Raw genomic sequence first — 55481 nt, forward strand, 5'->3', positions numbered from 1 at the left:
CCACGTCGTCCCGGCGCCCCTTGAGCGCCTGCCCGAGCAGTTCCTCGGAGCCGCCCTGCGGTTCGCCGTAGATGTCGGCGGTGTCGAAGAAGTTGATCCCGGCGTCGAGGGCGGCGTCGACCACCGCCCGGGTGCCGTCGAGGTCGAGCTTGCGGCCGAAGTTGTTGCAGCCGATGCCGACCACGGACACCACGAGCCCGGAGTCGCCCAACCGGCGGTAGGTCATCTCAGTCACGTGATCCACCCTATGCCCGCCCCGAGCCGCGAGCCCCGCGACCGCCCGCCCGGGGCGGGGACCATGGAGCCGTCAGCGCACGTCCCAGACCGGCTCCGGTGTCTCCACCACCTCGCCGTCGCCGCCGAACAGCACGAACCGGTCGAAGGACCGGGTGAACCAGCGGTCGTGGGTGACCGCGACCACCGTCCCGGAGAACGCGGCCAGCCCGGCCTCCAGTGCCTCGGCGGAGGCGAGGTCGAGGTTGTCCGTCGGCTCGTCGAGCAGCAGCAGGGTCGCCCCGGACAGTTCCAGCAGCAGCACCAGGAAACGCGCCTGCTGCCCGCCGGAGAGGGTGCCGAAGCGCTGGTCGCCCTGCGCGGCCAGCTCGTACCGGCTGAGCGCCGCCATCGCGGCGTGCCGGTCCATCCCGGCCCGGTGATCGTCGCCCCGCCAGAGGATCTCGACCAGGGTCTTCGCCACCAGCTCGGGCCGGTCGTGGGTCTGGGAGAAGTGGCCGGGCCGGACCCGCGCGCCGAGCCGGACCATGCCGTCGTGGGCGACCGGGGCCAACGCGGCCGCGCCGTCGACCGGGCCGTTGGCCGGGTCCGGGTCGGTGCCGCCCCGGGCGAGCAGCCGCAGGAAGTGCGACTTCCCGGTGCCGTTGGCACCGAGCACGGCGACCCGGTCGCCGTACCAGAGTTCCAGGTCGAAGGGGTAGGTCAGGCCGTCGAGCTCCAACTGGTCGCAGATGACCGCGCGCTTGCCGGTCCGCCCGCCGGCCAGGCGCATCCGGATGTCCTGGTCCTTCGGGGGTACGGGCGGCGGCCCGGCCTCCTCGAACTTGCGCAGCCGGGTCTGCGCCGCCTGGTAGCGCGACGCCATCCCGTCGTTGTACGCGGCCTTCTGCTTGTACATCAGCATCAGCTCGCGCAGCTTCTGATGTTCCTCGTCCCAGCGTTTGCGCAGCTCGTCGAGGCGGGCGTGCCGGGCCACCCGGGCGTCGTACCAGCTGGCGAAGCCCGCCGGGTGCACCCAGGCGCTGCCGCCCTCGACGGCGACCACCCGGTCGGCGAACTGCGCCAGCAGTTCCCGGTCGTGCGAGACGTAGAGCACGGACTTGCCGGACTCGCGCAGCCGCGCCTCCAGCCAGCGCTTGCCGGGCACGTCGAGGAAGTTGTCCGGCTCGTCGAGGAGCAGTACCTCGTCGGTGCCGCGCAGCAGCAGTTCCAGGGCGAAGCGCTTCTGCTGGCCGCCGGAGAGGGTCCGCACCGGGCGGTCCCGGGCGGCGTCCCAGGGCAGGTCCAACACGATGGTGGCGACCGTGTCGAAGAGCACCTCGGCGTCGTACCCGCCGGTCTCGCCCCAGGCGGCCAGCGCGTCCGCGTACGCCAGCTGGGCCTTGCCGGCGGCGGTGCTGTACTTGCCGCGCACCTCGGCCGACCGCATGGCCGCCTCGGTCTCGGCCAGCCGGTGGCCGGCGTCGCGCAGCGCCGGTGGGGCGAGCGAGAGCGCCAGGTCGGCGAGCGTGGTGTCGTCCCCGATCATGCCGATGAACTGCCGCATGACGCCGAGGCCACCGGCCCGGGCGACGGCGCCGGTCTTCACCGGCAGGTCGCCGGCGACCATCCGCAACAGTGTCGTCTTGCCGGCGCCGTTCGGGCCGACCAGGGCGACCTTGGCACCCTCACCGACCCGGAACGACACGTCGGCGAAGAGCTCCCGGCCGTCGGGGAGGATGTGCCCGACCCCTGCCACGTCCACGTATCCCACGCCGGCATCCTGCCGGAGCGGGCGGCGCGGGCGACACCCGATTACCGGGTGACCCGCAGCACCCGGTAGCCCTTCTGGCTGGCGTGCCGCTCGACCTGCCAGCCGCCGTCGACCAGCCAGCGGTGCAGCGAGTCGCCGCCGAGGTGGCGGGCGACCACCAGCCAGGCGACGCCGTCCGGGGCGAGCCGGGGCAGCCAGCGGCGCAGCAGCTCGTGCAGTTCGGCCTTGCCGATGTGGATCGGCGGGTTGGACCAGATCTGGGCGAAGGTGACGTCGGCCGGGACCTCGTCCGGGGCGACCGCCCGGAGCCGGTCGGCGGCACCGACCCGGCGGGCGTTCTCGCTGGTGAGGGCGCGGGCCCGCTCGTTGACGTCGACCGCCCAGACGGTGGCGGCCGGTGCGCTGGTGGCCAGCACGCAGCTGATCGGCCCGAAGCCCGAGCCGATATCGAGCAGGTCACCCCCGACGGTGACGGTCGGCAGCTCGGCCTTGCGCAGCAGGACGGCGGTGCCGGGGTCGAGCCGGTCGGCGGAGAAGACCCCGCTGGCGGAGGCCAGGGTGTAGTCGCGCCCGGCGACGGAGAACTCGACCTCCCGCGGGCGCGCCGCAGCGGTGGGTTTGGTGGAGAAGTAGTGGTCGCCGGTCACGTCCGGCATTCTCCCACCGGCCCCGAGGGCGGTCGCGGTCGCCTCGGCAGGGAGGACTCCGACGCGCCCGCGCCGGAATTTCCCATTATTACCCCCTAAAGGGGCAATGGCTCCTACTCTGGGCGACATGGTGTATCGGTACGAGTCCGATGAGGACGCCTTCGTGGAGCACCCGCGGTCCGAGTCGGACCTGCCGGGGTTCCCGCCCGGCCCGCCCGCGCCGGCCGGGCCGTCTCCGTCCCGCTTCCCCACCCCGTCGCTGCCGCGGACCACCCGGCCGGCCCGTCAGGCCGCCGAACCGGTTCCGGTCCGCTCGTCCGTCCAGATCCCGCCGCCACCCACCCTCCCCCGCGAGTACGCCCCGACCGAGCCGACCGAGCCGCCGGAGGCGCCGCCCGCGTCCGGCCGGTCCGGCTCCGGGCGCGGCGGTGGTCGGCTGTGGCAGGTGTTCGTCGGCGGTGCGGCGGTGCTGGTCCTGCTCGCGCTCTGCGGCCTCGGCGCGGCAGCCCTGCTCGTCGACCGCACGCCGAGCGACGACCCGACCGCGGGGGCACCGCAGCCCACCACGGCCGCCCCGGTCGACGGGTCGACCGCCGACGACCTCGACTCCCGCGACACCGACCAGCAGCCGCTGACCGCCCGCGAGGTCTTCGGCGGCAAGAAGCTGGTGGTCGCCGACGGACGACCCGCCTACGACGTGCTGAAGACGCAGTCCGGCGGCAGTTGCGCGGTCGCCGCCACCGGCGAGATCGCCGACCTGCTGGTCCGGCTCGGGTGCAGCCAGGTGGTCTGGGGCACGCTGCGCTCCCCCGACGGTCAGCACCTGGCCACCGCCGGCCTGTTCAACCTGACCGACAAGGCCAGCGCGCAACGCGTCCGGGACCGGATCCGGCAGCTGCTCGACGAGCGGCAGGGCCGCTTCCGCGGCCTGGCCGCCGGTGACGGCACCGAGGCGCTCACCACCGCCGCCGCCCGGGTCGGCTGGCAGGTACGCGGCCACTACATCGCCTACTGCCTGGTCGTCCGCGCCGACGGCGGCGCCGTGCCGGCCGGCGACACCGCGGTCCGCGACATCATCTACGACCTGATCGAGCTGCACCTCGACAAGGGCGTGCTCGAACGCCGGGCCGCCGGCGGCAGCGCCGTCCAGCCCACCGCGAAGGCGACCGAGGGCGCCGGCACCCAGGGCGGGAACGCCACTCCCGACGAGCTGCCCGGCAACTGAGCCGCCGGTCGACGGCGAGCGACGCGAGGCCCGGTCCGAGTCCTGCGGACCGGGCCTCGCCACGTGTTCAGGCCCGCCTGAGCACGGCCCGGTCACGCGCCACGCCGCCTGCCCGGGCGCGCCGGCACTGGTGAGTGCCCTTGGCTGCACCCGGTCTCGCGAACCCTCGTGGGCTCAGGCCTCGGTGGGGACGCGGAGGCGGCGGGTGAGGTCGGCGCGGCGGGCGTACTCGGCCGGGTCGTCCGGGTAGCCGACCGCGACCAGGGTCAACCCGTGCGCCGCCGCGACGGTCACCTCGCTGGAGCGTTCCCGCCGGCTCAGCAGGCTCGCCGGCCACTCGACCGGCCGTCGGCCGTCCCCGGCGACCAGCATCGCCCCGACCAGGCTGCGCACCATCGCCTGGCAGAACGCGTCGGCCTGCACGGTGGCCACGAGGATGCCGTCCGGGTCGCGCCGCCAGTCCAGCCGGGTCACCTCGCGCAGCGTGGTGGCGTTCTCCTTGCGCCGGCAGTACGCGGCGAAGTCGTGCTCCCCCACCAGCCCGGCCGCGGCGGCGTTCAGCGCCGCCAGGTCCAGCGGCTTCGGCCAGGCGAGGGTGTCCTGCCGGCGCAGCGGCTCGGCGCCCCACGGGGCGTCGGTCACCCGGTACTCGTAGCGGCGGAAGGTCGCCGAGAAACGGGCGTCGAAGTCGGCGGGCACCTCGCTCATGGCGCGGACCCGCACGTCGGTCGGGAGCAGCCGGGCCAACCGGCGCAGCAGCCGCCCGTCGTGCTCCCGCCACACGGCGGTGGGCAGGTCGAGGTGGCAGACCTGACCGGTGGCGTGCACCCCGGCGTCGGTGCGGCCGGCGACGGTCAGCCCGGTCGCCGTGCCCGCGCCGAGGACCAGGTCCAGCGTCTGGGTCAGCACCCCGGCGACCGTCCGCCGGGTCGGCTGGGCGGCCCAGCCGGAGAAGTCCGTGCCGTCGTACGAGACGTCCAGCCGCAGCCGGGTCCGCTCGTCCACCTCGTACCTCCCGTTCACGCCGTCGGGCCCGGCACCCCAGGAAGGGATGCCGGGCCCGACGATGGTGCCTTTGCTCAGGCCTTGTTCTCGGTGGCCTCGTCGCTGTCCTCGCGGGCGGCGTCGGTGTCACCGGACGCCGACACCGGCGCCTCGGAGTCCTGGTCGACCGGGGTCGACTGGGGGGTCTCCTCGGCCGGGGCCAGGGCCTCGACCTTGTCCTGCTGGGCGGTCTTGCGGGCGGCGGTCTTCTTGTTCGCCTTGGGCTCGGCGACCTGAAGCTCCTCGACCAGCTCGATGATCGCCATCGGAGCGGCGTCACCCTTGCGCGGACCGGTCTTCACGATCCGGGTGTAGCCACCGTTGCGGTTGGCGTACCGGGGCGCGATCTGGTCGAACAGGGCGTAGACCACGTCCTTGTCCTTGACGACGCCCAGCACCCGCCGGCGCGCGGCGAGGTCGCCCCGCTTGGCCTTGGTGATGAGCTGCTCGGCCAGCGGACGCAGCCGCCGGGCCTTCGTCTCGGTGGTCTGGATCTTGCCGTGCTGGAACAGCGCGGTGGCCAGGTTGGCCAGCATCAGCCGCTCGTGCGCGGGGCTGCCGCCGAGGCGGGGGCCCTTGGTGGGCGTGGGCATGCTTGGTGCTCCTCAGGTGTGGCGGCAGCGCGGACTAGAGCTGCTCGGTCTCGCGGTAGTCGTCGGTGTCGTAGTCGGCCTCGCCGAAGGCGTCCACGACGTGCGCCGGGTCGAAGTTCGGGGCCGAGTCCTTCAGCCCGAGACCCATCCCGGCGAGCTTCATCTTGACCTCGTCGATCGACTTCTGACCGAAATTCCGGATGTCGAGGAGGTCGGCCTCGGTACGCCCGATGAGCTCACCAACGGAGTTGATGCCCTCGCGCTTGAGGCAGTTGTAGGAGCGGACGGTGAGGTCCAGCTCCTCGATCGGCAGGGCCAGGTCCGCCGCGAGCTGGGCGTCCTGCGGGGACGGCCCGATGTCGATGCCCTCGGCGGTCTCGTCCAGCTCCCGGGCCAGGCCGAAGAGCTCCACCAGCGTCGAGCCGGCGGAGGCCAGCGCGGTACGCGGGCCCATCGACGGCTTGGTCTCGACGTCGATGATCAGCCGGTCGAAGTCGGTCCGCTGCTCGACGCGGGTCGCCTCGACGCGGTACGTCACCTTGAGCACCGGCGAGTAGATCGAGTCGACCGGGATCCGGCCGATCTCGGCGCCGGCCTGCTTGTTCTGCGCCGCCGTGACGTAGCCACGACCCCGCTCGACGGTCAGCTCCATGTCGAGCCGGCCCTTGCCGTTGAGGGTGGCGAGCTTCAGGTCCGGGTTGTGCACCGAGACGCCGGCCGGGGGCTGGATGTCGCCCGCCGTCACGTCGCCCGGGCCCTGCTTGCGCAGGTACATGCTGACCGGCTCGTCGTGCTCGGAGCTGACGCACAGCTCCTTGATGTTCATGACGAGCTCGACCACGTCCTCCTTGACACCGGGGATCGTGGTGAACTCGTGCAGCACACCGTCGATCTTGATCGAGGTGACCGCCGCACCCGGGATGGACGACAGCAGCGTACGCCGCAGCGAGTTACCCAGGGTGTAGCCGAAACCGGGCTCCAGCGGCTCGATGGTGAACCGGGACCGGGTCTCGTTGATCGACTCCTCGGAGAGGGAGGGTCGCTGGCTGATGAGCATTTCTTCTCTTCTCTCTCGGGACGCCCGCTATATGACGCCCACGACACAAACTGTTCCGGTGGCCCGCCCCGGAGGGCGGGCCACCGCAACGAGCCCTTACTTGGAGTAGAGCTCGACGATCAGCTGCTCCTGGACCTGGGTGTCGATCACCTGGCGGGCCGGGAGCGAGTGCACGAGGATCTTCATCTGGCTCGGGATGGCCTCCAGCCACGCCGGAACCGACCGCGAACCGGCCTGAGCCTGCGCCACCAGGAACGGGGTGAGCTCCTTGCTCTTGCCCCGGACCTCGATGATGTCGTGCTCCTTGACGCGGTACGACGGGATGTCGACCTTCTTGCCGTTCACGGTGAAGTGGCCGTGCTTGACCAGCTGGCGGGCCTGGTCACGCGAGCTGGCGTAGCCGGCCCGGTAGACCACGTTGTCCAGCCGCGACTCGAGGATCTGCAGGAGAACCTCACCGGTCTTGGCCTTCTTGCTCACGGCCTCTTCGTAGTAGCCGCGGAACTGCTTCTCCAGCACGCCGTAGACACGACGGGCCTTCTGCTTCTCACGGAGCTGGAGCAGGTACTCCGTCTCCTTCGTGCGGCCGCGGCCGTGCTGCCCGGGCGGGAACGGCCGGGACTCGAACGGGCACTTCGGACCATCGCACTTGCTGCCCTTGAGGAACAGCTTCATCTTCTCCCGCCGGCAACGGCGGCAGTCAGCACCGGTGTAACGAGCCATCTCTCTCTAACCTCTCAGACCCGGCGACGCTTCGGCGGACGGCATCCGTTGTGCGGCTGCGGGGTGACGTCGGAGATCTGCCCGACCTCGAGGCCCACGGCCTGCAGCGAACGGATGGCGGTCTCCCGGCCGGAGCCGGGGCCCTTGACGAACACGTCGACCTTGCGCATGCCGTGCTCCATCGCCCGACGCGCGGCGGCCTCGGCGGCGAGCTGCGCGGCGAACGGGGTCGACTTGCGGGAGCCCTTGAAGCCCACCTGGCCGGAAGAGGCCCAGGAGATGACCGCACCGGTCGGGTCGGTGATCGACACGATGGTGTTGTTGAAGGTGCTCTTGATGTGCGCCTGCCCGTGGGCGACGTTCTTGCGTTCCTTGCGCCGGACCTTCTTGACGGCGGCTCCGGCACGAGCCTTCGGTGGCATAAGTCTGTGCGCTCCTAGTTACTTCTTGCCGGGCTTCTTCTTGCCGGCGACGGTCCGCTTCGGGCCCTTGCGGGTCCGCGCGTTGGTCTTGGTCCGCTGGCCACGCACGGGCAGGCCCCGGCGGTGCCGGATGCCGGCGTAGCAGCCGATCTCGACCTTGCGGCGGATGTCAGCGGCGACCTCGCGGCGCAGGTCGCCTTCAACCTTGTAGTTGCCCTCGATGTGGTTGCGGAGCTGGACCAGCTCCTCATCCGTGAGGTCCCGAACGCGCTTGTCCGGCGAGATGCCGGTAGCGGTGAGCGTCTCCAGGGCGCGGGTACGACCGACCCCGAAGATGTAGGTGAGCGCGATCTCCATCCGCTTCTCGCGGGGGAGGTCGACGCCGACTAGACGTGCCATGTGCGGGCGTACTCCTCGTGATGTTGTGGCGGAGGTCTGGACCCGTCCCACCCCGCTACCGGCCGTCCCGTCCTTCCGACGCTGTCAGCGCCGGCGACCGGGATCGGTCGTGCCCGAGCGGGCCCCGGCCTCCGACCGGGGGTCAACCACGATTGAGTACGCGCTGCGTACCGCTCGCGGCTGGAACGAGCTGATGATGTGCTGTCTGGATCTGCGGCCCGGACCGATCCGACCGGCCGTGTCACGACCGGTGGGACTGGTTCAGCCCTGGCGCTGCTTGTGGCGCGGGTCGGTGCAGATGACCATGACCCGGCCGTGCCGGCGGATCACCCGGCACTTGTTGCAGATCCTCTTGACGCTCGGCTTGACCTTCACGGTTGCCTTACTTCCCATCTGGCCCGGTGGCGCGACCACGCGCGACGCCGGACGTCGAAGACGGACACGGGGACGTCCCGGCCGTCGTCAGGATTACTTGTAGCGGTAGACGATGCGCCCGCGGGTCAGGTCGTACGGCGAGAGTTCGACGACGACCCGGTCCTCCGGCAGGATACGGATGTAGTGCTGCCGCATCTTGCCGCTGATGTGAGCCAGCACCTTGTGGCCGTTCGCGAGCTCCACCCGGAACATTGCGTTCGGCAGGGGCTCGATGACCCGACCCTCGATCTCGATGGCTCCGTCTTTTTTCGGCATGTCCTCCGCTGTCCTGACGTCGGTTACTCCGGACGGCCCACAACGTCTTACACGGGCATCCGACCGAGATCGGAGGGCCCGCGCCAGCCGCGGCTCCGACTCCCACCGAAGCGCGTAGTGGGCATGCCGGAGTGGACGCTGTGCGCCGATCTGAAAGTGTACGCCCGAGTGCGGGCCGTCGCCAAACCGGCCACCCCGCCCGTCACCCGCAGGAAGCAAAACGGACGAGGGGCGACATCTCCCCCGCTGTCGCAGGCTCCGGCCCGGCCGCCCGAAGGCCGGCCGGATCAGCCGAGTCCCGGATCGGCCCCTCCGCGCCGCGTGAGCCCGTTGTCCGGCTTGACGCCGCGGAGCCGGATCAGGACGCGGCGGACTCGGCCGGCTGCCGGGCGGTGACCAGGTCGCCCAGTCGGGCCCGACCGCCGTCGAAGGCGGTCAGCACCCAGACCCCGTCGGGCAGCAGCGCCATCGAGTGCTCCACGTGCACCGCCATCGACCGGTCCCGGGTGACGACCGTCCAACCGTCGGACAGTTCGACGGTACGCGGCGACCCCATCGTGATCATCGGCTCGATGGCCAGCGCCAGGCCCGGCACCAGGCGCGGACCCTTGCCCGGCCGCCCGTGGTTGAGCACGTGCGGGTCCTGGTGCATTTCGGTGCCGATGCCGTGCCCGCCGTAGCCGTCGACGATGCCGTATCGGCCGCCCTTGCGGACCGCGATCTCCACCGCGTGCGAGATGTCGGTCAGCCGGCCCCGGCCGCTGGCGGCGCCCCGCGCCGCGGCGGCGATCCCGGCCCACATGGCATCCTCCGCCACCTCGGCCATCTTCAGCAGCGCCGGGTCGACCTCGCCCACGCCCACGGTGATCGCGGCGTCGCCGTGCCAGCCGTTCAGCACCGCGCCGCAGTCGATGGAGATCACGTCGCCGTCGCGGAGCACCTGCTGCGCCGACGGGATGGCGTGCACCACCTGCTCGTTGACCGACGAGCAGATCGAGGCGGGGAAGCCGTGGTAGCCCTTGAACGAGGGGACGGCCCCGGCCTCGCGGATGGTCGACTCGGCGATCGCGTCCAGGTCGGCGGTGCTGACCCCGGGACCGACGGCCTCCCGCATCCGACGCAGGGCCTCGGCGACCACCAGGCCGGCGGCCCGCATCTTCTCGATCTGGTCGGGGGTCTTCAGCTGGATGTCCAGCTGGGGACGGCGCATGGAGCGAATACCTTTCGTTGCCGGACACCGAACAGCGGGGCACGTCGCACGTACCCCGCTGTTCGCACTCTATCCGCCGGAGCCCGGCAGGACCTCAGCCGCCGTACGACCGCAGCGCGTCGATGGCGCGGACCGTGACGTCCTCCACCGGCCCGGTGGCGTCGATCCCGACCAGCTTGTTCTGGGCGCCGTAGTAGTCGACCAGCGGCGCCGTCTTCTCGGCGTACTCCCGCAGGCGGGCCGCGATCGTCTCCGGCTTGTCGTCGTCCCGCTGGAACAGCTCGGCACCGCAGCGGTCGCAGATGCCCTCGCGGGTGGTGGCGTCGAACTCGACGTGCCAGATCTTGCCGCAGCCGCGGCAGGTGCGCCGGCCGGAGAGCCGCCGGATCACCTCGTCGTCGTCGACGACCAGCTCCAGCACCAGGTCCAGCGCGGTGCCGAGGTCCGCGAGGAGCTTGTCCAGCGCGGCGGCCTGCGGCGTCGTACGCGGGAAGCCGTCGAGCAGGAAGCCCTCGGCGGCGTCCGGCTCGGCGAGCCGGTCCCGGACCATGTTGATGGTGACCTCGTCCGGGACCAGCTTGCCGGCGTCCATGTACCGCTTGGCCTCGACACCCAACGGCGTGCCCTGCGAGACGTTCGCCCGGAAGATGTCACCGGTCGAGATCTTCGGCACCGAGAGGTGTGCGGCGATGAATTCCGCCTGCGTGCCCTTGCCCGCGCCCGGCGGGCCAACCAGAACGAGTCGCATCTACCGCAGGAACCCTTCGTAGTTCCGCTGCATGAGTTGGCTCTCGATCTGCTTCACGGTCTCGAGACCGACGCCGACCATGATGAGCACAGCGGTGCCGCCGAACGGGAAGTTCTGGAACTGCTGGCTGTTCAGCCAGATGAAGAAGAAGTTCGGCAGGATCGCGACGATGCCCAGGTAGAGCGCGCCCGGCAGGGTGATCCGGCTGAGGATGAAGTCGAGGTACTCGGCGGTCGGCTTGCCGGGGCGGATGCCCGGCACGAAGCCGCCGTACTTCTTCATGTTGTCCGCGACCTCGGTCGGGTTGAACGTGATCGACACGTAGAAGTACGTGAAGAAGATGATCAGCAGGAAGTAGATCGCGATGTGCTCCGGCGCGCTCGCCTTCACGATGTGGTTCTGGATCCAGGCCTGGGTCTTGCCCGGGTTGGTCTGGTCGAAGAACTGGAGCGCGAGCGTCGGCAGGTAGAGCAGCGACGAGGCGAAGATGACCGGGATGACACCGGCCTGGTTGACCTTCAGCGGGATGTAGGTCGAGGTGCCGCCGTACATCCGCCGGCCGATCATCCGCTTGGCGTACTGCACCGGGATCCGGCGCTGCGCCTGCTCGATGAAGCAGACCGCGGTGATGACCAGCAGGACCAGGACGAGGACGAGGACGAACTTGCCCCAACCCTCGTTGGTCTTGATCTTCCAGCCCTCGCTGGGGAGCCGAGCGGCGATCGAGGTGAAGATGAGGACGGACATGCCGTTGCCGACGCCGCGGTCGGTGATCAGCTCACCGAGCCACATCACCATGCCGGTGCCGGCGGTCATCGTCATGACCAGGATGCTCAGCGTCAGCCAGTCCGGGATGCCGGTGCCCTCGGGGATGATCGGGAACTGGTCGCAGCGGTTCTGGAACAGCTGCCCGGAGCGGGCCAGCGCCACGAAGGCCGACGACTGGAGGATGCCCAGGCCGAGGGTCAGGTAGCGGGTGTACTGGGTGATCTTCGCCTGGCCGGCCTGGCCCTCCTTGCGGAGCTGCTCCAGCCGCGGGATGACCACGGTGAGCAGCTGCAGGATGATCGACGCGGTGATGTAGGGCATGATGCCCAGCGCGAAGACCGAGAGCTGCAGCAGTGCGCCGCCGGAGAAGAGGTCCAGCAGGTTCAGCACTCCGGTGCTCTGACCCTGGAGGGTGTCGAGGCACTTCTGCACGTTGCCGTACGAGACGCCGGGGCTGGGCAGAGTGGCGCCGAGCCGGTAGACCGCGATGATGCTTACTGTGAACAGCAGCTTCTTGCGCAGGTCAGGCGTACGGAACGCACTGAGAAAGGCGGACAGCAACTTCTTCCTCCTGCGCGAGGCGGGCCGCCGGTGATCCCTGGCGGGGCGGGGTGGGTGCCGGGCGAGTGCCCGATATCCATAGCTGGGAAGGGACTCTAACAGCCCGCTCCCGGTCCGGGCAGACGTGCCCGGCTACATAAACCGAATCCGATGTTACCCGGCGCACACATGCCTGGTAGACCACGGCGCCCGCCCAGTTGTGGACAACTGAGCGGGCGCCATGGGTCGTGCCTTACAGCTCGGTGACGGAGCCACCGGCAGCGGTGATCTTCTCCTTGGCCGACGCGCTGAACCCGTGCGCCGACACCTGGAGGGCCACACCGCCGAGGTCGCCGGTGCCGAGGACCTTGATCGGCTGGCCCTTGCGGACCGCGCCGACCTCGACCAGCTCCTGCGGGCCGACCTGGCCGCCGTTCGGGAAGAGCTCGGCGAGCCGGTCCAGGTTGACCACCTGGAAGACGACCTTGAACTTGTTCTTGAAGCCCTTCATCTTCGGCAGGCGCATGTGGATGGGCATCTGCCCACCCTCGAACGCCGCCGAGATGTTCTTGCGGGCCTTGGAACCCTTGGTACCGCGACCGGCGGTCTTGCCCTTGGAGCCCTCACCGCGACCCACACGGGTCTTCGCGGTCTTGGCACCCGGGGCCGGGCGCAGGTGGTGAACCTTGATCGTCATTACTCGACCTCCTCGACCTTCACGAGGTGGTTGACCGTGAAGATCATGCCGCGAATCTCGGGCCGGTCCTCCTTGACCACCACGTCGTTGATCCGCTTCAGACCGAGCGAACGCAGCGACTCACGCTGGTTCTGCTTGGTGCCGATGCCGGACCGGACCTGGGTGACCTTCAGGCGTGCCATCAGGACGCCACCCCCGCCCGCGACGCCAGCATGGCGGCCGGCGCGACGTCCTCCACCGGCAGACCACGACGGGTCGCGACGGCCTCAGGGGACTCGAGCCCCTTCAGCGCCGCCACCGTGGCGTGCACGATGTTGATCGGGTTCGACGAGCCGAGGCTCTTGGAGAGCACGTCGTGGATGCCCGCGCACTCCAGCACGGCACGCACCGGGCCACCGGCGATGACACCGGTACCGGCGGACGCCGGCTTGAGCAGCACGACGCCGGCAGCGGCCTCGCCCTGCACCGGGTGCGGGATCGACTGGCCGATCCGCGGCACCTTGAAGAAGTGCTTCTTGGCCTCCTCGACACCCTTGGCGATCGCCGCGGGCACCTCCTTGGCCTTTCCGTAGCCCACGCCGACGGTGCCGTCGCCGTCGCCCACGATCACCAGGGCGGTGAAGCTGAAGCGACGACCACCCTTCACGACCTTGGCGACGCGGTTGATCGCGACGACCCGCTCGAGGTGCGGGGTCTTCTCGACGGGCGCGTTTCCGCGGCCGCCCTCACGGCGGTTGTCGCGGCGACCACCCTCGTTGCCACCGGACCCGCCGCCACGGCGCTGTTGACCTGGCATCAGCAGCCTTCCTTATCTCTCGTGACGGGGTTTCTAGAACTCGAGCCCGGCTTCGCGGGCGGCGTCGGCAAGCGCGGCGACCCGCCCCGCGTACCGGTTGCCACCGCGGTCGAAGACGACCTTGGAGACGCCGGCGGCCTTGGCGCGCTCGGCGAGCAGGGCGCCAACCTTGCCGGCCAGGGCGCTCTTGTCGCCCTCCGCACCACGCAGCGACGCGTCCAGGGTCGAGGCCGACGCCAGGGTGTGACCCTTGGTGTCGTCCACGATCTGGGCGACGATGTGCCGCAGGGAGCGGGTGACCACCAGGCGGGGACGCTCGGCGGTGCCGCTGACGTTCTTGCGGACCCGGAAGTGCCGGCGCGCACGCCCGACGGCACGCTTGGCGGCGACGCCGCGGCGGCGCTTGAGCAGCGTGGCGCTCACTTCTTACCTGCCTTTCCAGCCTTGCGGCGGATGACCTCGCCCTGGTACTTCACGCCCTTGCCCTTGTAGGGCTCCGGCGGGCGGATCTTCCGGATGTTGGCGGCGACCTCACCGACCTGCTGCTTGTCGATGCCGGCCACGTGGAACAGCGTCGGCTTTTCCACCGTGAAGGTGATGCCGTCCGGAGCCGGCACCAGCACCGGGTGCGAGAACCCGAGCGCGAACTCGAGGTCCTTGCCCTTGGCGGTGACGCGGTAACCGGTACCGGCGATCTCCAGGCTCTTGCGGTAGCCCTCGGTCACACCGACGATCATGTTGGCGACCAGGGTACGGCTGAGGCCGTGCAGTTCCTTGGCCTTGCGCTCGTCGTTCGGCCGGTTGACGTGCACCTGGCCGTCCTCGCTACGCTCCGCCGTGATCGGCTCGGCGAGCGTGTGCGACAGCTCGCCCTTGGGGCCCTTGACCTTCACGGTCTGGCCGTCGATCGTGATGTCGACGCCGGCCGGTACCGGGATCGACTTACGTCCAATACGCGACATTTCTACCTGTCTCCCGTTACCAGACGAAGGCGAGGACTTCCCCGCCAACGCTCCGCTTGCGGGCCTGCCGGTCGGTGAGCAGCCCCTGGGACGTCGAAATGATCGCCACGCCCAGCCCGCCGAGCACCCGCGGGAGCCCGTCCGACTTGGCGTACACCCGGAGACCGGGCTTGGACACGCGCTTGATGCCGGCCAGGCTCCGCTCGCGGTTCTGGCCGTACTTCAGCTCGACGACCAGTCGCTTGCCGACGGCGCCCTCCTCGGGCTCCTCGACCGACCAGGTGGCGATGTAACCCTCGGCCTTGAGGACCTCGGCGATGTTCGCCTTGATCTTCGAGTAGGGCATCGTCACCCGGTCGTGGTACGCCTGGTTGGCGTTACGCAGACGCGTGAGCATGTCTGCGATCGGGTCGGTCATCGTCATGGATTTCGTCAGCCTTTCTCGCCGGGGTTCCCGGGGCGTTCCGCCCCGGGCCTACGGCGAAGAGCAATAGCTATTACCAGGAAGCCTTGGACACGCCGGGCAGCTCACCGCGGTGGGCCATCTCCCGGATGCACACCCGGCAGAGACCGAACTTGCGGTAGACCGCCTTCGGACGCCCGCACCGCTGGCAGCGGGTGTACGCGCGAACCGAGAACTTCGGCTTCGCGGCCGCCTTGATGATCAGCGCCTTCTTGGCCATCTCAGTTCTCCTTGAACGGGAAGCCCAGGAGCTTGAGCAGCGCCCGGCCCTCGTCGTCGGTCGTGGCGGTCGTGACCACCGTGATGTCCATGCCCCGCTGGCGATCGATCTTGTCCTGATCGATCTCGTGGAACACCGACTGCTCGGTCAGACCGAACGTGTAGTTACCGTGCCCGTCGAGCTTGCGCCCGTCGAGACCGCGGAAGTCGCGGATACGCGGCAGGGCGATCGACAGCAGCCGGTCCAGGAACTCCCACATCCGGTCGCCGCGCAGGGTCACCTTCGCGCCGATCGGCATGCCCTCACGCAGCTTGAACTGCGCGATGGACTTGGTCGCCCGCCGCACCTGCGGCTTCTGGCCGGTGATCGTGGCGAGGTCGCGGACCGCGCCGTCGATCAGCTTGGCGTCCCGAGCGGCCTCGCCGACACCCATGTTGACGACGATCTTGACCAGCCGCGGCACCTGCATGGGGTTGCCGTAGGCGTGCTGCTTCTGCAGCTCGGCCACGATCTCGTTGCGGTACCGCTCCTTGAGGCGCGGCATGGTCTTGGTTTCGGTAGCCGTGGTCATCACAGGTCCTTACCGGTGCTACGCGCGATGCGGACCTTCTGGCCGTTGTCGTCGATCCGGTAACCGACGCGGGTCGGCTTCCCGTCGGAGTCCAGGACCTGCACGTTCGAGACGTGGATCGGGGCCTCCTGGGTGACGATGCCACCGGTCTTGGCGCCACGCTGGGTGGTGCTGATGCGAGTGTGCTTCTTGACCCGGTTCACGCCCTCGACCAGGACCTTGTCCTGCCGCGGGTAGGCCGCGATGACCTTGCCCTTGGCACCCTTGTCCTTGCCGGCGATGACGACGACCGTGTCGCCCTTCTTGACCTTCACGGTCACAACACCTCCGGCGCGAGAGAGATGATCTTCATGAACCGCTTGTCCCGCAGCTCCCGACCCACCGGGCCGAAGATGCGGGTACCGCGCGGGTCCCCGCCGTCCTTGATGATGACGGCGGCGTTCTCGTCGAAGCGGATGTACGAGCCGTCCGGCCGCCGCCTCTCCTTGGCGGTGCGAACGACGACCGCCTTGACGACGTCGCCCTTCTTCACACCGGCACCCGGGATCGCGTCCTTGACCGTGGCCACGATGACGTCGCCGATGCTCGCGTAGCGCCGACCGGAGCCACCGAGAACCCGGATGCACAGGATCTCCCGGGCACCCGTGTTGTCGGCGACGCGCAGTCGCGACTCCTGCTGAATCACGTCTATCTCCTATGTCTGCCGGTTCTCCGGCCGCCCGGAGGCGGCCGGAGCCTGGCGGAACCTGCGCCCGACCGATACCGGCCGAGCTCGAGCCTTCGCTACTTGGCCTTCTCGAGGATCTCCACGAGCCGCCACCGCTTGGTGGCGGAGAGCGGCCGGGTCTCCATGATCAGGACCCGGTCGCCGATACCGGCCGAGTTCTGCTCGTCGTGCACCTTCAGCTTGCTGGTCCGGCGCATGATCTTGCCGTACAGCGCGTGCTTGACCCGGTCCTCGACCTCGACCACGAGGGTCTTGTCCATCTTGTCGCTGACCACGAGGCCCTCACGCACCTTACGGCGGGCCCGCGCGGCGGCGGTGGTGTTCTCGCTCATGATGCAGTCACCTCAGTCGGCGCGGCCGAGAGACCCAGCTCGCGCTCACGCATGATCGTGTAGATCCGGGCGATCTCCCGACGGATGACCTGCAGCCGCCGGTTGTTGTCCAGCTGCCCGGTTGCGGCCTGCACGCGGAGGTTGAACAGCTCCGCCTTGGCCTCACGCAGCTTCGTGACCAGCTCCTCCTCGGAGAGCTCACGCAGCTCGGAAGGCTTGACGCCCGCTGCCATCAGGATTCACCCACTTCGCGCGTAACAATGCGGCACTTCATCGGGAGCTTGTGGATCGCGCGACGCATCGCCTCTCGCGCGATCTGCTCGTTGGGGAAGGACATCTCGAAGAGAACCCGCCCCGGCTTGACGTTGGCGACCCACCACTCGGGCGAGCCCTTACCGGAACCCATGCGGGTTTCCGCCGGCTTCTTGGTGAGGGCCTGGTCCGGGAAGATCGTGATCCAGACCTTGCCACCACGCTTGATGTGGCGGGTCATCGCGATACGAGCCGACTCGATCTGGCGGTTGGTCACGTACGCCGGCTCGAGAGCCTGGATCCCGAACTCGCCGAACACCACCCGGTTACCACCCTTGGACGCGCCGTGGCGGTCCGGGTGGTGCGGCTTGCGGAAGCCCTTCGGGGGCTTGCGCGGCATCAGCATCTGTCAGCCCTCCTGCTGCGTTTCTGCCGGAGCAGCCGCGGCCGAGGCGACAGCAGCACTGTCGATCGGCTCGCCACTCGGCGTCTCGGCCTGCTGAGCGATGGTGGTCGCAGCAGCCCGGCCGGCCTCGGTGCCGCCGGCGGTCGTGCCGGACGAACCCGACCGGCCACGGCGCGGCCGCTCGGGGCGGTCGCCGCGGTCACGGCGCGGGCGGGACGGACCGGCCTCGGCCGGAGCCTCCCGGCCCGGGACGGCGTCGCCCTTGTAGATCCAGACCTTCACGCCGATCCGGCCGAAGGTGGTACGGGCCTCGAAGAAGCCGTACTCGATGTTGGCCCGCAGCGTGTGCAGCGGGACGCGACCCTCGCGGTAGAACTCGGTCCGGCTCATCTCGGCACCGCCGAGACGACCCGACACCTGGACCCGGATGCCCTTGCAGACCGGGTTCTTCATCGCCGACTGCATCGCCTTGCGCATCGCCCGACGGAAGCTGACCCGGCTGGAGAGCTGCTCGGCGACGCCCTGGGCGACCAGCTGCGCGTCCGACTCGGGGTTCTTCACCTCGATGATGTTCAGCTGCACCTGCTTGCCGGTGAGCTTCTCCAGCTCGCCGCGGATCCGGTCGGCCTCCGCACCCTTCCGGCCGATGACGATGCCCGGCCGGGCGGTGTGGATGTCCACGCGGACCCGGTCACGGGTGCGCTCGATGTCGACCTTGGAAATGCCGGCACGCTCGAGGCCCTTGGACATCATCCGGCGGATCTTGACATCCTCGCCGATGTAGTCCTTGTAGAGCTTGTCCGCGAACCAGCGGGACTTCCAGTCGGTCGAGATGCCGAGCCGGAACCCAGTGGGGTGAACCTTCTGACCCATTACTCGGCGCCCTCCGTCTTGCTCTCCGTCTCAGCGGCCTCGGCCTGCTTCGCCGGGGCGGCCTTCTTCGCGGCGGCCTTCTTCGGCGCAGCCGGCGCGACCGCCTCGACCGCCACGGTGATGTGGCAGGTGCGCTTGCGGATCCGGTACGCCCGGCCCTGCGCCCGCGGCCGGAACCGCTTCATGGTCGGGCCCTCGTCGACGAACGCCTCGCTGACGAGCAGCGCGTCGGGGTCCAGCCGCTCGTTGTTCTCCGCGTTGGCGATCGCGCTCGCGAGCACCTTGTACACCTGCTCGCTCGCAGCCTGCGGCGCGAACTGCAGCACCGTGAGCGCCTCCTTCGCGGGCAGGCCGCGGACGAGGTTGACCACCCGGCGCGCCTTCATCGGCGAGATGCGCACGTGCCGCGCAACCGCCCGCGCGCCCGGAAGCACCGGAGCGTCGCCCTTTCCTGGCATCGCTGTAACCCCTTGTTCCTCTATCCGTATGCCCGCGGCGTCAGCGCCGACGGCTCTTCCGGTCGTCCTTCTCGTGACCCTTGAACGTGCGGGTCAGCGCGAACTCGCCGAGCTTGTGCCCGACCATCGCCTCGGTCACGAACACCGGGACGTGCTTGCGTCCGTCGTGCACGGCGATCGTGTGACCCAGCATCTCCGGGATGATCGTCGAGCGCCGCGACCAGGTCTTGATGACGTTCTTCGAGCCCTTGTCGTTCTGCGTCTCCACCTTCTTGAGCAGGTGGTCGTCGACGAACGGGCCCTTCTTCAGGCTGCGAGGCATGTCTTATCTCCCTCAGCCGCGCTTACGCGTGGCGTAGCGGCGGCGGACGATCAGCCGGTCACTCGGCTGGCCCTTACGACGGGTGCGGCCCTCGGGCTTACCCTGCGGGTTGACCGGGTGGCGACCGCCGGAGGTCTTACCCTCACCACCACCGTGCGGGTGGTCGACCGGGTTCATCGCGACACCACGGACGGTCGGGCGCTTGCCCTTCCACCGCATGCGGCCGGCCTTGCCCCAGTTGATGTTCGACTGGTCGGCGTTGCCGATCTCGCCGATGCTGGCGCGGCAGCGCACGTCCACCCGCCGGATTTCACCGGACGGCATGCGGAGGGTCGCGTACACACCCTCACGGCCGAGCAGCTGGATGCCGACGCCGGCCGAGCGGGCCAGCTTGGCGCCGCCGCCCGGACGAAGCTCCACATTGTGGATCGTCGTACCGACCGGGATGTTGCGCAGCGGCAGGTTGTTGCCCGGCTTGATGTCGGCGCCCGGACCGGACTCGACGCGGTCGCCCTGCTTCAGGTCCTTCGGCGCGATGATGTACCGCTTCTCGCCGTCGGCGTAGTGCAGCAGCGCGATGCGCGCGGTGCGGTTCGGGTCGTACTCGATGTGCGCGACCTTCGCCGGCACGCCGTCCTTGTCGACCCGCTTGAAGTCGATCAGGCGGTACTGCCGCTTGTGGCCGCCACCGTGGTGCCGGGTGGTGATCCGGCCGTGGGCGTTGCGTCCGCCCTTCTTCGGCAGCGGAGCCAGCAGCGACTTCTCGGGCGTCGACCGGGTGATCTCGGCGAAGTCGGCGACGCTGGAGCCACGCCGGCCCGGCGTCGTCGGCTTGTACTTACGGATAGCCATTGTCTACACCCCTCAGCTGACCGGGCCGCCGAAGGCCTCGATACGGTCACCGTCAGCCAGCTTCACGATCGCCCGCTTGGTCGCCTTGCGCTGACCGAAGCCGGTCTTGGTGCGCTTGCGCTTACCCTCGCGGTTGAGCGTGTTGACCGTCAGGACGCGGACGTTGAAGATCTGCTGGATAGCGATCTTGATCTCGGTCTTGTTGGCGTCCGGGTGCACCAGGAAGGTGTACCAGTTCCGGTTCAGCTCGCTGTAGCTCTTCTCCGAGACGACCGGCGCGACGATGATGTCGCGCGGATCGGCGATCGTGCTCACTTGCCACCCTCCTCGGTGGTCTCGGCGGGAACGCCCAGGAACTCGTCCAGGGCCTCCTTGGTGAAGACCACGTCGTCGGCCACCAGCACGTCGTACGTGTTGAGCTGGCCGGCCTCGATCAGGTGCACCCGCGGCTCGTTGCGCAGCGACACCCAGTTCAGCTCGTCGGCGCTGCTCAGCACGACCAGGACCCGACGGGCCTCGGTCAGCTTCGCCAGCGTGGCCAGAGCGGCCTTGGTCGACGGCTTCTCGCCCGAGACGAAGGCCTCGACGACGTGCACCTGGCCGGCGCGCGCCCGGTCGGAGAGGGCGCCACGCAGAGCGGCGGCCTTCATCTTCTTGGGGGTGCGCTGGCTGTAGTCGCGCGGGACCGGGCCGTGCACCACGCCACCGCCGGCGAACTGCGGCGCGCGGATCGAGCCCTGCCGGGCACGACCGGTGCCCTTCTGCTTGTACGGCTTCTTGCCGCCACCGGCGACCTCGCCGCGGGTCTTGACCTTGTGCGTACCCTGCCGGGCCGCCGCGAGCTGGGCCACCACGACCTGGTGCATCAGCGCGAGGTTGGCCTGGACGTCGAAGATGTCGGCCGGCAGCTCGACGGAGCCGCTCTTGGCGCCCTCGACGTTGCGGACGTCAACGGTGGTCACTTGGCCGCACCGCCCTTCTTCACCTTGGTCTTGGCCGCGGTACGGACCAGGACCAGCGCGCCCTTGGGGCCGGGGATGGCACCACGGACGAGCAGGAGGTTGTTCTCGGTGTCGACCGCCTGGACGGTCAGGTTCTGGACGGTGTAGCGAACGCCACCCATCCGGCCCGCCATCCGGGTGCCCTTGAAGACGCGACCCGGGGTGGCGCAGGCGCCGATGGAGCCCGGCGAGCGGTGCTTGCGCTCCACACCGTGGCTGGCGCGCAGACCGTGGAAGCCGTGCCGCTTCATCGGGCCGGCGTAGCCCTTGCCCTTGGTCTTGCCGGTGACGTCGATGGTGACGCCGGCCGGGAACTCCTCGACCGTGACCTCCTGGCCCAGCGAGTAGTCCTCGGCGTCCGAGGTGCGCAGCTCGACGATGTGCCGGCGCGGCGCCACGTCCGCCTTCGCGTAGTGCCCGCCCAGCGGCTTCTTGACCTTGCGCGGGTCGATCGTGCCGTAGGCGAGCTGGACCGCGGAGTAACCGTCCTTCTCGGCGCTACGAACCTGGCTGACGACGCACGGGCCGGCCTGAACCACGGTCACCGGGACAACGCGGTTGTTGTCCCAGACCTGGGTCATGCCGAGCTTTGCGCCCAGGATCCCCTTGACTTGCCTGTCCATTTGTCCGGTCCCTACAGCTTGATCTCGATGTCGACGCCAGCCGGCAGGTCGAGGCGCATGAGCGAGTCGACCGTCTTCGGGGTCGGGTCGATGATGTCGATCAGCCGCTTGTGCGTGCGCATCTCGAAGTGCTCGCGCGAGTCCTTGTACTTGTGCGGCGAGCGGATAACGCAGAAACGGTTGATCTCCGTGGGCAGCGGCACCGGGCCCGCGACCTGCGCCCCGGTACGCGTCACCGTCTCGACGATCTTCCGCGCCGAGGAGTCGACGACCTCGTGGTCATAGGCCTTGAGCCGGATGCGGATCTTCTGTCCCGCCATGGTGGCTTCTGTTCCTTCTCTCGATGCCGCTGTGTTGCGGGCGCCTGTACCGGCTGGTACAGGCCCACTTCGCCGACCCCCGCGGTCGGGCGTGTCGCGCCCTCGGGCCAGGCTCCGCCCCGGGACTCCGGAGCGATTCTCAGACCACGCGGTGGGTCAAGGCGCCGATCGCATCACAGCGATCTGGACGCCGTGCGAGGGTGGTTGACCGCCAGGGGCGATCAACCACCCTACGCGCGACTGCTGGTCTCCCGGAGGTCCAGCTTTCACCGGACGCAGGTGACTAACCGTCGTTACGCAACCTGACTAGTATGCCGCACGACCGGCGGCCACGCTAATCGGGGTTACCCAGCTCACTTGAGGATGTTGGTGACGCGACCAGCGCCGACCGTACGACCACCCTCGCGGATCGCGAACTTGAGGTTCTCCTCCATGGCGATCGGCTGGATCAGCTTCACGGTCATGGTGGTGTTGTCGCCCGGCATGACCATCTCGGTGCCCTCGGGCAGCGTGACGACGCCGGTGACGTCCGTGGTCCGGAAGTAGAACTGCGGACGGTAGTTCTGGAAGAACGGGGTGTGCCGGCCGCCCTCCTCCTTGGAGAGGATGTAGACCGTCGCCTCGAACTCCGTGTGCGGGGTCGTGGTGCCCGGCTTGATGACGACCATGCCGCGCTCGACGTCCTCGCGCTTGATGCCGCGCAGCAGCAGACCGACGTTCTCACCCGCACGGGCCTCGTCGAGCAGCTTGCGGAACATCTCGATGCCGGTGCAGGTGGTCTTCATCGACTTCTCGCGGATGCCGACGATCTCCACCTCCTCGTTCGGCTTGAGGATGCCGCGCTCGGCGCGACCGGTGACGACGGTGCCACGACCGGTGATCGTGAAGACGTCCTCGATCGGCATGAGGAACGGCTTCTCGGTCTCGCGCTCCGGCTGCGGGATCGCGGTGTCGACGGCGTTCATCAGGTCCATCAGGCGACCGGTCCACTCCGGGTCGCCCTCGAGGGCCTTCAGCGCCGAGACCCGGACGACCGGCAGGTCGTCACCCGGGTACTCCTGCGAGGAGAGCAGCTCACGGACCTCGAGCTCGACGAGCTCCAGGAGCTCCTCGTCGTCGACCATGTCGCTCTTGTTGAGCGCCACGACGATGTACGGCACACCGACCTGACGGGCCAGCAGCACGTGCTCGCGGGTCTGCGGCATCGGGCCGTCGGTCGCCGCCACCACCAGGATCGCGCCGTCCATCTGCGCGGCACCGGTGATCATGTTCTTGATGTAGTCGGCGTGACCGGGGCAGTCGACGTGCGCGTAGTGACGCGCCTCGGTCTGGTACTCGACGTGCGCGATCGAGATCGTGATGCCGCGGGCCTTCTCCTCCGGCGCCTTGTCGATCTGGTCGAACGGCGTGTACGGGTTCAGGTCCGGGAACTGGTCGTGCAGGACCTTGGTGATGGCCGCCGTCAGCGTCGTCTTACCGTGGTCGATGTGACCAATGGTGCCGATGTTGACGTGCGGCTTAGTCCGCTCGAACTTCGCCTTCGCCACTGGTGTCCTCCTGTGGACTTCTTGGTTCGTTCGCCCCGGCGCGCCGATTGGCGCTTAGGACTCTGTCGACAGCCTTTCCGGCCTGACGGCCGGAGAGCTTTGGTGGGTTCTGCGGCGATGAAGCCTACAGGCCCGGTCTCACACAACCCGATCGAGGTGGCCACGGGCGGGGAGTGCCCTCCCGCGACCAGCCTCGAACCATCGGATCAACTCAGGTGAGCGTCACTCACCAGTCGCCTTGGCGATGATCTCCTTCGCCACGCTCTGCGGAACCTCGGCGTAGGAGTCGAACTGCATGCTGTAGCTAGCCCGGCCCTGGGTCTTCGACCGCAGGTCGCCGACGTAGCCGAACATCTCCGACAGCGGCACCAGGGCCCGGACGATACGGGCGCCGCTGCGCTCCTCCATCGCCTGGATGATGCCGCGCCGGGAGTTGAGGTCGCCGATGACGTCACCCATGTTCTCCTCAGGAGTGGTGACTTCAACGGCCATCATCGGCTCGAGGAGCGCGGGGTCGGCCTTGCGGGCCGCCTCCTTCATCACCATCGAGCCGGCGATCTTGAATGCCATTTCCGACGAGTCGACCTCGTGGTACTGACCGTCCAGCAGCGTCAGCTTGACACCCACCAGCGGGAAGCCGGCGAGGATGCCGTACTGCATCGCGTCCTGGGCACCCGCGTCCACCGAGGGGATGAACTCCCGGGGGATGCGGCCACCGGTGACGGCGTTGGCGAACTCGTAGGTCGGCGAGTCGTTGTCCAGCGGCAGCGGCTCGACGCTCACGATCACGCGGGCGTACTGGCCGGAACCACCGGTCTGCTTCTTGTGGGTGTACTCGATCTTCTCCACCTTGCGGCGGATCGTCTCGCGGTAGGCCACCTGCGGCTTGCCGATGTTCGCCTCGACGTTGAACTCGCGGCGCATCCGGTCCACCAGGATGTCCAGGTGCAGCTCGCCCATGCCGGAGATGACCGTCTGACCGGTCTCCTCGTCCAGCTTGACGCGGAAGGTCGGGTCCTCCTCGGCCAGCCGCTGGATGGCGGTGCTGAGCTTCTCCTGGTCGGCCTTGGTCTTCGGCTCGATCGCGACCTCGATGACCGGCTCCGGGAAGGTCATCGACTCCAGGATGACCGGGTTCGCCGGGTCGCAGAGGGTGTCACCGGTGGTGGTCTGCTTGAGACCCTGCACCGCGATGATGTCGCCAGCCTGGGCCGAGCTGCGCTCTTCCCGCTTGTTGGCGTGCATCTGGTAGATCTTGCCGATCCGCTCCTTGCGGTCCTTCGTGGAGTTGACCACCTGGGTACCGGTCTCGACCACGCCGGAGTAGACCCGGACGTAGGTGAGCTTGCCGAGGTGCTTGTCGGTCTGGATCTTGAAGGCCAGGCCGGAGAAGGGCTCCGACTTGGACGGCTTCCGCTGCATCGGGGTCTCGCCGTCGGTGGCCGTACCCTCGATCGCCGGAACGTCCAGCGGCGACGGCAGGAAGTCGACGACGGCGTCGAGCATGGGCTGCACGCCCTTGTTCTTGAACGCCGAGCCGCAGAGCACCGGGTTGGCCTTGCTGGCGATGGTGGCCCGACGGATGGCGGCCTTGATCTCCTCGACGGAGATCTCCTCGCCCTCCAGGTACTTCTCCATCACCGAGTCGTCGACGTCGGCCAGGGTCTCCATCAGCTTCTCGCGCCACTCCGCCGCGGAGTCGGCCAGCTCGGCCGGGATCTCCTCGATGGCGTAGTCCTCACCCTTCTGGGTCTCCCCGCGCCAGGTGAGGGCGCGCATGCCGATCAGGTCGACGACGCCGATGTGGTCGCCCTCGAGGCCGATCGGGATCTGGAGCACCAGCGGGGTGGCGTTGAGCCGGTCGATCATCATCTGCACGCAGCGGAAGAAGTCGGCACCGGTCCGGTCGAGCTTGTTGACGAAGCACATCCGGGGGACGTGGTACTTGTCGGCCTGACGCCAGACGTTCTCCGTCTGCGGCTCCACGCCGGCGACACCGTCGTAGACCGCGACCGCACCGTCCAGCACCCGCAGCGACCGCTCGACCTCGACCGTGAAGTCGACGTGACCGGGCGTGTCGATGATCTGGATCGTGTGGCCCTTCCACTCACACTTGGTGGCAGCGGAGGTGATGGTGATACCACGCTCCTGCTCCTGCTCCATCCAGTCCATGACGGCAGCGCCCTCGTGGACCTCACCGATCTTGTACGTGATACCGGTGTAGAACAGGATCCGCTCGGTGGTCGTGGTCTTACCGGCATCGATGTGCGCCATGATGCCGATGTTGCGTACGTTGGCGAGCGCGTCTGCGGCGGCCACTTCAATCCCTACTTATCGTCGTCTCGACTCAACTGGTGGCGGTTCCGGCGCCGGTCCGGCGCCGGAACCAGGGTGTTACCAGCGGTAGTGCGCGAAGGCCTTGTTGGACTCGGCCATCTTGTGCGTGTCCTCGCGCCGCTTGACGGCGGCACCCAGACCGTTGCTCGCGTCCAGCAGCTCGTTCATCAGCCGCTCGACCATGGTCTTCTCACGACGGGCCTTGGAGTAGGTCACCAGCCAGCGCAGACCGAGAGTGGTCGCGCGGGCCGGACGGACCTCGACCGGCACCTGGTAGGTCGCGCCACCGACACGGCGGCTGCGGACCTCGAGGGTCGGCTTGACGTTGTCCATCGCGCGCTTGAGCGTGACGACCGGGTCGGTGCCGCTCTTCTCGCGGCAGCCCTCCAGGGCGGCGTACACGATGCGCTCGGCGAGCTGACGCTTGCCGCGCAGCAGGATCTTGTTCACCAGCTGGGTGACCAACGGCGAGTTGTACACCGGGTCAGCGACCAGCGGCTTCCGCGGAGCGGGTCCCTTACGCGGCATGTCAGCTCTTCTCCTTCTTCGCGCCGTACCGGCTGCGCGCCTGCTTGCGGTTGCGGACACCCTGGGTGTCCAGCGAACCGCGGACGATCTTGTAACGCACGCCGGGGAGGTCCTTCACCCGGCCGCCGCGGACGAGCACGATCGAGTGCTCCTGCAGGTTGTGACCGACGCCCGGGATGTAGGCGGTCACCTCGATCTGGCTGCTGAGCTTGACACGAGCGACCTTGCGGAGCGCCGAGTTCGGCTTCTTGGGGGTGGTGGTGTACACGCGGGTGCACACACCGCGCCGCTGAGGGCTGCCCTTCAGCGCCGGGGTCTTGGTCTTGGTCGTCTTGGCCTGGCGGCCCTTTCGGACCAGCTGCTGGATGGTGGGCACCGGGTTTCTCCGCTCCCTTCGGCCGCTCACGCGGCCGCGCCGTCTGCTCGTTAGCCGACCTGATGGACGGCTCTCCTACATTCCGACCAGGGCCACCTCACGGAGGTCCCGGCACCCGCGGTCGGGCGTGTCGCCCAAATCACGGTCCCGGTGCCGTCGCTCGCGCTCCGCACCGGGTTCTGTTCGCCGGCACGCGGTGGACCGTGCGCCGGGTCTTGGACTGTGTCGTACGGCCGCTCGATCACCGGATGAACCGGGACCCGCGCACGCACGAGTTGCCCGGGCGGGCCCGGGCACAAGGGGAAAGAGTACCTACCACAGCCTCGCAGGTCAAAACGGAATGGTCCGGCGGATCTCAAACCCCGCCGGTCGCCCGCCCCGTGGCGCCTGCTCGCCCGTGGTGGGCACCTACGGCTCCAAGTGTACCGGCTGCCCGCGGAAGCGGCCCGTCGCCCCCGCCGCGACCGCCGTCACCCGAACTGCAGCAGCAACGCCAGCCCCAGGCCCGCCAGGCAGAGCAGCAGACCGGTCGCCCCGCAGCTGATCCCCGCCGTGGCCAGCCCCCGCCCGGTGAACCGGACCGCTGGCGGCGGCGCCGCCCGCCCGATCTGCCGCCGGGCCAGCAGCCCGGCCACGATCGCGGCGGCCCCGGCCAGCACGCCCGGCACGGTGAACGCGCCGGCCGCCCAGGCCCCGCCGTACCGCGCCGCCACGACACCGAAGCAGACCACCAGCACCGACACCAGGATCGACACCACCCCGGCCACCAGCGAACCCACCGCCGGACCGGAGGTCACCGCCGGCACGTCGAGGTGAACCACCCCGAAAGGGGTGCCCGGTACCGGATCGACCCGCTTGGGCGGTTTGGGTGCCTCGCGCGGCGGCGGGGGCAACCACCCCGGACCGGCCGGCCACCCACCGCCCGGCGTCCCACCGAGGTACGCCCCCGCAGGAAGCGGAGACGGCCCCGGGTACGGCCCGGACACCTGGCCCGGCTGCCCCGGCGAGAACTGCCCGGGGTGACCACCGGACACCTGACCCGGCTGCGCCGGCGAGAACTGCCCGGGGTGACCACCGAAGGGCTGACCCGGCGACAACTGCCCGGGGTACGCCGGCGCCGGCGGCGACGCGTACCCGATGGGGGTGGCCTCCGGCGGCGTGCCGGCGGCCGGGTTCGACCGGTCGCCTGCGGCGGCTCCCGGCGCCGACCAGGGCGACACCTCGGGTGCGGCGGTCGCGGGCGGGGCCGCATTGGCGGACCCGGGCGCACCCGTCTCCGGGGGCCCGGCGGGCTGGCCGCCCGGGTCGGCTCCCGACGGCGGCGCCGGTTCCGTCACGTGGTCCTCCTGTCGACAAGCCAGATCCCTCGCCGCGCGACGGACACCGGCCAGGCTACCGCCGGCGCGCACCGCCCCGCAGGGCCCGCACGATCACCGGCGCTCAGTCCACGTTCGGGGCGTAGTCCTGCCCGAACGGGGCGTCGGCCAGCCGGACCACGCCGATCACCACCAGCGTCACCACGGCGACCGCGACCAGCACCAGGCCCGCCCAGGCCAGCCGCTCCCCCTGCCGCAGCCAGGCCGCGCCGGTGAGATACCCGCCGGAGGCGTACGCCTCCCGCCGGGCCTGCCGGGCGAGCTGGAGCGCCACCGTCGCGGGCACCACCCCACCGATGAACAGCCCGGTCAGCGCCCCGATCAGGCCCAGCGCGAAGACGGCGCGGGCCTTCGTCGCGGGCGCCGGGTCGGGGTCGAGCGGGTGGCGTGGCGGCTGGTGCGCCACGGGCAGCTGCCCGGGAGCGGTCGTCATACCCCCATCATGCCCGCCGGCGCACCCCGGGACCGGCCACCTCGGCCCCGAGGGCCGACCCACCCCGGAACACGACGAGGCCCCCGGCGGTCACGCCGGGGGCCTCGTCGGTCACTGCTTAGCGGTACGACCCGAAGTCGAAGTCGTCCAGCGGCACAGCCTGCCCGCTGGCCGGCCCGAAGCCGTAGTCGGTCTCCGGGTAGCCGGTCATCGAGTAGACCTTGGCCTTCGCCTCCTCGGTCGGCTCGACCCGGACGTTGCGGTACTTGCTGATGCCCGTACCGGCCGGGATGAGCTTACCGATGATCACGTTCTCCTTGAGGCCGACGAGCGAGTCGCTGCGCGAGTTGATCGCCGCGTCGGTCAGCACCCGGGTGGTCTCCTGGAAGGAGGCCGCCGAGAGCCAGGAGTCGGTGGCCAGCGAGGCCTTGGTGATACCCATCAGCACCGGGCGACCGGCGGCGGGCTCGCCACCCTCGCCGACGAGCCGGCGGTTCTCCGACTCGAACAGCGCCCGGTCGACCAGCACGCCCGGCAGGAACTCGGTCGAGCCGGAGTCGATGACCGTCACCCGCTTGAGCATCTGGCGGATGATGATCTCGATGTGCTTGTCGTGGATGAGCACACCCTGCGAGCGGTAGACCTCCTGGACCTCCTGGGTCAGGTGGACCTGGACCGCGCGCGGGCCGAGGATGCGGAGCAGCTCGTGCGGGTCGATGGTGCCCTCGGTGAGCTTCTCGCCGACCTCGACGTGGTCCCCGTCGTGGGTCCGCAGCTTGACCCGCTTGGAGATCTTGTCGTAGACGATCTCGTCGCTGCCGTCGTCCGGCACCACGATGATCTTCCGGGACCGCTCGCCGTCCTCGATCCGGACCCGGCCCGGGGTGTCGGCGATGGGCGCCTTGCCCTTCGGGATCCGGGCCTCGAAGATCTCCTGGACACGGGGCAGACCCTGGGTGATGTCCTCACCCGCGACACCACCGGTGTGGAAGGTACGCATCGTCAGCTGCGTACCCGGCTCACCGATCGACTGGGCGGCGATGATGCCGACCGCCTCGCCGATGTCGACCGACTTGCCGGTCGGCAGTGAACGGCCGTAGCAGGCCGCGCAGACGCCCAGCTTCGACTCGCAGGTGAGCACGCTGCGCACCCGGACCGTCTCCACCCCGGCGGCGACGATCTTGTCGACCAGGATCGAGTTGAGGTCCTGGCCGCGCTGCGCCACCACGGTGCCGTCCGGCCCCTTGATGTCGTCGGCCAGGGTCCGGGCGTGCACGCTGGTCTCCGCGTGCGTGTGCACGACCAGCTTGCTGTCCAGCCGCTCGCCGATCTGCATCGGGATCGCCCGGTCGGTGCCGCAGTCCTCCTCGCGGATGATCACGTCCTGCGAGACGTCCACCAGACGACGGGTCAGGTAACCCGAGTCGGCGGTCCGCAGCGCGGTGTCGGCGAGACCCTTACGGGCACCGTGCGTGGAGATGAAGTACTCCAGCACGGACAGACCCTCCCGGTAGCTGGCCTTGATCGGCCGCGGGATGATCTCGCCCTTCGGGTTGGCCACCAGACCACGGATCGCCGCGATCTGCCGGAGCTGGAGCAGGTTACCGCGGGCACCCGAGTTGATCATCTTCCACAGCGGGTTCTCCTGCGGCAGCGCGGTGTCCATCTCCTTGGCGACCTCGTTGGTCGCCTTGGTCCAGATCTCGATGAGCTCGCCGCGACGCTCCTCGGCGGTCATCAGACCACGCTGGTACTGCTTGTCGATCTGGTCGGCGTCCTTCTCGTACCGCGCCAGGATCTCCCGCTTGCGCGGCGGCGCGATGACGTCCTCCATGCCGATGGTGACGCCGGACCAGGTGGCCCAGTGGAAACCGGCCTCCTTGAGCCCGTCCAGGGTGGCCGCGAGAGCCACCTTCGGGAAGCGCTCGGCGAGGTCGTTGACGATCGCGGAGAGCTGGCCCTTGCGGATCTCGTAGTTCACGAAGCGGTAGCCCTGCGGCAGCGTCTCGTTGAACAGGACCCGGCCCAGCGTGGTCTCCACGGTCAGCGGCTCGCCCTCGGCCCAGCCCTCGGGCGCGACCCACGGCTCGGCGCCGGCGCCGTTGTCGACACCGACCACGCCACGCAGCCGGATCTTGACCGGGGTCTGCAGGTGCAGCTCGCCGCTGTCGAACGCCATCCGCGCCTCGGCGTCCGAGCTGAACGCCCGGCCCTCGCCCTTGCCACCCGGGGTGAGGTGGGTGAGGTGGTAGAGACCGATGACCATGTCCTGGGTGGGCATGGTGACCGGCTTGCCGTCGGCCGGCTTGAGGATGTTGTTCGACGACAGCATCAGGATCCGCGCCTCGGCCTGGGCCTCGGCGGACAGCGGCACGTGCACCGCCATCTGGTCACCGTCGAAGTCCGCGTTGAACGCGGTGCAGACGAGCGGGTGGATCTGGATCGCCTTGCCCTCGACCAGCTGCGGCTCGAAGGCCTGGATGCCCAGGCGGTGCAGGGTCGGCGCGCGGTTCAGCAGCACCGGGTGCTCGCCGATGACCTCTTCCAGCACGTCCCACACGACCGGCCGCTGCCGCTCGACCATCCGCTTGGCGGACTTGATGTTCTGGGCGTGGTTGAGGTCCACCAGCCGCTTCATCACGAACGGCTTGAACAGCTCCAGCGCCATCTGCTTGGGCAGGCCGCACTGGTGCAGCTTCAGCTTCGGGCCGACCACGATGACCGAACGGCCGGAGTAGTCGACGCGCTTGCCGAGCAGGTTCTGGCGGAACCGGCCCTGCTTGCCCTTGAGCATGTCGGACAGCGACTTGAGCGGGCGGTTACCCGGACCGGTGACCGGCCGGCCGCGACGGCCGTTGTCGAACAGCGCGTCGACGGCCTCCTGGAGCATCCGCTTCTCGTTGTTGACGATGATCTCGGGCGCGCCGAGGTCGATCAGCCGCTTGAGGCGGTTGTTCCGGTTGATCACACGGCGGTACAGGTCGTTCAGGTCGGAGGTCGCGAAGCGGCCACCGTCGAGCTGCACCATCGGGCGCAGGTCCGGCGGGATGACCGGGACGCAGTCCAGCACCATGCCGAGCGGCGAGTTGCGGGTGTTCAGGAACGCCGCGACGACCTTGAGCCGCTTGAGCGCCCGGATCTTCCGCTGGCCCTTGCCGGAGCGGATGGTCTCGCGCAGGCTCTCGGCCTCGGCGTCGAGGTCCATGTTCTGGACCAGCGCCTTGATGGCCTCGGCGCCCATGCCGCCGGTGAAGTACTCGCCGAACCGGTCGCGCAGCTCGCGGTAGAGCAGCTCGTCGGTGACCAGCTGCTTCGGCTCCAGCTTGCGGAAGGTGTCCAGCACCTCGTCGAGGCGGTCGATCTCGCGCTGGGCCCGGTCGCGGATCTGGCGCATCTCGCGCTCTCCGCCCTCCTTGACCTTGCGCCGGACGTCCGCCTTGGCACCCTCGGCCTCCAGCTCGGCCAGGTCGGCCTCGAGCTTGGCGGCCCGCTTCTCGATCTCCGAGTCGCGGCTGTTCTCGGACTGCCGCTTCTCGGCCAGGATCTCGTTCTCGATGGTCGAGAGGTCACGGTGACGCGACTCGGCGTCCACGCTCGTCACGACGTACGAGGCGAAGTAGATGATCTTTTCGAGGTCCTTGGGGGCGAGGTCCAGCAGGTAGCCCAGCCGGCTCGGCACGCCCTTGAAGTACCAGATGTGGGTCACCGGAGCGGCGAGCTCGATGTGCCCCATCCGCTCACGACGGACCTTGGAACGGGTCACCTCGACGCCGCAGCGCTCGCAGATGATGCCCTTGAAGCGGACCCGCTTGTACTTACCGCAGTAGCACTCCCAGTCCCGCTGCGGACCGAAGATCTTCTCGCAGAAGAGCCCGTCCTTTTCCGGCTTCAGGGTGCGGTAGTTGATCGTCTCAGGCTTCTTGACCTCACCGTGCGACCACTGACGGATGTCGTCGGCGGTGGCGAGGCCGATGCGCAACTCGTCGAAGAAGTTGACGTCGAGCACTATGTCCCCTATGTCGTCGTCTGTACTGCTAGCTAGTGGGTGGGGTCGGGAGCCGGCGAGCCGGCTCCCGACCGCTCACCTCAGACCTCTTCGACCGAGCTCGGCTCGCGCCGGGACAGGTCGATGCCCAGCTCCTCCGCGGCCCGGAACACCTCGTCGTCGGTCTCGCGCATCTCCAGGGCCACGCCGTCGCTGGAGAGCACCTCGACGTTGAGGCACAGCGACTGCAGCTCCTTGAGCAGCACCTTGAACGACTCCGGGATGCCCGGCTCGGGGATGTTCTCGCCCTTGACGATCGCCTCGTAGACCTTGACCCGGCCCAGGACGTCGTCGGACTTGATGGTCAGCAGCTCCTGCAGGGCGTAGGCGGCGCCGTACGCCTGCATGGCCCAGCACTCCATCTCACCGAAGCGCTGACCACCGAACTGCGCCTTACCACCCAGCGGCTGCTGCGTGATCATCGAGTACGGGCCGGTCGACCGGGCGTGGATCTTGTCGTCGACCAGGTGGTTGAGCTTCAGGATGTAGATGTAGCCGACCGCGATCGGGTCCGGCAGCGGCTCGCCGGAACGACCGTCGAACAGCTGCGCCTTGCCGGAGGACCCGATCAGCTGCTTGCCGTCCCGGTTGGGCAGGGTCGACGCGAGCAGACCGGAAATCTCCTCCTCGCGGGCACCGTCGAAGACCGGCGTGGCCACGTTGGTGTCCGGCTCGGACTCGTGGGCGTCGATCGAGCGCAGCGCCTTCTTCCACCCCGCGTCGTCGCCCTCCACGCTCCAGCCGGTCTTGGCGACCCAGCCGAGGTGGGTTTCGAGCACCTGGCCGATGTTCATCCGGGAAGGCACACCCAGCGGGTTGAGCACGATGTCGACGGGCGTGCCGTCCTCCAGGAACGGCATGTCCTCGACCGGCAGGATCTTGGAGATGACGCCCTTGTTGCCGTGCCGGCCGGCGAGCTTGTCGCCGTCCTGGATCTTCCGCTTCTGGGCGACGTAGACCCGCACCAGCTCGTTGACGCCCGGCGGCAGCTCGTCGCCGTCCTCGCGGGAGAAGGTACGCACACCGATGACCGTGCCGGTCTCGCCGTGCGGCACCTTCAGCGAGGTGTCCCGGACCTCGCGCGCCTTCTCACCGAAGATCGCGCGGAGCAGCCGCTCCTCCGGGGTCAGCTCGGTCTCGCCCTTGGGCGTGACCTTGCCGACCAGGATGTCGCCGGGGACGACCTCGGCGCCGATCCGGATGATGCCGCGCTCGTCGAGGTCCGCGAGCATTTCCTCGCTGACGTTCGGGATGTCGCGGGTGATCTCCTCCGGGCCGAGCTTGGTGTCCCGGGCGTCGACCTCGTGCTCCTCGATGTGGATCGAGGTGAGCACGTCCTGCTGCACGAGGCGCTGCGACAGGATGATCGCGTCCTCGTAGTTGTGGCCCTCCCAGCACATGAACGCCACCAGCAGGTTGCGCCCGAGCGCCATCTCGCCCTCGTCGGTGCACGGACCGTCGGCGATGACCTGGCCGGCCTCGACGCGGTCGCCCTCGAAGACGACCGGCTTCTGGTTGACGCAGGAGCCGGCGTTGGAGCGGCGGAACTTGTGCAGCAGGTACGTCCGGCGGTGGCCGTCGTCCTGGTGGATGGTGATGTAGTCGGCGCAGAGGTCCTCGATCACACCACCGACCTCGGCGACGACGACGTCACCGGCGTCGACGGCGGCCCGGTACTCCATGCCCGTACCGACCAGCGGCGACTCGGCCTTGACCAGCGGCACCGCCTGACGCTGCATGTTCGCGCCCATCAGGGCCCGGTTGGCGTCGTCGTGCTCGAGGAACGGGATCATCGCGGTCGCGACCGAGGTCATCTGCCGCGGCGAGACGTCCATGTAGTCGACGGCGCCGGGAACGACGTCCTCGGTCTCGCCGCCCTTACGGCGGCACAGGACCCGGTCCTCGGCGAAGGTGCCGTCGGCCTTGAGCGGCGCGTTGGCCTGCGCCTTGACGTACCGGTCCTCCTCGTCGGCGGTCAGGTAGTCGATCTGGTCGGTGACCCGACCCTCGACGACCTTCCGGTACGGCGTCTCGATGAAGCCGAACGGGTTGACCCGGGCGAAGGTGGAGAGCGCACCGATCAGGCCGATGTTCGGGCCTTCCGGCGTCTCGATCGGGCACATCCGGCCGTAGTGGGACGGGTGCACGTCACGGACCTCGAAGCCGGCCCGCTCCCGGGACAGACCACCCGGGCCGAGCGCGCTCAGCCGGCGCCGGTGGGTCAGGCCCGCCAGCGGGTTGGTCTGGTCCATGAACTGGGACAGCTGCGACGTACCGAAGAACTCCTTGATCGCCGCCACCACCGGGCGGATGTTGATCAGGGTCTGCGGCGTGATCGCCTCGACGTCCTGCGTGGTCATCCGCTCGCGGACGACCCGCTCCATCCGGGACAGGCCGACCCGGACCTGGTTCTGGATCAGCTCGCCGACCGTACGCAGGCGCCGGTTGCCGAAGTGGTCGATGTCGTCGGCCTCGTAGCCGTCCTCACCGGCGTGCAGCCGGCAGAGGTACTCCACGGTGGCGACGATGTCGTCCTCGGTCAGCGTGCCGGTGGTGATCGGCACGCCCACTTCGAGCTTCTTGTTGAACTTGTAACGACCGACCTTGGCGACGTCGTACCGCTTCGGGTTGAAGAAGAGGTTGTCGAGCAGGGTCTGGGCGTTCTCACGGGTCGGCGGCTCGCCAGGGCGGAGCTTCCGGTAGATGTCGAGCAGCGCCTCGTCCTGGCCGGCGATGTGGTCCTTCTCGAGCGTGGTCATCATCAGCTCGGACCAGCCGAACCGCTCACGGATCTGCTCGGCCGACCATCCGATGGCCTTGAGCAGGACCGTGACGGCCTGCCGACGCTTGCGGTCGATGCGAACGCCGACCGTGTCGCGCTTGTCGATGTCGAACTCCAGCCAGGCACCCCGGCTCGGGATGACCTTGACGCTGGAGAGGTCGCGGTCGGAGGTCTTGTCCGGCTGCTTGTCGAAGTAGACGCCCGGGGACCGGACGAGCTGGCTGACCACGACGCGCTCGGTGCCGTTGATGATGAAGGTGCCCTTCGGCGTCATCATCGGGAAGTCACCCATGAACACCGTCTGGCTCTTGATCTCGCCAGTGGTGTTGTTGGTGAACTCCGCGGTCACGAACAGCGGCGCGCAGTAGGTCAGGTCCTTCTCCTTGCACTCCTCGATCGAGGCCTTGACCTCGTCGAAGCGCGGAGCCGAGAAGGAGAGCGACATGGTGCCGGAGAAGTCCTCAATGGGACTGATCTCGTCGAGGATCTCCGCGAGACCCGATCGTGCGTGCGGGTCGTCCGCCGACCGGCCCTGCCAAGCCTCGTTGCCGACGAGCCAGTCGAAGGACTCGTTCTGAATGGCGAGGAGGTTGGGGACCTCGAGGTGTTCGGTGATCCTGCCGAAAGAAACTCGGCGGGGAGCGAAAGCGCTCGACGTACGACTGGTCTTCGCAGGGCGGGAAGCTGCCAAGATGCGTCCTTCCGAGGACCGGTGCTGCAGAACGGCTGGTACGCGTGCACTCCAATGACCCCACCAGAAATATCCGTAAACGGACATTTCCGAGCAGGGGTCAAGTCGGAAGGCAGCGCAAACTAGCAGTGTAGCCGAGAGGCTAACCGCTGTCCAGCCCACCCCGCAGGTCGTCGCGGAACGTGCCTCGGGACCCGGGAAACCGGGTCTGCCGGGCCGCTCGGAACGCGGCGTTCCTGCGGGCCGCTCGGGTGTCGCGGCGGGTGGTGCTGCCGCTGCCATTACCCAAGTGGTGGCCGTCGCAAGCGCGGAAGGTCTTGCTGGTGTCAGCGTGCCTGGGAGTCCGGTGCCGCGTCAAGGGCCCGTGTCGGGTCGCCGCCCTCTTTCCCGCTCCGGGACCACCGTCGGGCACCGCCGTGGTGCCGTACGCCGGGTGCCGGACGTCCTGCTCACGCCGCTGCCACCGGTAGCCACCAACCACAGCGGGCGGTGATCCGTTCCCGGATCACCGCCCGCCGCGATGCGGTGTGCCCCGGCTCACGTGAGCCGGACGCGCGCCTGGTCGTACCTCAATTACTTGAGGGTGACCTTGGCGCCCTCGCCCTCGAGCTTGGCCTTGGCCTTCTCGGCGGTCTCCTTGTTGACCTTCTCCAGGATGGCCTTCGGCGCGGACTCGACCGCGTCCTTGGCCTCCTTGAGGCCCAGGCCGGTCAGCTCACGCACGACCTTGATGACCTGGATCTTCTTGCCACCGTCACCCTCGAGGACGACGTCGAACTCGTCCTTCTCCGGCTCGGCCTCGGCCGGGGCAGCAGCGCCACCGGCAGCGGCGACCGCGACCGGAGCGGCGGCGGTGACCTCGAAGGTCTCCTCGAACTGCTTCACGAACTCGGAGAGCTCGATCAGCGTCATCTCCTTGAACGCGTCGAGCAGCTCGTCGGTGCTGAGCTTCGCCATGTCTGGCGTCCTTTCCTGAATCTGTTAGGTAAGAACTGGGTGCGCCGGGAGGCCTCAGGCCGCCTCGGCGCCCTCCTTCTCGCGCTTGTCCTGCAGGGCGGCCGCCAGACGGGCGGTCTTGGAGAGCGGAGCCTGGAACAGGGCCGCGGCCTTGCTCAGGTTGCCCTTCATCGCGCCGGCCAGCTTGGCCAGCAGCACCTCACGGGACTCCAGGTCGGCGAGCTTCGTGACCTCGGCCGCGGAAATGGCCTTGCCCTCGAAGACACCGCCCTTGATGACGAGCTTCGGGTTGGCCTTCGCGAAGTCGCGAAGCCCCTTCGCCGCCTCGACGACGTCGCCCGAAACGAAAGTCAGCGCGGTAGGACCGGTGAACAGCTCGTCGAGGCCGGAGATGCCCGCCTCGGTCGCGGCACGCTTGGCCAGCGTGTTCTTCGCGACCGTGTAGGTGGTCTCCTTGCCGAGCGAGCGCCGCAGCTGGGTGAGCTGGGAAACCGTCAGACCACGGTACTCGGTCAGCACCGCAGCGCCCGCGTTACGGAAGCTCTCGGTCAGCTCAGCGACGGCCGTGGCCTTGTCGGCCCGGATCGGCTTGTCCGCCATGTCCCTCCTCTCTCGTTGCTCGAGGCTGGTCGCCGTCGGCAGGCCGGGAGGCCTGGGACGGCGGCGGAGGATCACGACAACGAGAAAAGCCCCGGCGCAGGGCGCACGGGGCGAGGGCCGGCACTATCACCATGGTCAGCGGACCACGGGAAGAGCCGATTTCGCTTACCGCCCTGCGCGGGTCGCCCGTCATCGCGGGACCTTCGACCGTGCCGGAGCACGGTGACCAGCGGTCTCTGGGTGGAACTTCGTCACCAGGTTACGGCACGCGACGGTGAGCACCAAATCGCCCCCCACGTGCGCCCGGTCACTCCGGCCGCGGCACCTCCCGCGGCGGGCCGGCCCGCTTCAGGGGCGGACCCGGCGCCGCCAGACGTAGCCGGCCAGGGCCACCGCCGCCCAGGCCAGCGCGCCGGCGGTGAGCAGCAGCGCCGTCGAGACGGCCAGCGGGCCGGTCAACGCCCGGGCGGTCGCCATCACCGGCGGCGCCAGCCAGGGCGCCACCGAGCCGCTCAGACCGAGGACCAGGGCGCCGACCGCGCCCAGGGCCAGCACGGCCACGCCGTAGCCCGCGCTGCCGGTGACCGCCCGGCTGGCCAGGGCGCCGAGTGCCACCGCCGCCGGCAGGGCCAGCAGGTGGGCCCAGAGCCCGAGGGCGAGGCCCACCACCAGCGACCGGTCCCCCGGGCCCGCCGGGCCGGTCACCCCGCCGACCAGCCAGGGGAAGATCATCGCGACGGCCACGGTGCCGAGCGCGGCCACCGTCGCCGCCAGCAGGCCGGCCGCGCGCTCCCGGGCCGGGCCGACCACGACCAGGGCCAACCGGCGCTGCACATCCGGCTCCACGTCGAGCAGGATCCTGGTCTGCCAGGCCAGCACCGGGAAGAGCACCACCGCGGAGACGCCGTACGCCTCCGCCGGCTGGGCCCGGCCGCCGCCGTACAGGACGCCGAGGGCGAGCAGGCCGGCCAGCAGCGGCGCCAGCGCCCGCCCGGTACGCAGGAAGCCGGCCAGCCGCAGCCGCACCAGCGCGCTCACCGGGACACCTCCCGCGCCGGGCCGTCCGCTCCGACAACCTCCCCCGCCGCCGGCTCGGGTGACCCGGCGGCCGGCGGGGCGGCGTCGGGGCGTACCCGCAGGACGTGGTGGCCCTCGGCGCGCAACCGGGCGACGGCGCCGGCCACCCGCGCGGCCGGCACGGCGACCTCGACCACGGCCATCGGCTCCGCCCCGGCGGACGTCTCCTCGGTCACCACGCCGTCCGCGACGGTCCAGCGGCGGGCGCCCGGCAACCGGACGGTCTCCCCCCGGTGGTCGCTGACCAGTACCGCCCCGCCGGCCGCCGACACCTCGTCGACGAGGGCGGGGACCAGCTCGCGGGCGGCGGAGTCCAGGCCCTCCCAGGGCTCGTCGAGCACCAGCAGACCGGGTCGACGGAGCATCGCCTGGGCCAGTCCGACCTTCTGCGCGGTGCCCTTGGACAGCTCGGGCAGCTTCACGCCCCGGAACCGGGTCAGGCCCAGCCGCTCGGTCCACCGGTCGGCCTCCCGCGCCGCCCCGGAGCGGGACAGCCCGGCGACCCGGCCCATCGCGGTGAGGTAGGCCGCCACGGTGAAGGGCTGGTCGGCGGGGAACCGCTCCGGCACCCAGCCCACGTGGCGGGGCCGGTCGACGACCCGGCCCCGGCCGGGCCGGAGCACCCCGGCCGCGAGCTGGAGCAGGGTGGACTTGCCCACGCCGTTGCGGCCGAGCACGACCGCCACCTCACCGGGCTCGATCCGGGCCTGCGCCGCCCTCAGCACCCACGGGCCGCGCCGGTGGTACCGGAGCCAGACGTCCTCCAGCAGCATGCCGCGAGCCTGCCACAGCCGGACGAACGGCAGGGGCCCCGCCACGAGTCGTGGCGGGGCCCCTGCGTGGGAGTCGTGCTCAGCCCTCGGCCGGGGCCTCGTGCAGGTTCTTCACCAGCTTCGGGTCGACCGGAACGCCCGGGCCCATGGTGGTGGTGAGGACGACCTTCCTGAGGTACGTGCCCTTGGCCGCCGACGGCTTGGCGCGGAGCACCTCGTCGAGGACGGCGGCGTAGTTGTCCACCAGCTGGGTCTCGGAGAACGAGGCCTTGCCGATGATCAGGTGCAGGTTGGAGTGCTTGTCCACCCGGAAGGTGATCTTGCCGCCCTTGATGTCCTGAACGGCCTTGGTGACGTCCATGGTCACCGTGCCCGTCTTCGGGTTCGGCATCAGGCCGCGCGGGCCCAGGATCCGCGCGATCCGGCCGATCTTGGCCATCTGGTCGGGGGTGGCGATCGCGGCGTCGAAGTCCAGCCAGCCGCCCTGGATCCGGGCGACGAGCTCGTCCGTGCCCACCTCGTCGGCACCGGCGGCGGCGGCCTCTTCGGCCTTCGCGCCGGCGGCGAACACGATCACGCGGGCGGTCTTACCGGTGCCGTGCGGCAGGTTGACCGTGCCGCGGACCATCTGGTCCGCCTTGCGGGGGTCGACGCCGAGGCGCATCGCGACCTCGACCGTGGCGTCGAACTTGACGTTGGTGGTCTCCTTGGCCAGCTTCACGGCCTCGGCGGGGGTGTAGAGCTTCGACCGGTCGATGACGTCGGCGGCCTTGCGGTAGCTCTTGCTGCGCTGCATTTCTGGTTACTCCTGTGGTCTCTGGCGGGCCGCGGTCATCGCGCGCCCTCCCACGAACTGATCGGGTGAGTGCTCAGACGACGTCAGTCGCTGACGATGATGCCCATCGACCGGGCGGTGCCGGCGATGATCTTCGCAGCCTGGTCGATGTCGTTGGCGTTCAGGTCGACCATCTTCTTCTCGGCGATCTCACGCACCTGGGCCTGCGACACGGAGCCGACCTTGTCCTTCTGCGGGACGCCGGAGCCCTTCTCCACGCCGGCGGCCTTGAGCAGCAGCCGGGCGGCGGGCGGGGTCTTCAGGACGAAGGTGAAGGTCCGGTCCTCGTACACGCTGATCTCGGCGGGGACGATGTCGCCCCGCTGGGACTCGGTCTGCGCGTTGTAGGACTTGCAGAACTCCATGATGTTCACGCCGTGCTGACCGAGCGCGGGGCCCACCGGCGGCGCCGGCGTGGCCTGGCCCGCCTTCAGCTGAAGCGTGAACGTCTTGACGAGCTTCTTCTTCGGAGGCATGTCACTTCCTGGGGCTTGGAACTGGGAAAGGTGCCGGGCCGCGGGCGCGCACGGTCAGCGCGATGCGACAGCGACGACGTTCTAGGGTAGCGCAGCGTTGCACCGCCCCGTCCGTCGAGGTCCGTCGAGGTCCAACGGAGGGGCGGAAACGGGTACGCCGGCGGCGGGCGAGTGCCCACCGCCGGCGACCCGGACGTCAGATCTTGGCGACCTGGTTGAAGTTCAGCTCGACCGGAGTCTCCCGGCCGAAGATCGACACCAGCACCTTGAGCTTCTGCTGGTCGGCATTGATCTCACTGATCGTCGCCGGCAGCGAGGCGAACGCGCCATCGGTGACGGTGACCGAGTCGCCGACCTCGAAGTCGAGGACCCTGACCTCGGGCTTGGCCTTCTTCTCCACGGCCTCGACCGCCGGGGCCAGCCACTTCAGCACCTCGTCGAGGCTCAGCGGCGCCGGCCGGTCGGCCCGGTCGGTGGCACCGACGAAGCCGGTGACCCCCGGCGTGTTACGCACGCAGGAGTACGACTCGGCGGTCAGCTCCATCCGGACCAGGATGTAGCCCGGGAAGACCTTGGCCTGGACCTGCGACCGCTTGCCGTTCTTGACCTCGACCTCTTCCCGGGTCGGCACCTCGACCTGGTAGATGAAGTCCTCCATGTCGAGGGAGGTGATCCGGGTCTCGAGGTTGGTCTTGACCTTGTTCTCGTAGCCGGCGTACGAGTGCACCACGTACCAGTCGCCCGGGGCGTAGCGCAGCTTCTGGCGCAGCTCGGCGACCGGGTCGTACTCCTCGTCCGGGGCCGGCTCAGTGGTCGGGAATTCCGGCTCGCTGGCGGCCTCGACCGACTCGTCGCTCGCCGCCGTCGCCACCGTGGACTGGTCGTCCGTGGTCTCGGCGGTCTCGTCGTACTCAGGCACGCTCGCTCACTTCCGTCACTATCGGCTCAGTCGGCCGGTCAGCTGGGGTTGCCGAAGACCCACAGCACGCCCTTCGCGAAGGCGAAGTCGAGAAGGCCGACGATCGTCAGCATCACCGCGACGAACGTCACCACCACGGCCGTGTAGGTCAGCAGCTCCTTGCGGGTCGGCCAGATGACCTTACGCAGTTCGGCGACCACCTCGCGGAAGAAACGCGCGATGCGGGCGAACAGCCCGATCCGGTCGGTGTCGGTGCGGGTCTTCGGCTTGCTGTCCGCCGAACCGGCACGGGCCCGCGAACGGGTCGCGGTGCCGCCCCGGGAGACCGGCTCGTCCGCGCCGGTGGCGTCGTCGTCGGCGGCCACCTCGTCGACGAGCTCGTCGCGCTCGTCGCGCAGACCCTCGTCGCCGGCGTCCTCGCCGCGCCGCTTGCTCTCGGCCACTTCGCCCTCCGTCGCGGGATGTCGGTCGTACGCCGATGAGCGTACGCGGCGTTTGGTCACGCCGGCCGGACCAGCCGTCCCGCGACGGGCCGCGGCCGGCGGACCAGACGAAGGGGCCCGATGCCTCGGAACCACCCCGCCGATGCCACCACCACGGGCCGGACGCCGCCAGTCGGCGGCGCGACCCACGGGAACGGTCAGGCCTGAGGCGCAGGGGTGACAGGACTTGAACCTGCAGCCTGCGGTTTTGGAGACCGCTGCTCTGCCAATTGAGCTACACCCCTGTGCGGCGACGCTCGCCCCGCTCGACCACGAGGGCCGGGCAGGGGTCACTTGCCCCACGGCGGACCAGTGTACGGGTAGTGCCCCGACTTTCCCAACCGGTACCGCCCATCACCTGTCCAGCACCGGTCAGCGGGTGGTCCGGACGATCGCCCGGGCCTGCGAGAGGACCTTCTCCCCCAGGCAGGTGGCGGTCACGTCGAGCCTGGTCAGGCCCTCCTCGGTGACCTCCTTCACCACCGCGTTGACCTCGATCTCGGTGCCCTGGTCGTCGTCGGGGACCACCACCGGCCGGGTGAACCGGACGCCGAAGTCGACCACCGCGTCGGGTGCGCCCGCCCAGGTGGTGACGGCCCGACCGACCAGCGCCATGGTGAACATGCCGTGCGCGATCACCCCGGGCAGGCCCACCTTGGTGGCGGTCCGGTCGTTCCAGTGGATCGGGTTGAAGTCGCCGGAGGCGCCCGCGTAACGGACCAGGTCCGCCCGGGTGACCCGGAACGTCTGAGTCGGCAGCTCCATCTCAGGCCTCCCCGCGTACGACGAGCTTGGACCAGACCGCGACCACGGGCTCGCCGGCGACGGTGCTCACGTCGGTGCGGGTGGTCAGGAAGCCGTGCCCGCCCCGGTTGGTGACCTCTTCGATGGTGTTCACGCAGACCAGCTCGTCCCCGGCCACCACCGGACGGGTGTACGCGAAGCGCTGGTCACCGTGCACCACCCGGCTGTAGTCGACGCCCAGCGTCGGGTCCTCGACGATCTGGCGGTTCGCGGCCATGGTGATCACGAAGGGGAAGGTCGGCGGGGCGACCACGTCCGGGTGGCCCAGCGCCCGGGCCGCCGCCGGGTCGTGGTGGGCCGGGTCGGTGGCGCCGATGGCGGCGGCGAACTCGCGGATCTTTTCTCGGCCCACCTGATAGGGGGCGGTCGGCGGATAGGTCCGGCCGACGAAGGACGGGTCCAGGGACATGCCGCCGAACCTACACGCAAAGCACGAACGCCGATCCGTACGGGAGGGGCGGCGAACATGCCGCGCCATCCGTGCGGATCGGCGTCCGGGAACTGCTCAGGGACCGGGCCGGCGGTGCCGGCCGCAGGTCAGCGGGTCTCGCGGTGGACCGTGTGCTTGCCGTCCCGGGGGCAGAACTTCTTCAGCTCGATGCGGTCCGGGTCGTTACGACGGTTCTTGCGCGTGATGTAGTTGCGCTCCTTGCACTCCACACACGCCAAAGTGATCTTCGGCCGGACATCGGTCGCCTTCGCCACGGCGGAGTGCCTTCCTCGCTGGGGTATCAACTACGACGCATCAGCCTACGCGGTCGATGCGCGGACATGCAAAGTGGGCGCCAGTGGCGCCCATCCCACCGGCCGCCGGGAACCAGGCCCGGAGGACGAGAGTAGCGGTGGCCGGACTTGAACCGGCGACACAGCGATTATGAGCCGCTTGCTCTGCCATCTGAGCTACACCGCCGCAGGCGGGTCCAGCCGGACCCTCTGAGCCCCCTTACGGAATCGAACCGTAGACCTTCTCCTTACCATGGAGACGCTCTGCCGACTGAGCTAAGGGGGCCTGCCCGATCACCCGGAGGGCGTCGCGCAGGGGTAACAGTACATGACCCCGCCGCCGAGGTGAAATCGGATCCCCCTGCCCCGCGTTCCCACAGATCAGGGCACAACCCGCAGTCTCGGCGACTCGCCCGCGGAGATCGTCTCCGGATCCACCTGGGCGCCGAACCAGGCCTCCAGGCGCTCGTACGGCAGCGGGCGGCTGAACAGGAAGCCCTGACCGATCTCGCAGCCGATGTCCTGGAGCAGCTCCAGGGTCAGCTCGCTCTCCACGCCCTCGGCCACCACGGCGAGACCGAACTGCTGGGAGAGCGTGACCACGGCGTTGACGATCGCCAGGTCGCCGGGATCCGTCGCCATGCCCTGCACGAAGGAGCGGTCGACCTTGACCTCGTGCACCGGCAGCCGGCGCAGGTGGGCCAGCGAGGAGTCACCGGTGCCGAAATCGTCCACCGAGAGCCGTACGCCCAGGTCCCGCAGCCGGCGCAGGGTCGGGATCGGCCGGTCGGTGCCGTCCAGCACCCCGGACTCGCGGATCTCGAAGGTGAGCCGCTGCGGCGGGACGCCGTACTCGGTCAGCAGCTCGCGTACCCGGTCGGGGAAGTGCTGGTCGGTGAGCGTACGTGCGGCGAGGTTGACCGCGACGGCGAGCGGCTGGCCGGTATGGCTCCAGTCCCGGCTGCGCCGCAGCCCCTCCCGCAGCACCACCTCGGTGAGCCGGCCCAGCTGGCCGGTGTGCTCGGCCACCGCGACGAAGTCCTCCGGACTCACCGTGCCGTGCGTCGGGTGTTCCCACCGGGCCAGGCACTCGACCCCGACCAACCGCCGGTCGCGCAGCGTCACCTTCGGCTGGAAGTAGACCTCCAGCGCGCCATCGTCCAGCGCCCGGCGCAGATCGCCGGCGAGGCCGAGCCGGCGCAGCGACCGCGACTCCAACGCTGGATTGAACAGCTGCACGCTGCCCGGGACCGACTTGGCCGCCGTCGCGGCCAGGTCGACCCGTTGCAGCAGCGAAGCGGCGTCGCTGCCGTGGTCCGGGTGTACGGCCACCCCGACCGCGGTGTCGACGTCGAGGGTGAGGGCGTCGAAGACCATCTCGTCGCGGATCTGCTCGCGCAGTTGGGCGGCCAGCTCCAGCGCCGCCTCGGCGTTCTCCAGCCGGAGGGTGACCAGGAACTCGTCGCCGCCGGCGCGGCCCACCAGGGCCGAGGAGGGCGCGCAGGCGCGCAGCCGCTCGGCCACCTCGACGAGGACCTTGTCGCCCGCGGCGTGACCGAGGGACTCGTTGACCTGGCGCAGGCCGTCCACGTCGAAGAGCAGCACCGCCACCACCTCGCCCGGTGCGCGGATCTTGACCGCCTCGTCGAGCGCGCCGCTGATCCGGCGGCGGTTGGGCAGCTTGGTGAGCGCGTCGTGGTACGCGTCGTGGCGCAGCCGGTCGACCAGGCGGGAATTCTCCAGGGCGACCGCGGCGTGCGCCGCGACGGTCTCGAAGATGGGAATGTCACTGTCGGTGAAGTGGCCGACGTCGCTGAGCCGGTTGGCCACCTCCAGGGTGCCGATGACGGCCTGCCCGGAGCGCAGCGGTACGGCGATGACGTCCTTGACGCCGGTGGTGCGCAGCGACGCCCGCAGCTCCTCGTCCCCGCCGAGTCGTACGCCGAGCGCCAGGCTCCGCTGCTGCCGTCGGGTCTCCTCCCGGATCACCTCCGGAGTGGGCGCCACGTCGAGCAGACCCGAATCGTCCACCCGGGCGGTCAACATGACCTCCGGGTGCCGCCCCTGGGCGGGCAGCCAGAGGGTCGCGTACTCGGCCTGCATGAGCGCCCGGATCCGGCCGAGCAGGACGTCCACCAGGTTGCCGCTCTGCCCCTCCGCGGTCATCGCCTTGGTCAGGTCGTACATCCCGCCGAGCGTCCGGTGCTGCCGGAAGAACTGGGCGTACGAGCGGTAGACCAGGGCGACGGCGGCCGCCAGCGCGGCGATGAGGACCGCCGACCACCAGGTGGTGTCCAGCACGATGAGTACGACCAGACCGACCACCACGTTGATCGCAGAGGTCGGCAGCGTCGAGGGCGCGTTCCGTAACACCTTGGCACCGGCCTGCCAGCCGTGCATGACCGTGATGACCCCTGCCACGCCGAACAGGGTGGCCAGCGTGAACGTGCTGACCGAGGCGAAGAGGATGCCCCAGGTGCCCGGCCCCACCCCACGGATCGGCGGGAGGGCCAGCAGCACCAGCGCGGCGAAGGACGCCGCAGCCGAGGCGTTGGCCACGTTGAACGCGAGCTTGGCGACCCCGAACCGGTAACGCAGATGGGTGAGCAGGGTGGCCAACGTGTACGCCAGCACCACCATCAGTGGCGGCAGGAAGTAGAAGGCCAGGACCAGCGGGATCTCGGTGAGCCGCACCCCGAAGGACTGCCTGCCGATCACGAAGTTGAGCATCGGTAGGCCCGCCACCACCATGACGGTGAGCAGAACTGCGGCAATGCCCCATGACCCGAGCGGCGGCGAAGTGACCAGGCCGATCGCGGTGGAGAAGACGATGGCCACGAGGGCCAGCGGTCCTGTGACCAGCCAGGCGTGTTCGGCGGGCCGCCGAGGGGACGATGCCCCCGCCGATGACGACCGACGGTCGGCCATAACTCTCCTCATCGGTCATCGCGCCGAGGACCGTGGACTGATCGGCGTCAGGTCGCCATCGACAGGTGCGCCCAGACCCGGGCGGGCGCCGACGAGACTACGGAGCCGGCGGGGCCGTCCAGACATAGTCAAAGGTCCGGAGCTCAACCGGCCCGTGGCCGACCAGCCCACTGCCGAAACCAGCGGCGAGGGCGACAAGCATGAGCATCACGCCGACCCGCCGGGCCAGCCTTCGACCAGACATTCGCGTGCTCCTGTCGGCAGGGTTGTCGGTGGTGAAGATTCCACGATCGTGCCACAAGCGGGTCGACCCGCAAAGCGGACGGACGGCCCATCGGAGTGGTCCGTACCGGCCGGTTCGGACGGTCGACGACAAGTCGCCAGCCGGGGCCGCCTGCGGGCGGGAGCAGCGCACAGATGACGCGTCTTCCGTCTTTAGCCGCAATTCCCATCGTCCTCCGGCGAGTGGGACCTTTGCCCCGAGAGCCGGCCAGTCAGAAGATCCGGTCAGAGGCGACGGAAGCGGTGCTACGGCGCGGACCGACCTCAGCCTCCCCGGGAACCCGCGGCCTCCGGCCGCCGCAGCCCGGCGGGCGGAGCCGGGCGAGGAATCGGTCGACCGGCGCTTCGCCGACCGCCGACACATCCACGACCGTCAGAATGCTCTACCGGACGCCGAAGCGCCAGCCCCTAGCCGACAGTAAGCGACGTGAATACGCTCACCCGTTGGCGCCAGCGGACAGGACGAGGGCCACCAACCCGCTTCTCCGCAGGTCAGGCCCCTCGGGCTCGCTGCTGGTCAGCCACCTCAGGTCGATCACTCCGCTGGGCTGCGGGGCGTGCCGGGCAGGGCCGGCAGCCGGGAAGCGGGGTGCCGCCTGCTCACACGTCGACCACGAGCTGGACCGTCACCAGGTCCCCGACGTTGAGCCTCTCGGCCGCTCGGACGCCCGCCTTCACCGGCACCACGTACCGCCCGTCCTTCGGGAACAGCGACGTCGTCCACCGGGTCCGCCCGATCCGGGCCGTCACCGGCACCATCCCCCAGCCGTAGCTCACGGACGCGGCGGCCGCGCTCAGCTCCAGGCAGTCCTCGTCCGGGACGGTGACGAAGTGCCAGGGCGCCGGGCCCTTCCAGAACCACACCTCGCCACTGAACTCCAGCTCCATCGGGCCAGGATAGGAGCGCGCCCGCCGGAGTGGGATGACGAAAAAGGCCCGCGACAGCATTACTGCTGCTCACGGCCGGTGTTGCTGACACGCCTAAGCGTGGCCTGGCCTACGGCGTTGTTGCGGTCGGGCTGTGACGGTGACAGATCCCGTACGCGTGCGGCGGCTCACTGACCAGGCGGGTCACGCGCGAACCGGAGCGGGCTCAGGATTTCCGCAGCGGCCGGAACGCGGCCCGCACCTCGGTGGAGAAGAGCTCCGGCTCCTCCCAGGCGGGGAAGTGGCCGCCGCGGTCGACCTCGTTGAAGTACGCGAGGCCGGGGTAGACCGTCTCGACCCAGCTGCGCGGGGCAGCCCAGATCTCGCCGGGGAACGTCGTGAAGCCGACGGGAACCGAGACCGGCGGAGGAGCCTGGCCGGCCGCACCCGCTGCGGCGATGGCCCGGCCAAATTCCCAGTACCACCGGGCGGCCGAGGCGCCGGTGCCCGTCAGCCAGTACAGCGTGATGTTGTCGACGATCGTGTCCCGGGTGAGCTTGCCTACCGGCTCGCCGTCGACGAACGCCCGGGAGATCTTGTAGTAACTGTCGGTGTCGTGGTCGAGCATCCAGGCCGCCAGCCCGACGGGTGAATCCAGCAGGGAGTAGCCGATCGTCTGCGGCCGGGTGGACTGCTCCAGGAAGTAGCCGAAGCCGTCCGTCGTGAACGTGTTGAGCGCGTTGAGCGCCGCGCGTTCCTGCTCGGACTCCGCCGGCAGTTGGTCCTTGATACCGAGCGCCCCGGCAAGCAGGTTGACGTGGATGCCGAGCAGCCCCTCGGGTGCCTGGCGGCCCATCGCGTCCGTGACGCTGGCGCCCACGTCGCCCCCTTGGGCGACGTAGCGCGTGTAGCCGAGGCGGTCCATCAACTTCGCCCAGGCGCGTGCCATGCGGCCGGAGTCCCAGCCGAGCTCGGTCGGCTCGCCCGAGAAGCCGTAGCCGGGCAAGGACGGCAGCACCAGGTGGAAGGCGTCCTCGGCGGTGCCGCCGTGCGCGGTCGGGTCGGTGAGCGGGCCGACGACCCCGAGCAGCTCGACGATCGAGCCTGGCCAGCCGTGGGTCATGATCAGCGGCAGGGCGTTCTCGTGCGGCGACCGCACGTGGATGAAGTGGATCTCGACGCCGTCGATGTCGGTCGTGTACTGCGGCAGGGCGTTCAGCTTCGCCTCGAACGCGCGCCAGTCGTGATCGGTCGTCCAGTAGCGGGCCAGCTCCTGGACCGTCGCCAGCTGCACGCCCTGGGAGCGATCGGTGACCAGCTCCCGGGTGGGCCAGCGCGTGGCCGCGATTCGGCGACGCATGTCGGCGATCGCTTCGTCCGGCGTGTCGAGCCGGAAGGGACGGATTTCGTTGTCGTTGGACATGTTCTCCACCTGCCGGGTCGGGCCGACCGGCGCCGGGGCGCCGGCGGGGCTGGCACGCGCCCAGCTTCGCACCGGCCCGGCGACCGGCGGATCGAAACGCGATTTCGCGCTCGGGTCCGGCCCGGACCGGCTTACTGACTTCCGTCGTGGAGACTGCGCCGGTCACGGTGGCGGCCGTCGCCAGCCGCACTGAGGCGGAACTGGCCGTCGGCCTGTTGCGCAGCGGCCCGGGAAGAGGAAGGCGTCCGGTCCCGGGGCAGCTCGGCGAGGTGCTGGCGGAGCCGGTCGACCACGAACCCGGGTAGGGCGAGTTCGCGGCGCTGGTGACTCTTCGGAGTGTCGATCACCCGGCCGCCGGGAAGCTGGGCCACCGACTCGGCGACGGTCATGCGGCCGTCAGCCAGGTCGACGTGCCGGCGCCGCAGGCAGAGCGCTTCACCGATCCGCAGCCCGCCGTACGCGAGGACCAGGACCAGGAGGTCATCCGGCGGGGAGAGCTCGGCCTCGTCGTCACCTCGGTCGGCACCCAACTGGTCATCGACGACCCGTTCGGCCATCCACGCGCGACCACGACCGTCACCATCCTCGGCGGCACCGCGCTGTTCCTCGTCGGTCGGGCCCTTCTGCGGTACCTGGTGTACCGCCGCCTCTTCGGAACCCATCTCATCGGGCTGATCGCGCTCGCCTGCCTCCTGCCGCCGATGCTGCTTCTGCCACCGCTCGTCAACGCCATCGCTACCGGCGCAGTCCTCACCGGCATCGTCATCGCCGACACCATTCGTGTACGACGGCCCGCAGCGATCTCCACACCAGGTCCCCACCGCCCCAGCAATACGTGACCAGCACCGGCGAGCCTTCTCTCCCCGTCAACATCACGATCGGAGAGAGTGTCCCGCGCGTCATGCGGAACCAATCTGTGACTCATCACGCCAGTACGACAGGCCGGCTGCCGGCGTTGTCGAGCCTCAGGACCTCGGCGACAAAACAGTCTCAAGACGTGAGTGACACTTCCGGCTAGCCGGGTGGTGACGGCGGTTCGGGTGGGCGTGCGCGGGCGCGTGCCGCGTCGGCAACGGCGATCCCGGTGAGGACTGCGATAGCGGCGATGGCAGTCACTAGCGGCGGCACGAACAGCATCGGCGGTGCCAGGGCGGCCAGCGCGAGGACGCCGATCCACCGATCCCGGGACACACGGGCGAAGGTGGCGTATTCGAAGCCGGCACGACCGACCAGAAACAGCGCGGGTCCGCCGAGGATGACGGCGACCCAGGCTGGTTGGGTGTGTTCGATTGGATGAGCGATGACGAGTTTGTCGCCGACGGCGGTGGCGACGATCCCGGCCAGCATGATCAGATGAGCGCCCGCCGCCGTTTGGGCAACGCGGTCCGGATTGCGGGCCGCTTCGATGGTGGCGGGCAACAGCTCCCCGGCCCGATGGATGTAGATCCGCCAGAACAGGGCCGTGCCGACGAACGACACCACGAACGCCGCCGTCCGATCGGCCGCGAAGCCGGTGCCACCGAGGGTCATCGTGGTGACCAGGATCAGCTCGCCGAGCGCGATGATGAAAACTTGCTGGTACCGCTCACCCAGGTGCTCAGCCACAATCGGAAACTGCGATATGGGCGAGCGACGCAGCCCCGGGGTCGAGTAGCGGAGGGCGGCGCCCGTGTAGTCCATGGCAACCGCCAGCGTCCACAGGACCGCGCGCCCCGTATCGGGCACGAGTGCACCCGCGATCCACGGCACCGCCGAGACACCGAACCAGGACAGCACCTGGATGCTTCTGCCCTGCAACTCGTGACCACGCAAGGCGAGGACCAGGAAGAGTTGGCGGCCGACATGGATAGCGACGTACATGCCAGCGAAGACCAGACCTCGCTCGCCGAACGCGTCAGGCAGCGCGACCACCATTACCAGGCTGCCGAGCATGGTCGCGGTGACCAACAGCTGAACTGCCGGCTGTTGCGGGGCGTACAGGTCGGTGACCCACACGGTGATGCTCCATATCCACCACATGGCCAACAGCAGCACCAGCGTCCGGAATGCGCCGCTCCACCCGAGATCCTGGATCAGCCCTTGCGAGAGCTCGGCGAGCGCGACGACGAACACCAGGTCGAAGAACAGCTCCAGGAAGTTCGCCCGCCGCGGATCCTCGGGCATCCGCAGGAACCTGACACTGCTCGTCATCATCCCGCCCGTTCTGCCGGCTTTATCCCAGCCTTGAGGCATTCATACCATGAGGCAGCGCTGGTCAATACGGAGGTGGGTGGGCTGGAACCGAGCGGCCGGTTTTCACGCGGACGACGGTAGAGGCCGATCAGTTCCTCCTCTCCGTCTCCGCCTGTTCGGCTCAGCTCGTCGACCTGGCCTAGGGGGGCGGGCGCTACAGGCGGCTGAGTGTCACCTAGGTCCCGGATTGATCTGTCACTGAGGTCCTGAGACCGGACAGCCGGCTGCCGGCGTAGTTGTTCAAGGTTTCTGTACGTCTTCAAGGCGGCCCGCAACGGGCCGCACGCGCCGCCGCTTGGGCGCGCGCCGGCCGCTGCCGCTGGCGCTCTGCGGCCGCCACGCCGGACGCCCGGCGGCTGGCGCGGAGAGCGGGAAGCCCGGAGTCGTGGAGCCAACAGGACAATTTGGACTGGGCTGGCCATCAGCCTATCGACAGCAACACTGAAGGCAACCGCACCGGACAACGGCGCGCGAACCTAATCCGCACCGGTAGGCACAGTCAGCAGCGAGTCAGCAAACAGGCTGCTGTGCGACCGTGACTGACGGGAAGGAGCGACTGGGCCGCCCGTGCCTGCGCACGCAGGACGATGCCTGCTGACACTGAAAGACAACCGCGACCAGGCTCCCCCCGACGGGGGTCCTTCCTGGTAGAGGCGAGGGGCTTACAGACGACCGCGGACGTCGAGCTCCCGGAGGATGATCAACGGACGTGGACGCGCAGGACGAAGCCCACGGCGATTATCCCCAGAGTCAGAGCAATGTAGAGGATCACTAGCGCTCGGCCGCGCCGTCGCTGCCGCATCGGTTCGGAGCCGGTCCGATCGGAGTTGCGGGCAACGGCGGAGGCCAACCGCTCGAAACCGGCTACCTCCCCAGCCGGCGTCAACCAACTCGTTTCCTCCACCTCCGGCAACGGCGGCGGATTGGAGACGTCATGTGTCTCGTACCGAGGTTCGATCCGCGGCGGCAGCCGCCGGAACCGGTTGTCTATGCCACCACTGTCGCAGACGCCGCCAAGGCAACCCCGGGTCAAGGGCTATCGCCGTACAGCACGGAAGTGCAGCAACGAGCCGGACCGTTGGAACCCCAGACCCGCCGACCGAGGTTCCCCACCTCCGTACCGAGCGGTCAAGCGACCGCCTCGCCGGCAATCCATAGGTTCAGGGTTCGAGTCCCTGGCGGCCCACAAATCAGCAGTCAGCGGCTCCAACGGGCGACGCCGAGGCCAGCAGCAGGCGACGGGAACACCAGGCCGTGCTCAGCCCATCGCTTGCCAGCCGTCTCCCGCTCGATCTTCTGGTCCCTCTGATGATCGAGCAGCGCGTCGCGTAGCCAGATCTCCATGGTTGGACGATCAGCATCGCGGGCGTGTGGACTTCATACCACCGCGACGGACACCCGCGTGCCCAGTTCAGGCTCAGGCCCGGGTGGTTGTTGGGCGTCGGCGCGGGTAGACATCGGCGCCAGCTGGGTAGCGACCACTGCGATCATGGTCGCGGCTCACCACAGTCTGCTGGCCACGGTTGGAGGGTCGCTGGCCGATGTGCGACGTGTCACCGCCATCCGGGCAAGGGTGGTTGTCAGGGGAAATCGTGGAGCTGAGGGTCCATGGGGTGGCGGGCGCCGGGGCCGGTCAGGTGCTCGGCTGCCCGGACGTCCGTCAGGTGGCCGGCGACCGCCGGGCCGGCTTCTACCGCCCCCGAGCGCAATCCGGGCACACCACCGGTGCGGGTGGGACGGTGCTGGAGGCGTACCAGTGGAGCGACCTGCCCTCGGGTACCGCGGCGCGGACGCTGTCCCTGGTGTTTCTGCTGCCGTTCATGCTGAGCAATGTGACGTTCTGGATGCGTCCGGCGGGACGGGGCTTGCAGTCCGGCGTCACGGTGCTGTGCCAGCTCCTCGCGCTCACCCTGACGCTGGTGTACGCGCTGACGGCGGCTGGTATCGCCCTCGACCTACTGGCATGGAAGTGCATGGGCTCGTCCCGCTGTCTCGCCGGCCGTGGCTGGCTGTCCTGGCTGGCCGGCCGACCGGTCGGTCTGCGCCTGGCGCTGCTGGCCCTGGTGCCGTTCGCCGCGGTGGCACTGGTGTGGTTTCTCGGCGCACGACAGGCTCGCTCCTACGGAGCCTTCCGGTTGCCGCCCGCAAATCCGCAGGGTGACCACCTCACGGCGTTGGACCGGTGGGACGTCTCGCCGAGGGCGAAACGTCTTCGCGCGATCCACGTCGCCGCTGCTTTCGTCACGCTGGACGTCGTCCTGCTCGCCGCACGCGCCGCCGCCGGGACTTCCGTGACGGTGGCCGTGCTGTCCGCGCTCACCGGAACGTTGCTGGCCACGTGTGTGGTGCTGCTCTGCGTTCCGGGCCTACTGGAGCCGGCTCCGACCGCCAGCACCACGGATCGGGTGCCCCTGGTGCTGCGCGCCGTAGCCGGCGGCCTGACGGTCGCGACGCTCGGGTCCGTCGCCGTCGAACCGGTGCGCTGGCCGCGGTCGGACGGACTGCCCAGGTACGACGACATCGTCGCCATCGTGTTCGTCACCCAGACGGCGCTGCTCGTCGCGCTCGCCGTACTGGTGCTGTGGCGTCCTGCCGGCCGGGACCACCGGCCTGCGCTCCTGCGCGGGTTGGGCGCCGCCGTCGTCGCCGCAGTCGCGGCGGGCCTGGCGGGGGCCCTTTCGGGCGAGCTGGTCTACCGTGCGGCGTCTCTGCTCAGCAAGCGGACGTTCTGGTTGCGGTCGGGGGACCTGGCGGTGCCAGTGGCGGCATACCGGTGGGCGCTCCTGGCCTTCTTCCTGACCACAATCGCCGCCGTGGCGGCGTTCGCCGTCATCATCCTGTCGGCCCGCGCGGACCGTCGGCGAACCGCAGCGGCGATCGTGGCCCAGGACTACCCAGCTCCCCCGCCGGAGGCGACCCCCCAGCTCCAGCGAGTGGAGAAAGCGGTCACCCAGGCATCTTTCACCGAGCAGCTGGGGTCACTGGCCATCGCCTACGCGTGCCTGACCGTGATCGGGCTCGCGGCCAGCGTGCTGGCTCTTGTGGGCTTGGAGCCCGCCCCGTTGGCGCAGGGCCTCCTCGGCGTGCCCAGCGATGTGCAGAGCGTAGTGATGGCCATCGGCAGCTACCTGATCCTCGCAGTCGTCATCGGGCTCCTGGTGGGTGGGCTGTTCGCCTCTCGGACGGCCGGGTTTCGCCGCTACGTCGGAGTGCTGTGGGACCTCGGCACCTTCTGGCCCCGCGCGGCCCACCCGTTCGCGCCGCCCTGCTATACCGACCGCGCGGTGCCCGAGCTGACGGATCGGATCTGCCAGCTGGCTCGACGCTACGACGGGGTGGTGCTCAGCGGACACAGCCAGGGGTCCATCATTCTGGCCGCAACCGTGCTGCGACTGCGCCCAGAGGTGCGGCGACGAGTCGCGCTGCTCACCCATGCCTCCCCCCTCAAGCGACTCTGCGCCCAGCTCTACCCGGCGTACCTCGGCGAGCCCGTGCTGCACGAAATCGGCGACCGGATCGGGTGGCGCTGGCTGAACCTGTGGAGCAACACCGACCCCATCGGCGGCTGGATCTTCTCCAGACATCGGCCCGGGGACCCGCCCGCGCGCCCCCCGCCCGCCGCGTTGGTGGACCGCCGCCTACGCGACCCCGAAGACGTACTGGCACCACCTGGGGACGGCGCCCCGCCGCCGATAAAGGGGCACACATCATATGAATCGGACGATCGCTACGCCGCGGCAGTCCGCGAGCTGGCAGACCGGCTGCGAGCAGATTGGGAGCAGCGGGGTCCACAGAACTGCGCCGAACTGCATTGAACGACACCTAGCTGCACCCAACGGCACCGGCTTCCACCTGCAGTGCACAGACTTGCAAGCGAGGCCTCGGGCAGCAGCGAGGCAGCGAGACGGCATCGGGATCGTCGATCCGGGTCGCTGCCGGACGTCGAACGACGACGGCCCGCATCTGCTCCCCGATGCGGATCGCTACCAGTTGGCAGCAGCCGAGAGTTTGTGTCCCCCTCCCCCCCTGCGGGGGTCAGAGCTCCACCTCGGCCTGGCCG

63 protein-coding genes and 3 tRNA genes (1 of these 66 running past the window's edge) are annotated in these 55481 nt (G+C 69.5%); 4 read left to right on the plus strand and 62 right to left on the minus strand.

Annotated elements, in window-relative coordinates; genetic code table 11:
- The 3 genes from ACTWM8_RS26940 to ACTWM8_RS26950 form a co-directional block, all read right to left on the minus strand.
- Positions 1 to 244: the 5' portion of an aldo/keto reductase gene (locus tag ACTWM8_RS26940; protein ID WP_446211412.1), read on the minus strand. Its footprint begins 719 nt before the window's first position; the window shows 244 of its 963 coding nt (coding positions 1-244); its start codon is at positions 242 to 244; the stop codon falls past the left edge of the window.
- 63 nt (positions 245 to 307) lie between these two features.
- Complete coding sequence (locus tag ACTWM8_RS26945; RefSeq protein ID WP_446211413.1) at positions 308 to 1987, minus strand: ATP-binding cassette domain-containing protein; 1680 nt, start codon at positions 1985 to 1987, stop codon at positions 308 to 310.
- A 41-nt stretch (positions 1988 to 2028) separates the two neighbouring features.
- A complete protein-coding gene (locus ACTWM8_RS26950) occupies positions 2029 to 2634 on the minus strand; it encodes a class I SAM-dependent methyltransferase (protein ID WP_446214694.1) in 606 nt (201 codons plus the stop codon).
- Positions 2635 to 2761: 127 nt separating this feature from the next.
- On the opposite strand from ACTWM8_RS26950, the gene ACTWM8_RS26955 reads away from it, so the two are divergent.
- A complete protein-coding gene (locus tag ACTWM8_RS26955) occupies positions 2762 to 3859 on the plus strand; it encodes a hypothetical protein (protein WP_446211414.1) in 1098 nt (365 codons plus the stop codon).
- A gap of 174 nt (positions 3860 to 4033) precedes the next feature.
- Here ACTWM8_RS26955 and truA read toward each other — a convergent pair whose 3' ends face one another.
- The 57 genes from truA to ACTWM8_RS27240 form a co-directional block, all read right to left on the minus strand.
- Positions 4034 to 4864, minus strand: a complete 831-nt coding sequence (truA, locus tag ACTWM8_RS26960) for a tRNA pseudouridine(38-40) synthase TruA (RefSeq protein ID WP_446211415.1) — start codon at positions 4862 to 4864, stop codon at positions 4034 to 4036.
- A 74-nt stretch (positions 4865 to 4938) separates the two neighbouring features.
- On the minus strand, positions 4939 to 5496 hold the full coding sequence (gene rplQ / locus ACTWM8_RS26965; RefSeq protein ID WP_446211416.1) for a 50S ribosomal protein L17: 558 nt from the start codon (positions 5494 to 5496) through the stop codon (positions 4939 to 4941).
- Positions 5497 to 5530: 34 nt separating this feature from the next.
- The gene (locus tag ACTWM8_RS26970; protein ID WP_007073009.1) at positions 5531 to 6553 is read right to left on the minus strand and encodes a DNA-directed RNA polymerase subunit alpha; all 1023 of its coding nucleotides are present in this window, start codon (positions 6551 to 6553) and stop codon (positions 5531 to 5533) included.
- Positions 6554 to 6649: 96 nt separating this feature from the next.
- Positions 6650 to 7276 carry a 30S ribosomal protein S4 gene (rpsD, locus tag ACTWM8_RS26975; RefSeq protein ID WP_154941830.1) on the minus strand — a complete coding sequence of 209 codons (627 nt, stop codon included), beginning with the start codon at positions 7274 to 7276 and terminating at the stop codon, positions 6650 to 6652.
- 14 nt (positions 7277 to 7290) lie between these two features.
- On the minus strand, positions 7291 to 7698 hold the full coding sequence (gene rpsK, locus ACTWM8_RS26980; RefSeq protein ID WP_013288613.1) for a 30S ribosomal protein S11: 408 nt from the start codon (positions 7696 to 7698) through the stop codon (positions 7291 to 7293).
- A gap of 18 nt (positions 7699 to 7716) precedes the next feature.
- Positions 7717 to 8097 (minus strand): 30S ribosomal protein S13, encoded by a 381-nt coding sequence (gene rpsM, locus ACTWM8_RS26985; protein ID WP_091079342.1) that lies wholly within the window; start codon positions 8095 to 8097, stop codon positions 7717 to 7719.
- Positions 8098 to 8358: 261 nt separating this feature from the next.
- On the minus strand, positions 8359 to 8472 hold the full coding sequence (rpmJ, locus tag ACTWM8_RS26990; RefSeq protein ID WP_012184307.1) for a 50S ribosomal protein L36: 114 nt from the start codon (positions 8470 to 8472) through the stop codon (positions 8359 to 8361).
- 93 nt (positions 8473 to 8565) lie between these two features.
- Positions 8566 to 8787, minus strand: coding sequence for a translation initiation factor IF-1 (gene infA / locus ACTWM8_RS26995; protein ID WP_007073013.1), 222 nt, complete (start codon positions 8785 to 8787; stop codon positions 8566 to 8568).
- Between the two features lie 358 nt (positions 8788 to 9145).
- A complete protein-coding gene (gene map / locus ACTWM8_RS27000; protein WP_446211417.1) occupies positions 9146 to 9997 on the minus strand; it encodes a type I methionyl aminopeptidase in 852 nt (283 codons plus the stop codon).
- Positions 9998 to 10091: 94 nt separating this feature from the next.
- Positions 10092 to 10745, minus strand: coding sequence for an adenylate kinase (locus ACTWM8_RS27005; RefSeq protein ID WP_088960266.1), 654 nt, complete (start codon positions 10743 to 10745; stop codon positions 10092 to 10094).
- Positions 10746 to 12074: a preprotein translocase subunit SecY gene (secY, locus tag ACTWM8_RS27010; RefSeq protein ID WP_446211418.1), complete on the minus strand. Its 1329-nt coding sequence runs from the start codon at positions 12072 to 12074 to the stop codon at positions 10746 to 10748.
- A gap of 232 nt (positions 12075 to 12306) precedes the next feature.
- Complete coding sequence (gene rplO / locus ACTWM8_RS27015; RefSeq protein ID WP_088960264.1) at positions 12307 to 12750, minus strand: 50S ribosomal protein L15; 444 nt, start codon at positions 12748 to 12750, stop codon at positions 12307 to 12309.
- On the minus strand, positions 12750 to 12932 hold the full coding sequence (gene rpmD, locus ACTWM8_RS27020; protein WP_446211419.1) for a 50S ribosomal protein L30: 183 nt from the start codon (positions 12930 to 12932) through the stop codon (positions 12750 to 12752). Before rpmD ends, rplO begins: the two co-directional genes overlap by 1 nt.
- Complete coding sequence (rpsE, locus tag ACTWM8_RS27025) at positions 12932 to 13546, minus strand: 30S ribosomal protein S5 (protein WP_154941824.1); 615 nt, start codon at positions 13544 to 13546, stop codon at positions 12932 to 12934. Before rpsE ends, rpmD begins: the two co-directional genes overlap by 1 nt.
- A gap of 33 nt (positions 13547 to 13579) precedes the next feature.
- The gene (gene rplR, locus ACTWM8_RS27030; RefSeq protein WP_088960261.1) at positions 13580 to 13969 is read right to left on the minus strand and encodes a 50S ribosomal protein L18; all 390 of its coding nucleotides are present in this window, start codon (positions 13967 to 13969) and stop codon (positions 13580 to 13582) included.
- Positions 13966 to 14508, minus strand: coding sequence for a 50S ribosomal protein L6 (rplF, locus tag ACTWM8_RS27035; RefSeq protein WP_238448367.1), 543 nt, complete (start codon positions 14506 to 14508; stop codon positions 13966 to 13968). Before rplF ends, rplR begins: the two co-directional genes overlap by 4 nt.
- Before the next feature lie 16 nt (positions 14509 to 14524).
- A complete protein-coding gene (gene rpsH / locus ACTWM8_RS27040; RefSeq protein WP_013288624.1) occupies positions 14525 to 14932 on the minus strand; it encodes a 30S ribosomal protein S8 in 408 nt (135 codons plus the stop codon).
- Between the two features lie 73 nt (positions 14933 to 15005).
- Positions 15006 to 15191 carry a type Z 30S ribosomal protein S14 gene (locus ACTWM8_RS27045; RefSeq protein ID WP_007465272.1) on the minus strand — a complete coding sequence of 62 codons (186 nt, stop codon included), beginning with the start codon at positions 15189 to 15191 and terminating at the stop codon, positions 15006 to 15008.
- A 1-nt stretch (position 15192) separates the two neighbouring features.
- Positions 15193 to 15762 carry a 50S ribosomal protein L5 gene (rplE, locus tag ACTWM8_RS27050; protein ID WP_446211420.1) on the minus strand — a complete coding sequence of 190 codons (570 nt, stop codon included), beginning with the start codon at positions 15760 to 15762 and terminating at the stop codon, positions 15193 to 15195.
- Positions 15762 to 16082, minus strand: coding sequence for a 50S ribosomal protein L24 (gene rplX / locus ACTWM8_RS27055; protein WP_007465276.1), 321 nt, complete (start codon positions 16080 to 16082; stop codon positions 15762 to 15764). The genes rplE and rplX overlap by 1 nt, the downstream gene beginning before the upstream one ends.
- Positions 16079 to 16447 (minus strand): 50S ribosomal protein L14, encoded by a 369-nt coding sequence (gene rplN, locus ACTWM8_RS27060; protein ID WP_007465279.1) that lies wholly within the window; start codon positions 16445 to 16447, stop codon positions 16079 to 16081. Before rplN ends, rplX begins: the two co-directional genes overlap by 4 nt.
- Before the next feature lie 98 nt (positions 16448 to 16545).
- Entirely contained in the window at positions 16546 to 16821 is a 276-nt protein-coding gene (gene rpsQ / locus ACTWM8_RS27065; protein ID WP_154941821.1) for a 30S ribosomal protein S17, read from the minus strand.
- Entirely contained in the window at positions 16818 to 17054 is a 237-nt protein-coding gene (rpmC, locus tag ACTWM8_RS27070; RefSeq protein WP_013288628.1) for a 50S ribosomal protein L29, read from the minus strand. Before rpmC ends, rpsQ begins: the two co-directional genes overlap by 4 nt.
- On the minus strand, positions 17054 to 17479 hold the full coding sequence (gene rplP, locus ACTWM8_RS27075) for a 50S ribosomal protein L16 (protein ID WP_073834927.1): 426 nt from the start codon (positions 17477 to 17479) through the stop codon (positions 17054 to 17056). Before rplP ends, rpmC begins: the two co-directional genes overlap by 1 nt.
- Before the next feature lie 3 nt (positions 17480 to 17482).
- A complete protein-coding gene (gene rpsC, locus ACTWM8_RS27080; RefSeq protein ID WP_088960256.1) occupies positions 17483 to 18352 on the minus strand; it encodes a 30S ribosomal protein S3 in 870 nt (289 codons plus the stop codon).
- Entirely contained in the window at positions 18352 to 18810 is a 459-nt protein-coding gene (gene rplV, locus ACTWM8_RS27085; RefSeq protein WP_088960255.1) for a 50S ribosomal protein L22, read from the minus strand. The genes rpsC and rplV overlap by 1 nt, the downstream gene beginning before the upstream one ends.
- 40 nt (positions 18811 to 18850) lie before the next feature.
- A complete protein-coding gene (gene rpsS / locus ACTWM8_RS27090) occupies positions 18851 to 19132 on the minus strand; it encodes a 30S ribosomal protein S19 (protein WP_007073032.1) in 282 nt (93 codons plus the stop codon).
- A 12-nt stretch (positions 19133 to 19144) separates the two neighbouring features.
- The gene (rplB, locus tag ACTWM8_RS27095) at positions 19145 to 19984 is read right to left on the minus strand and encodes a 50S ribosomal protein L2 (RefSeq protein WP_088998353.1); all 840 of its coding nucleotides are present in this window, start codon (positions 19982 to 19984) and stop codon (positions 19145 to 19147) included.
- A gap of 12 nt (positions 19985 to 19996) precedes the next feature.
- Positions 19997 to 20299 (minus strand): 50S ribosomal protein L23, encoded by a 303-nt coding sequence (gene rplW / locus ACTWM8_RS27100; protein ID WP_073834931.1) that lies wholly within the window; start codon positions 20297 to 20299, stop codon positions 19997 to 19999.
- Positions 20296 to 20946, minus strand: coding sequence for a 50S ribosomal protein L4 (gene rplD, locus ACTWM8_RS27105; RefSeq protein ID WP_154941819.1), 651 nt, complete (start codon positions 20944 to 20946; stop codon positions 20296 to 20298). The genes rplW and rplD overlap by 4 nt, the downstream gene beginning before the upstream one ends.
- A complete protein-coding gene (rplC, locus tag ACTWM8_RS27110) occupies positions 20943 to 21608 on the minus strand; it encodes a 50S ribosomal protein L3 (protein WP_446211421.1) in 666 nt (221 codons plus the stop codon). The genes rplD and rplC overlap by 4 nt, the downstream gene beginning before the upstream one ends.
- 11 nt (positions 21609 to 21619) lie before the next feature.
- Complete coding sequence (rpsJ, locus tag ACTWM8_RS27115) at positions 21620 to 21928, minus strand: 30S ribosomal protein S10 (protein WP_007073037.1); 309 nt, start codon at positions 21926 to 21928, stop codon at positions 21620 to 21622.
- A 353-nt stretch (positions 21929 to 22281) separates the two neighbouring features.
- Positions 22282 to 23475: an elongation factor Tu gene (tuf, locus tag ACTWM8_RS27120; protein ID WP_446211422.1), complete on the minus strand. Its 1194-nt coding sequence runs from the start codon at positions 23473 to 23475 to the stop codon at positions 22282 to 22284.
- A 222-nt stretch (positions 23476 to 23697) separates the two neighbouring features.
- The gene (fusA, locus tag ACTWM8_RS27125; RefSeq protein WP_357909998.1) at positions 23698 to 25794 is read right to left on the minus strand and encodes an elongation factor G; all 2097 of its coding nucleotides are present in this window, start codon (positions 25792 to 25794) and stop codon (positions 23698 to 23700) included.
- A gap of 75 nt (positions 25795 to 25869) precedes the next feature.
- On the minus strand, positions 25870 to 26340 hold the full coding sequence (gene rpsG / locus ACTWM8_RS27130; RefSeq protein ID WP_091079418.1) for a 30S ribosomal protein S7: 471 nt from the start codon (positions 26338 to 26340) through the stop codon (positions 25870 to 25872).
- A gap of 1 nt (position 26341) precedes the next feature.
- Positions 26342 to 26716: a 30S ribosomal protein S12 gene (rpsL, locus tag ACTWM8_RS27135; protein ID WP_007465318.1), complete on the minus strand. Its 375-nt coding sequence runs from the start codon at positions 26714 to 26716 to the stop codon at positions 26342 to 26344.
- Between the two features lie 470 nt (positions 26717 to 27186).
- Complete coding sequence (locus ACTWM8_RS27140; RefSeq protein ID WP_446214695.1) at positions 27187 to 27609, minus strand: hypothetical protein; 423 nt, start codon at positions 27607 to 27609, stop codon at positions 27187 to 27189.
- Positions 27610 to 28156: 547 nt separating this feature from the next.
- Positions 28157 to 28525: a hypothetical protein gene (locus ACTWM8_RS27145; RefSeq protein ID WP_210775460.1), complete on the minus strand. Its 369-nt coding sequence runs from the start codon at positions 28523 to 28525 to the stop codon at positions 28157 to 28159.
- A gap of 118 nt (positions 28526 to 28643) precedes the next feature.
- Positions 28644 to 32531 (minus strand): DNA-directed RNA polymerase subunit beta', encoded by a 3888-nt coding sequence (locus ACTWM8_RS27150; protein ID WP_280836962.1) that lies wholly within the window; start codon positions 32529 to 32531, stop codon positions 28644 to 28646.
- 80 nt (positions 32532 to 32611) lie between these two features.
- Positions 32612 to 36043 carry a DNA-directed RNA polymerase subunit beta gene (gene rpoB / locus ACTWM8_RS27155; protein WP_446211423.1) on the minus strand — a complete coding sequence of 1144 codons (3432 nt, stop codon included), beginning with the start codon at positions 36041 to 36043 and terminating at the stop codon, positions 32612 to 32614.
- 573 nt (positions 36044 to 36616) lie between these two features.
- Positions 36617 to 37000 (minus strand): 50S ribosomal protein L7/L12, encoded by a 384-nt coding sequence (rplL, locus tag ACTWM8_RS27160; protein WP_088960246.1) that lies wholly within the window; start codon positions 36998 to 37000, stop codon positions 36617 to 36619.
- Between the two features lie 54 nt (positions 37001 to 37054).
- Positions 37055 to 37600: a 50S ribosomal protein L10 gene (rplJ, locus tag ACTWM8_RS27165; RefSeq protein WP_120729737.1), complete on the minus strand. Its 546-nt coding sequence runs from the start codon at positions 37598 to 37600 to the stop codon at positions 37055 to 37057.
- A 348-nt stretch (positions 37601 to 37948) separates the two neighbouring features.
- Complete coding sequence (locus ACTWM8_RS27170) at positions 37949 to 38638, minus strand: hypothetical protein (protein ID WP_446211424.1); 690 nt, start codon at positions 38636 to 38638, stop codon at positions 37949 to 37951.
- Positions 38635 to 39450 carry an ATP-binding cassette domain-containing protein gene (locus ACTWM8_RS27175; RefSeq protein ID WP_446211425.1) on the minus strand — a complete coding sequence of 272 codons (816 nt, stop codon included), beginning with the start codon at positions 39448 to 39450 and terminating at the stop codon, positions 38635 to 38637. Before ACTWM8_RS27175 ends, ACTWM8_RS27170 begins: the two co-directional genes overlap by 4 nt.
- A gap of 79 nt (positions 39451 to 39529) precedes the next feature.
- A complete protein-coding gene (gene rplA / locus ACTWM8_RS27180; RefSeq protein ID WP_446211426.1) occupies positions 39530 to 40246 on the minus strand; it encodes a 50S ribosomal protein L1 in 717 nt (238 codons plus the stop codon).
- Positions 40247 to 40329: 83 nt separating this feature from the next.
- Entirely contained in the window at positions 40330 to 40761 is a 432-nt protein-coding gene (gene rplK / locus ACTWM8_RS27185; protein WP_446211427.1) for a 50S ribosomal protein L11, read from the minus strand.
- Between the two features lie 196 nt (positions 40762 to 40957).
- On the minus strand, positions 40958 to 41680 hold the full coding sequence (gene nusG, locus ACTWM8_RS27190; protein ID WP_179801890.1) for a transcription termination/antitermination protein NusG: 723 nt from the start codon (positions 41678 to 41680) through the stop codon (positions 40958 to 40960).
- A 38-nt stretch (positions 41681 to 41718) separates the two neighbouring features.
- Positions 41719 to 42123: a preprotein translocase subunit SecE gene (secE, locus tag ACTWM8_RS27195; RefSeq protein ID WP_446211428.1), complete on the minus strand. Its 405-nt coding sequence runs from the start codon at positions 42121 to 42123 to the stop codon at positions 41719 to 41721.
- A gap of 211 nt (positions 42124 to 42334) precedes the next feature.
- Positions 42335 to 42407: transfer RNA gene (locus tag ACTWM8_RS27200), tRNA-Trp, on the minus strand.
- A gap of 127 nt (positions 42408 to 42534) precedes the next feature.
- Positions 42535 to 42927, minus strand: a complete 393-nt coding sequence (locus ACTWM8_RS27205) for a MaoC family dehydratase (protein ID WP_334569351.1) — start codon at positions 42925 to 42927, stop codon at positions 42535 to 42537.
- Between the two features lies 1 nt (position 42928).
- Entirely contained in the window at positions 42929 to 43375 is a 447-nt protein-coding gene (locus tag ACTWM8_RS27210) for an FAS1-like dehydratase domain-containing protein (protein ID WP_446211429.1), read from the minus strand.
- Positions 43376 to 43503: 128 nt separating this feature from the next.
- The gene (gene rpmG / locus ACTWM8_RS27215; RefSeq protein ID WP_013288652.1) at positions 43504 to 43671 is read right to left on the minus strand and encodes a 50S ribosomal protein L33; all 168 of its coding nucleotides are present in this window, start codon (positions 43669 to 43671) and stop codon (positions 43504 to 43506) included.
- 132 nt (positions 43672 to 43803) lie between these two features.
- Positions 43804 to 43876, minus strand: a tRNA-Met gene (locus tag ACTWM8_RS27220).
- Positions 43877 to 43902: 26 nt separating this feature from the next.
- A tRNA-Thr gene (locus ACTWM8_RS27225) sits at positions 43903 to 43975 on the minus strand.
- A 95-nt stretch (positions 43976 to 44070) separates the two neighbouring features.
- Positions 44071 to 46617 (minus strand): putative bifunctional diguanylate cyclase/phosphodiesterase, encoded by a 2547-nt coding sequence (locus ACTWM8_RS27230; protein WP_446211430.1) that lies wholly within the window; start codon positions 46615 to 46617, stop codon positions 44071 to 44073.
- Positions 46618 to 47499: 882 nt separating this feature from the next.
- A complete protein-coding gene (locus ACTWM8_RS27235) occupies positions 47500 to 47787 on the minus strand; it encodes a DUF1905 domain-containing protein (protein ID WP_446211431.1) in 288 nt (95 codons plus the stop codon).
- Between the two features lie 205 nt (positions 47788 to 47992).
- On the minus strand, positions 47993 to 49189 hold the full coding sequence (locus ACTWM8_RS27240; RefSeq protein ID WP_446211432.1) for an epoxide hydrolase family protein: 1197 nt from the start codon (positions 49187 to 49189) through the stop codon (positions 47993 to 47995).
- 146 nt (positions 49190 to 49335) lie between these two features.
- On the opposite strand from ACTWM8_RS27240, the gene ACTWM8_RS27245 reads away from it, so the two are divergent.
- Together ACTWM8_RS27245 and ACTWM8_RS27250 are read left to right on the plus strand one after the other, a co-directional pair.
- Positions 49336 to 49494 (plus strand): hypothetical protein, encoded by a 159-nt coding sequence (locus tag ACTWM8_RS27245; protein ID WP_446211433.1) that lies wholly within the window; start codon positions 49336 to 49338, stop codon positions 49492 to 49494.
- An 18-nt stretch (positions 49495 to 49512) separates the two neighbouring features.
- Positions 49513 to 50028 carry a low temperature requirement protein A gene (locus ACTWM8_RS27250; protein WP_446211434.1) on the plus strand — a complete coding sequence of 172 codons (516 nt, stop codon included), beginning with the start codon at positions 49513 to 49515 and terminating at the stop codon, positions 50026 to 50028.
- A 175-nt stretch (positions 50029 to 50203) separates the two neighbouring features.
- On the opposite strand, the gene ACTWM8_RS27255 is transcribed toward ACTWM8_RS27250, so the two are convergent.
- Positions 50204 to 51352, minus strand: a complete 1149-nt coding sequence (locus ACTWM8_RS27255) for a low temperature requirement protein A (RefSeq protein ID WP_446211435.1) — start codon at positions 51350 to 51352, stop codon at positions 50204 to 50206.
- 1266 nt (positions 51353 to 52618) lie between these two features.
- A complete protein-coding gene (locus ACTWM8_RS27260) occupies positions 52619 to 52765 on the minus strand; it encodes a hypothetical protein (protein WP_446211436.1) in 147 nt (48 codons plus the stop codon).
- A 248-nt stretch (positions 52766 to 53013) separates the two neighbouring features.
- Here ACTWM8_RS27260 and ACTWM8_RS27265 point away from each other — a divergent pair, with 248 nt between their 5' ends.
- Positions 53014 to 55236: a hypothetical protein gene (locus ACTWM8_RS27265; RefSeq protein WP_446211437.1), complete on the plus strand. Its 2223-nt coding sequence runs from the start codon at positions 53014 to 53016 to the stop codon at positions 55234 to 55236.
- Positions 55237 to 55481 lie beyond the last annotated feature (245 nt).

The sequence above is a fragment of the Micromonospora sp. IBSANI012 genome (genome assembly GCF_052814045.1).

What these genes read in the sequence shown, in the direction of transcription:
- rplJ (WP_120729737.1), bottom strand. Translation starts at nt 37,600, where the DNA reads ATGGCGGACAAGCCGATCCGGGCCGACAAGGCCACGGCCGTCGCTGAG.
- ACTWM8_RS26970 (WP_007073009.1), bottom strand. Translation starts at nt 6,553, where the DNA reads ATGCTCATCAGCCAGCGACCCTCCCTCTCCGAGGAGTCGATCAACGAG.
- ACTWM8_RS27005 (WP_088960266.1), bottom strand. Translation starts at nt 10,745, where the DNA reads ATGCGACTCGTTCTGGTTGGCCCGCCGGGCGCGGGCAAGGGCACGCAG.
- ACTWM8_RS27255 (WP_446211435.1), bottom strand. Translation starts at nt 51,352, where the DNA reads ATGCCCGAGGATCCGCGGCGGGCGAACTTCCTGGAGCTGTTCTTCGAC.
- rplL (WP_088960246.1), bottom strand. Translation starts at nt 37,000, where the DNA reads ATGGCGAAGCTCAGCACCGACGAGCTGCTCGACGCGTTCAAGGAGATG.
- rpsD (WP_154941830.1), bottom strand. Translation starts at nt 7,276, where the DNA reads ATGGCTCGTTACACCGGTGCTGACTGCCGCCGTTGCCGGCGGGAGAAG.
- ACTWM8_RS27045 (WP_007465272.1), bottom strand. Translation starts at nt 15,191, where the DNA reads ATGGCCAAGAAGGCGCTGATCATCAAGGCGGCCGCGAAGCCGAAGTTC.
- ACTWM8_RS27240 (WP_446211432.1), bottom strand. Translation starts at nt 49,189, where the DNA reads ATGTCCAACGACAACGAAATCCGTCCCTTCCGGCTCGACACGCCGGAC.
- ACTWM8_RS27260 (WP_446211436.1), bottom strand. Translation starts at nt 52,765, where the DNA reads ATGGAGATCTGGCTACGCGACGCGCTGCTCGATCATCAGAGGGACCAG.
- rplF (WP_238448367.1), bottom strand. Translation starts at nt 14,508, where the DNA reads ATGTCGCGTATTGGACGTAAGTCGATCCCGGTACCGGCCGGCGTCGAC.
- ACTWM8_RS27210 (WP_446211429.1), bottom strand. Translation starts at nt 43,375, where the DNA reads ATGTCCCTGGACCCGTCCTTCGTCGGCCGGACCTATCCGCCGACCGCC.
- ACTWM8_RS27145 (WP_210775460.1), bottom strand. Translation starts at nt 28,525, where the DNA reads ATGACGACCGCTCCCGGGCAGCTGCCCGTGGCGCACCAGCCGCCACGC.
- infA (WP_007073013.1), bottom strand. Translation starts at nt 8,787, where the DNA reads ATGCCGAAAAAAGACGGAGCCATCGAGATCGAGGGTCGGGTCATCGAG.
- rplV (WP_088960255.1), bottom strand. Translation starts at nt 18,810, where the DNA reads ATGCCAGGAAAGGGCGACGCTCCGGTGCTTCCGGGCGCGCGGGCGGTT.
- rpsE (WP_154941824.1), bottom strand. Translation starts at nt 13,546, where the DNA reads ATGCCAGGTCAACAGCGCCGTGGCGGCGGGTCCGGTGGCAACGAGGGT.
- rpsQ (WP_154941821.1), bottom strand. Translation starts at nt 16,821, where the DNA reads ATGAGCGAGAACACCACCGCCGCCGCGCGGGCCCGCCGTAAGGTGCGT.
- rpsH (WP_013288624.1), bottom strand. Translation starts at nt 14,932, where the DNA reads ATGACGATGACCGACCCGATCGCAGACATGCTCACGCGTCTGCGTAAC.
- rpsS (WP_007073032.1), bottom strand. Translation starts at nt 19,132, where the DNA reads ATGCCTCGCAGCCTGAAGAAGGGCCCGTTCGTCGACGACCACCTGCTC.
- rplC (WP_446211421.1), bottom strand. Translation starts at nt 21,608, where the DNA reads ATGGACAGGCAAGTCAAGGGGATCCTGGGCGCAAAGCTCGGCATGACC.
- ACTWM8_RS27205 (WP_334569351.1), bottom strand. Translation starts at nt 42,927, where the DNA reads ATGGAGCTGCCGACTCAGACGTTCCGGGTCACCCGGGCGGACCTGGTC.
- rpmC (WP_013288628.1), bottom strand. Translation starts at nt 17,054, where the DNA reads ATGGCAGCGGGCGTCAAGCCTTCCGAGCTGCGTGAGCTCTCCGAGGAG.
- rpmD (WP_446211419.1), bottom strand. Translation starts at nt 12,932, where the DNA reads ATGGCACGCCTGAAGGTCACCCAGGTCCGGTCCGGCATCGGCACCAAG.
- rplO (WP_088960264.1), bottom strand. Translation starts at nt 12,750, where the DNA reads ATGACGATCAAGGTTCACCACCTGCGCCCGGCCCCGGGTGCCAAGACC.
- rplQ (WP_446211416.1), bottom strand. Translation starts at nt 5,496, where the DNA reads ATGCCCACGCCCACCAAGGGCCCCCGCCTCGGCGGCAGCCCCGCGCAC.
- rpsJ (WP_007073037.1), bottom strand. Translation starts at nt 21,928, where the DNA reads ATGGCGGGACAGAAGATCCGCATCCGGCTCAAGGCCTATGACCACGAG.
- map (WP_446211417.1), bottom strand. Translation starts at nt 9,997, where the DNA reads ATGCGCCGTCCCCAGCTGGACATCCAGCTGAAGACCCCCGACCAGATC.
- rplP (WP_073834927.1), bottom strand. Translation starts at nt 17,479, where the DNA reads ATGCTGATGCCGCGCAAGCCCCCGAAGGGCTTCCGCAAGCCGCACCAC.
- rplA (WP_446211426.1), bottom strand. Translation starts at nt 40,246, where the DNA reads ATGCAGCGCAGCAAGAGCTACCGCAAGGCCGCCGACGTCATCGACCGG.
- rpsG (WP_091079418.1), bottom strand. Translation starts at nt 26,340, where the DNA reads ATGCCGCGTAAGGGACCCGCTCCGCGGAAGCCGCTGGTCGCTGACCCG.
- rplK (WP_446211427.1), bottom strand. Translation starts at nt 40,761, where the DNA reads ATGCCTCCGAAGAAGAAGCTCGTCAAGACGTTCACGCTTCAGCTGAAG.
- ACTWM8_RS27235 (WP_446211431.1), bottom strand. Translation starts at nt 47,787, where the DNA reads ATGGAGCTGGAGTTCAGTGGCGAGGTGTGGTTCTGGAAGGGCCCGGCG.
- rpsK (WP_013288613.1), bottom strand. Translation starts at nt 7,698, where the DNA reads ATGCCACCGAAGGCTCGTGCCGGAGCCGCCGTCAAGAAGGTCCGGCGC.
- rplE (WP_446211420.1), bottom strand. Translation starts at nt 15,762, where the DNA reads ATGACCACGGCTACCGAAACCAAGACCATGCCGCGCCTCAAGGAGCGG.
- rpsC (WP_088960256.1), bottom strand. Translation starts at nt 18,352, where the DNA reads ATGGGTCAGAAGGTTCACCCCACTGGGTTCCGGCTCGGCATCTCGACC.
- rpsM (WP_091079342.1), bottom strand. Translation starts at nt 8,097, where the DNA reads ATGGCACGTCTAGTCGGCGTCGACCTCCCCCGCGAGAAGCGGATGGAG.
- ACTWM8_RS27175 (WP_446211425.1), bottom strand. Translation starts at nt 39,450, where the DNA reads ATGCTGCTGGAGGACGTCTGGCTCCGGTACCACCGGCGCGGCCCGTGG.
- rplB (WP_088998353.1), bottom strand. Translation starts at nt 19,984, where the DNA reads ATGGCTATCCGTAAGTACAAGCCGACGACGCCGGGCCGGCGTGGCTCC.
- ACTWM8_RS27230 (WP_446211430.1), bottom strand. Translation starts at nt 46,617, where the DNA reads ATGGCCGACCGTCGGTCGTCATCGGCGGGGGCATCGTCCCCTCGGCGG.
- ACTWM8_RS26955 (WP_446211414.1), top strand. Translation starts at nt 2,762, where the DNA reads ATGGTGTATCGGTACGAGTCCGATGAGGACGCCTTCGTGGAGCACCCG.